Genomic DNA, 56,492 nt, shown 5'->3' with positions numbered 1-56,492 from the left:
GGCGCCAAGCCCAAAAAGATAAGCAATTCCAAAAGCAATAGGGCTGAGAAGGATGATTTTACCCACGCTCATCTTTTTCGAAAAGGTAAAAAGCAAAACAAATGGCAAGCAGCTAAGAATATAAAGAGCAAAAAACTTTAAAAACAGGATAAGACTGAAAGGCAGCAGGCTGATTACGATTAAATAAAGAAGCAGACTGTCAAACGAGTAATTAAGAGAAAAGGTGAGAAGCATCCCTTTGTTTTTCATGAGATGGCTCTCCTTGCAGACCATTTTGAAAGATAAGCCCCTTCTTCTTGTTCTATAATCCGATAGACAGGGCTCCCGTGCTTCTGCCACTTTTGAAAGTACAGCTCTTGCCTGTCATCTTCATCAAGGCTGCCTGCCAGTATAACCACAGGAACCGTGCTTGAAATTTCGCGGTCTGATTTTGCAAGCAGCTCAATGAGGGGAAAGGTTACACTTGAAACACTGATACGGGCAAGTGTTTCGAGTACTTTTAACAGATGAGCACGGTCCTCTCCTTTTTCCACTTTAAGAAAACCAACAGCACCGGGAACACGGATATTCATAAAGATTTCATACGGAATACCGGCTGAAGAAGCATGCTGGCACATAAAGGTTAAATAACTGAGCTGGTTTTCCATTGTCTCACTCTGAAAAGGGGAGGTCCCATAGGAGGTTGACCCAACATTGACGATAAAGGCCCATTTGTATTCTGTTGTTTTCTCTACAACTTTCGTCTTGAGTGATGCTGAAGCTGCTGTTGCTTTCCAATGGATCCTGTTATAAGGATCACTCCTTTCATAGTCTCTTACACCTGCAGGAGAAGCCGGATCTTCAAACAATGACCGTGAAAAAGGATGGAAACCCTGGCCGAACTGCAGCAGCGGCTTGATACCGATCACTGGGAGAGGGGCAGGAAATACTATCACTTCCGTTCGGTAGATGGGATCAAAGGCCAGGAGGAGGAGACCATATCCCATGACATTCCGGATGCTGAGTTCAATACGGTTCAGCTTCACGGCTCCCCGTTTTTTTCCTGTAACCATAAGCTCCTGCTCCAGCCGTGACTTTTTAGGGACAGCAAATTGCCACTCATAATCCTTTTGCTTTAAATTTTTCTTTTCATGCGTCAGTACTGCGTTATCAACATCAATGGCATCGGAAGAGGTAAAGGTCATCGTTCCACGGATCTGCGGCCAGCTGCCTTCATAGGAAAGGGTAAGAGGCAGGCTGTCTGTATCGCCCGGAAAAAGCCGGATGCTCCTTCGCGGGTTTTGAAAAACAAGTTGATCAGCAGCAGACCGGAAATAAAGCCGGCTGAGATAGTATACGGCTCCGAATAAGCAAGCAAGCGCTAATACAGCAGGTGATTTTTTATAAAAACTGATGGCAGCTAAAACTCCGCCGGCACTTAACGAGGCCTGAAGAAGCTTGGGTACGGCAAGCTCTTTCCGCCAGACACTCATGACCCAGCACCTGACTCGACCGGGACTTCAACGGCTTTCAAGATCTCCTGAATGACCTGATGCTTTGTTTTTCTCAGCGTTCCTTCAAGCGAGAGGACCAGACGGTGGGACAGAACATAAGGGGCCATCAGTTTTATGTCATCCGGTGTGACGTACATCCGTCCATGAATCAGAGCATGGCCCTGAGATGCACGCATAAAGGCAAGCGTTCCCCGCGGGCTGACGCCAGCTTCAGCAAATCCTGATTCTCTTGTCGCATGAACAATGGACAGCAAATAGTTCTCAACATCGTCCGATAGTTCCACTTCCTTTACCATGTCTTGCATTCTATGTAAATCCTCCAGAGAGAAGACGGCTTCAAGCAGATCGAGAGGTTCCTGCTTTCGATACAGAGAGATCATCCTCTTTTCTTCTTCAAATGAAGGGTATCCGGTCTGTATTTGAATGAAAAAACGGTCAAGCTGTGCTTCCGGAAGGGGAAAGGTACCTTGAGATTCAATCGGATTCTGGGTAGCGATGACAATAAAAGGAGAGGGAAGCTTGGTTGTTTCCCCTTCAATGGTAACTTGCTTCTCCTCCATTATTTCAAGCAGGCTGGACTGTGCCCTTGGTGTAGCTCTGTTAATCTCATCAGCCAGCAGTATGTTCGTCATGACCGGTCCGACGCGAAGCTCGAAATCCTGTTCTTTCGGGTTGAAAAATTTAATCCCCGTTATATCACTGGGAAGGACATCAGCCGTAAACTGAATCCGTCTGAATCCGCCGCTGATGGACTTGGCCACACTTTTAGCCAGCACCGTCTTCCCGGTGCCTGGCACGTCTTCTAAAAGAATATGTCCTTTATTAATAAGTGCAATCATGATCAAGTCGACAATTTTTTCTTTTCCGACTAATACTGACGCTATATTACGTTTCATGCGTTCTGTTTGCTGAAGGATATCCAATTTTATTTCCACCTTTATTTCCCATTTTTCTAATATATTCTACAAAAACGGTGAAAAACCTCCAAAAAAAAAAGACGGCGAAAAACGCCATCTTTTATCTGAAATTGAAAATTAAAGCCAAATGATCGCAGCTAAAACTGCGGCAAGTATAAAACGATAATAGGCAAATGGAGTAAGTTTTACTTTTGCAATCAAGCGGATAAAGAACAGAATAGCAACGACCGCGACAATAAAGGCCGTGATGAATCCTGCTGCAAAGAATGGAAGATCAGCTCCGCTAAGCACATCCCAGCTTTTATACAGATCAAGACCGCTTGCAGCAATCATAATTGGGACTGCAAGAATAAATGTGAAATCTGCAGCTGTTCTGTGGCTTAAGCCGAGCAGCACACCGCCAGAAATGGTCGCGCCCGAACGGGAGAAGCCGGGCCAAAGTGCAAGACATTGAAACAGCCCAATGATAAATGCTTGTTTATACGTAATTTGATCAAGGGTAGCTGCCGTAATTTTCTTCTTCTTCTTTTCCGCATAGATCATCAGCAGACCGCCGACAATTAAGCTGAATACAACCGTACTTGTAGAGAATAAATATTTTTTTACAGCATCATGAGCGAGAAGCCCGATCACAACAGCCGGCAGCATGCCCGCAAAAATGTGGAGTAAATTCAAATGGCCTTTTTGGCCGTTTTCTGTCTCCACCTTGCCTACACCGAGAAGGCTCCACAGTCTTTTCCAATATAGAACCACAACAGCTAGGATGGAACCGAGCTGTATAACAATTTCAAACGTTTTCGCTTTGTCCCCTGTAAACCCGAGAAAATGCCCGGTAATAATTAAATGTCCGGTGGAGGAAACAGGTAGAAACTCTGTTAATCCTTCTACCATTCCCATAATAATCGCAATCCAAAGAAACATACATTCACCAGCCTGTTCACTAATTAGTCAAATACTGTACCTATTATAAAAGATATTTGCCGAAAAACATATAAAGATATTGTGACAACGCAAAAAAGCTGAAGCAGCAGTTCATAGAATAATCCGCACTAAGAACGTTCGCAGCCCAAACAAAAAAAGAGACGGCACATGTCCGCCTCTTTTCTTAAAATGCAAAGATTATTTATCCAGGATGGTAACTTTAACGTTCTTGCGTCCCCATTCGGTTGCTTTTTGTTTAGAAGAATAGAAGACATCGATTCTGTTTCCTTGAATGGCGCCGCCTTTGTCAGCAGCTACTGCATAGCCATAGCCTTCTACATACACTTGTGAGTTTAACGGAATAACATCCGGGTCAACCGCGATGACTTTTACGTCTGGATTCGCTTTAAGATTTGTACCGTTTGCTGTTACGCCGCTGCATCCATCGCAATCAGCGGTGTAGGCTGTTGCTTCAACAGATACTGTTTTTCCTTGTTTCTGATCAGTAGAAGCAGCCTTTACTGGTGCTGAGGCTTTTTGTGCTGGAGCAGAAGATTCAACTTCTGTTCTCACACGAACGCCATTTTCACCATAAAGAGCTTTAATGGTTTGAGGACCCGTTAATCCGTCAACAGCGATGCCTTTTGCTTTTTGGAAAGCTTTTACTGCATTCACAGTAACCGGACCATAAATGCCATCCACAGTATAGTTATAGAATCCTTGGTCTTTTAATTCACTTTGCAATCCTGAAACTGCATAGCCTTTATTGCCTTGCTTTAGTATATTTGATTTTCCTAAAGAGGACTGAAGAAGTGCCTCAGCAGTTCTTTTTCCTGCTATTCCATCTACTTTTAATCCGTTTCTCTTTTGGAAATCTTTCACGGAAGCCGCTGTAATATCTCCATAAAAACCTGTTGTTTCAGTGTAATGAAAATATCCCTTATCTTTGAGTTTTTGCTGCAATTGATGCACGTCATTATCCCACATGCCCTGTTTTAATGTATGGTCCCCTAACGCGGCTTCCCCTACTAGTGGAGAACTCATCATTACTCCAGCGATCGCTCCTGTTGCAATTACTTTTTTAATCATATGTAGTACCTCCTCAAGTACGAAAAGTTTTAGTTAAAAAGGATATGTTTTCCTTCATAGCCAATTGCAATTGTACAGGGTGTGTATGACAGGCAGGTTAGAGTAAGGTAACAAAACGATTACATAATTATTTCGAAATAGTTCTATATCCCTCCAACCATTGAATTATTTACCTGATGAACTCATGGCATGACTGGGGTGTGAGGTTTTACTTGCTGTAATTCTTTATAATTTTCAGAAAACTGTTAAACTTGTATTGTACCTATTTATTGAAGGAAAGGTGGAATTTTTCATGGAATATCGCCGACTTGGAAAAACTGGATTGAAGGTAAGCGAGATTTCACTCGGCAGCTGGCTGACAACGGCTGGCTATGTGGAGAAAGAAAACGCGGAGGCCAGCATAAATAAAGCGTTTGACCTCGGCATTAACTTTTTCGACACCGCCAACGTCTATATGCGCGGAGAAGCTGAGAAGGTAGTGGGAGGGGTATTGAAAGATTACCAGAGAGATTCCTATGTTCTCGCAACAAAAGCCTTTTGGCCGATGGGAGAAGGTCCGAACGATAGAGGGCTTTCCCGCAAACATGTCATCGAGCAGTGCAATGCCAGTCTGCAGCGGCTCGGTCTGGATTATGTTGATATCTTCTATTGTCACCGTTATGACAAAGAAACGCCGCTCGAAGAAACATTGCGGGCCATCGATGATCTGATCAGGCATGGAAAGGTTTTGTATGCGGGAGTAAGTGAATGGACTGCAGAACAAATTTCTGAAGCGGTCCACCTTGCGGACAAAAAATTATTGGATCGAATTGTTGTCAGTCAGCCTCAATATAATATGTTTGAACGCTATATTGAAAAAGAAGTGATCCCTGTCAGCGAGAAACACGGAATCGGCCAAGTCGTATGGTCACCGTTGGCACAGGGGGTGCTAACAGGTAAGTACAAAATAGGAGAAGAAGCTCCGAAGGGAAGCCGCGCAGCAGATGAGAACAGTAAAAAGGCTATATCCCGCCATCTGACAGACGAGAAGCTTCAGAAAGTAGAACAGTTAAAAGGGGTTGCGGCAGAAACCGGTATCTCTGTTGCACAGCTTGCCCTTGCCTGGATCTTACGGCAGGAGAATGTTTCAAGCGCGATCGTAGGAGCGAGCTCTCCGGATCAGCTGGAGGAAACCGTGAAGGCCGGCGGGAGACTCCCCCGCCGTTTTCTGCGTTATGCAGTTTTACGTTCTGTGTTATTGCGCTGGTTATTGCTCGATATACTGTTTTGGGCGACCCTTCATTCGGGAAAGGAGATTCAGCAAATGATCTAGTTCCTGGCTGCATTTCACGGTGACTTCTGCTGTCAATCCGTAGGTTTTCCCAAGACAAAGCAAAACTTCGCGCTTTTTTTCAATCATTTGTAATAACATCTTTCATTCACGACTTTCATGAGGGATTTTGTCACAAAAACTAGTATGAAGCAAAACTTAAATTTCGAAAAGAGATTTGATAAAAGTAGTCAAAATATTACAAAAAATAGTGTTGAATTATCTGTAATAATGGGCAATATAGTCCATTATTTTTTTGTTGTTGAAGGAATGAAGCACAACATTGAATGGAACCTCCTTAATTTTGATATAATGGATGGTACTATATTACGGAGGCTCACATGTTAAGTAAGCAGATTCCTAAAGACGTTGTTCTGGAACTTGGAAAAGACGTGTTGTTTCATTTTAGTGGAGAAGTGATACAAGAAGGCTATGCGCTTTACCAAAAAGGCGCTGTATACAATATTAATGTGGATAACAAGACTGTAACAGGAAGTGTTTCTGAAGAGAGTGGATATGCGGTAAGTCTTGATCTTGAGCATTTTTCACAGAGCAGCTGTTCATGCTTCAGCTCAGAGCCATGTGCTCATAAGCTGGCTGTGTTTTTTCAGCTGTATGCCTCTTTTGGACCTCCCTATCAGCTTATATTGGAATGGAAAAGCAAGAGAGGAAAACAAAAGAATGAACAGCAGGAAGCCATGATTTCTTCAGCTGATCAGCAAGAGAGCAGCACAAAGAATGCTGAACCAAAAACGAGAAAACGGGTGATTCAAAACATACTTTCTGTTGATGAATGGAAAAAGAACTTTAATCAGCGCTTTGTAGACTTTGAAAAGAATAAGATGCAGAATCTGACCTTTAAAGAGCTGGAAAGGGGAGAAGGCTATACCTTCACCCACATCCATAAGGAGTTTTATCCAGGTCTATTAAATGCTGCCAGTTTTATGGATGATGACATAGGAAAGCTGTATCGGTTTCATGCACAGCTTGAAACCTTCCTAAGGCTTACGGAATATGAAAAGCAATATGGGGTGCCCGATTATTTAGCTTCACATTTTAAACTTAATCTCAGCCAGCTGGTCGATGGGATGTTCAAAACGGCTATGGAGATTCAGGCAGAAAGGCTTAAGTCGGAACATCTGGATTTAATTGAAGAAAGTTTAAAAGAATTCCAGAATATATTTAAGCTTTCCGCCCGTTATTTTGATATTATTTTTCGTGTCTTTCAAGTAGGCTGGGCGACCATTTACCATGTGGACCAATGGGTAGTAGCTTATGAAAAGCAGCTTCTGGAGGAAAAGGAAAAGGGTTCCCGGGCTCAGTTTCTGGATATGGCGCTCGTTCACTTTGCCTTTTTGAGGGATGACCTTACAGAAGCTTATCAGCGGATGGAAAAAACAGAGCAGTTTTCTTCCCGTCATGCCTTAATATGGCTTGAGCTGCTTTTTCATTGGGAAAAGTGGGAGTCTTTACTGAAATGGCTGCTCGCCTTGAAGCCGGAATTTTACCGGAAGACGCAGGATTATTACCGGGATACGTCTGTTCGGGAACAGTTTCACCAATATATTGAATACTTTTGGAAATATGCACAGTACACGGGGGAGGAAAAGGAGTATGAACAGATGCTCGTTGACTGCCTTCCGGTAACTTTTTATGAATACAATGAATTTTTGCACGTCCAGCAGGATTTTAAGCGCTGGGTCGAGCTTCAGATCTTAATGGGGTATTCGCCTTCCTTGATTAATGGTACGGATTTAAAAGAAGTGGAGCAGCTGGATATGGAAGTGCTTCTTCCGCTGTACCACCAGTCCGTTGACCGGCTCATCAGGGAGAAAAACCGCAAATCCTATAAGCTGGCCATCCGTTTCTTGAAAAAGCTTCAGTCAATCTATAAAAAGCTGGACCGAGACGTGCAGTTTGATGATTATATTGAAAAGCTGGCTACCCAGTATGCCAGACTCCGCGCTTTTCAGGAAGAGCTAAGGAAAGGAAAATTCATACATGATTGATGTGACCGCCATTGTACTTCATGCCAGATGGCTGAACGACAACAGAATGGTGTTCTGGGGAGAGCAGAAAGGGCGCAGACTCCATGTGGATGACTGGATGCCCATGCTGTTTGCCTGGCATAAAAAATCTTATTATGGAACGTTTATCGAACGAGATGATGATCAATATGTTTATGTGTCTGCTGTTGATGCGTTTCGTCTGTTCACAGGGCATCCGCGTTTTTTCCTGAAACAGGACAATTGGAGCGCAGAGGCTCAAGACATGATTACTCACGCCAGGGAGCTGGATGTATCACTGCAGGAACACCGAGTAAAACCCAGTTTTGAATCCTGGAAAAAAGGTGAATGGAAATGGGAGATAGAAGCCACCGGGAAAGAACTGTCCCATTGGCTGAACACGGCGATCGATGAACTCGCTCTTGAAGAACCAGAAAGATTGGATGCGGAGCCTGCCTTTTTCGACCGGTTTCCGTTTCAACATCTTCTCGAAAAAAATACACTTTATGAAAATCTGTCAGAGGAATCATGGCTCGTTAAACTGGGTTGGAAAAAAGATGAAAAGCCGTTCGATGTCCTTCTTGAGCTTCAGGAACCTGAAGAAGATGATCGATATTGGAAACTGGATGTGCTGCTGGAGGATAAGGAGAGCAGCATCCACTTTGACTGGACAGGGGCAGCGGAAGATCTTCCGGAAGAATGGCAGCCCTTTACGCACCGAATAGCAGAAGATCTTTCTTTTGCCGGTACACTTGTATCTTTTCTTCAAAAGAAGGATGGTTCTTTTAAAACAAAGCTGACGGAAAATGAAGCATGGGATTTTTTAAATGAGAAGAGTCAATGGCTGGAAGAAGGGGGATTTAAAATCCTTCTTCCTTCTTGGTGGGAAGCGCTGAAAGATCTTCAGCCGGACCTGAAAGCGAAAGTGAAAAGTTCATCTGGCGGATACGCTCCGTCATTTTTAGGGCTGGATTCCATCGTGCAGTTCGACTGGAAAGTTTCCACAGGCGACATCGAATTGAGCGAAGAGGAGTTCCTGAAGCTCGTTGACAGCCGCAGGCGCCTAGTGAAAATTAAAGGGAAATGGTTCAAGCTCGATCCTGCTTTTATCCGTGAGGTCAGACAGGTTATGAAGAGTGTGAACCGCAAAGGCCTTCAGCTGAAGGATATTTTGGAACAGCACCTCATGCAGCCCGTGAAAGACGGCAATGAAGAAGAGCCTTCCTTGCTGCGCTATGTCAATATTGAGCTGAACACAGACCTTGCCAAAATGGTCGAACAGCTGTCTGAGGTGAAAGAGATCCCGATTCAGCCTACTGCCCCAGGCTTTCAGGGAAGTCTTCGGGACTACCAAAAAACAGGGAGCTCCTGGCTTCAATTTTTAAGGAAGTTCGGTCTTGGAGGATGTCTGGCGGATGACATGGGACTGGGGAAAACAATCCAGACCATCGATTACCTGCTTCAAACAAGAAAAGATAATGAAGAGGGGGGATTTCCTGCACTTCTAATCTGTCCGACTTCTGTCATTGGAAACTGGCAGAAAGAACTGCAGCATTTTTCACCTGATTTAAACGTGTTCCTTCATTATGGATCTTCAAGGATAAGAGGAGAGCCATTTATCAAGTCGATTCAGGGGGCGGATGTTGTATTAACCTCGTATACGACCGCACAGCTGGATGAAGAAGATTTTCAGCATGTCTTGTGGGATGCGATCATTTTAGATGAAGCTCAGAATATAAAGAACAGTTTTACAAAACAATCAAGGAGCATCCGCCGTTTATCGGGAAGGCATAAAATTGCGCTGACCGGCACACCAGTAGAGAACCGGCTGCTTGAGCTTTGGGCCATATTTGATTTTCTTAATCCCGGTTACCTGGGAAGTGAAGCCGCCTTTCGAAAACGGTTCGTCCTTCCTGTTGAAAGAGAGCACGATAACAGCCGGCTGAAACAGCTGCAGAGCCTCGTTCAGCCTTTCTTATTGAGAAGGACCAAACAGGACCCACACGTACAGCTGAACCTTCCGGAGAAACAGGAGATTAAAGAGTATGTCCATCTAACGGCAGAGCAGGCATCCTTATACGAACGGATGATTCAGGATACGTTTCAGCAGCTTGAGCAAGAAGGCGGCATGAAGCGAAGAGGGCTGATTTTAGCTTTATTAGGCAAGCTGAAGCAGGTTTGTGACCATCCGGTTCTATATCTGAAGGAAGAAAAGAAGAACAGGCTTGAGGAGCGATCGAATAAATTTTCGAAGCTGGTGGAACTCTTGGAAGCCATAAGAGAAAAGGGCGAAAGGTGTTTGATCTTTACGCAGTTTTTATTTATGGGCAATCTGATTCAGGACTATATCGCGAACCGCTGGAACGAAGATGTGCTCTTTTTGCACGGAGGAGTGCCTAAGGCTAAACGCGATGAAATGATTGAAAAGTTTCAGGATGGAAAACACAGTGTGTTCGTGCTGTCCTTGAAAGCTGGGGGGACAGGGTTAAATCTTACAGAAGCAAACCATGTGATTCATTTTGACCGCTGGTGGAACCCAGCTGTAGAAAACCAGGCGACAGACCGTGCCCACCGAATCGGGCAAAAACGGTTTGTGACCGTTCATAAGATGATCACGCTTGGTACGCTTGAAGAGCGGATTGATGAAATGCTTGAAAGCAAAAAAGAGCTTAGCGAAAAAGTCATCACGAGTGAAAACTGGATTACAGAGCTTTCTACTCAGGAACTCAGAGAGCTTTTTGTCCTGCGGAAGGAATGGGTAGAAAAAGAGTAAAAAAAGAGGAGCAGACTCAGGATTGAGCAGCTCCTCTTTTTTTATTGTTTATAAAGTATGTCATCTCTTAGTGTATTGACGTGATCAACTGCTGTTTCAATATCTTGTTCGGGCACGTTAAACTCCTGAAGCGCTTCTTTTAAGTGAAGAACAATGGCTCGAAATGCTCAGGCTGGAGATTCATGCCTTCATGTACCTTTGCCATCGACTTTCCGGAATACTGAGCGGGTCCGCCCAAAGCGAAACTCAAGAACTTGGTTTGATGTTTCCTCTGATTTTCCATATCGATATTTTCGAAAAAATAATTTACACTCGAATCGGCCAAAACTTTATCATAAAAACGGTCAACCACTTTTCCTATGGAGTCTTTGCCACCCAATTTTTCGTAAAGTGATGTCTGCAATGATATCTCCTCCTTATGTTACCATTTTCCCCACAAGAGGACAGACATAAACGCTAAGGAGATTTATGGTTTGGACCTGAACACTTTTCTTGCGAATATGAGGTAAAAGAGGAGAGGAAACGGACATTGGATCAATCCCCATAGAGACCAGAACCAATAACGGTAGCCGCGTTTCCTTCCGTCCAGAAACAGCCATGTGCTCTGGCAAAGAAGAATGATGACAACGAGAATTAGTGTCCAAAGCGGCTGGCCGTGTATGTTATGTGTCATTCCATTCACCTTCTTTTCTATGATGTTTATAAAGAAACAGAATAGCACCAATCAGTACGGGAGCCTGAAGGATGACGAAAACAGAAGGGAGCCGAATAAGCATAGCTGCCACGCAGAACAGAATTGCAGCAGCTATCACTCCAAACAGGGCAAGCTCTTTAGCGAGCTGTCTTTTATTTCTGCTGGTTTCCTCAGCTACTATTTGTTCAAAAAAGGCAAGGTCTGGCACGCTGACTTCTTCATATTTTTCAATCTGTGAGAGGCTTTCCTTGAGCTTATCTTCAAGGTTATTTGCTGAGTCTGGATTCTCCTTCACTTTCAGCTAACTCCTTTCTTATGAATCTTAACCCGGTATGAACCCGAGATTTAACCGTTCCGGCGGGAATATTCAGCATGTTCCCGATCTCGTCGTACGTATAACCGTAATAATGCTTTAGGATTAAGGGGGTTCTTGTTTCTTCGTTTAAAAGGCTTACGGCATCTAGCACTTCATTCCATTCTTCATTGATGAAAGCGGCTTTCCATTTCAGGTTTCGGGATGCCTGTTCGCGCTCCTGGTACTTCTGCTCGGTTTTCTTGCGTCTGAACTGGTCGATGTATAGATGGGATGCGATGGAAATGAGCCAGGAAGAAAATTTAGACTTTCCCTCGTATAACCCAATCTTTTGAATGCATTTAAGCATGGTCTCCTGTACAAGGTCTTCTGCTGTTGAACGGTTCATCGTTATTTTCAGTACATAATGAAACAAAATAGAATAATTTTGCTGCAGCAAGAGAGAAAGAGAATGCTGGTCGCCCTTTTTTGCTTTTTTGACCAAATCTTTTTCTTCCATCTTTACGGTGTCCTCCTTGCGACCTGATTCATGAATCAATAGTAATACGTTTTGTGAAGGTAAATCGTTCGTTCTGTTAAAAAATATCTTTTATTAATGGATAAAAGAGGGATACTTTGTTACGTTAGAAATATTCTGTTATCTGGCGAGTCTTTTTACATTAAATTAACTGAGAGGAAGATTGATCATGTATTTACCGTCTTTTTCGTTGGAAGGAAAAACAGCATTGATCACTGGAGCAGGGCGGGGAATCGGCAGGGCACTGGCCATTGGTTTTGCTGAAGCTGGAGCGGATGTTGTACTGATCTCCCGAACTCGATCAGATCTTGATGAAGTTGCCGGCTCTATCGAAAAACTTGGGAGAAAGGCATATGCCTTTACAGTAGATGTTACAGTAAAGGAAGAAATTCAATCATTATATGATTCTCTTACATCACGCCAAATTCCTGTACATATTCTAGTCAATAATGCCGGTATGAATATTAGAAGCAAAGCGCTGGAAGTTTCTGAAGAGGAATGGGAGAAAATCATGAACACCAACCTTCGTTCAGCCTTCTATTTTTCCCAGGAAGCCGCTAAACTTATGAAATCTCAAGGGAACGGGCGAATCATCAACATTTCCTCTGTAGCAGGGCATGTTGCGTTAAGAACGGGAGTAGTATATGCTTCGACGAAAGCGGCGATGATCCAAATGACGAAAAACCTTGCACTGGAATGGGGCCCTTACGGAATCAATGTGAACTCAATTGGTCCCTGGTATTTCAGAACACCGTTAACAGCAGAACTTCTTGCAGATGAAAACTATTTGAATGACATTCTATCCCGCACTCCACTGAACAGAGTCGGAGAACTGGCCGAATTAGTCGGTCCTGCCGTTTTCCTGTCTTCTGACGCTGGTTCCTATTGTACAGGACAAACTCTTTTTGTAGACGGCGGAATGACCGTGTATGGATTCTAGAGAGACAATCTAAGTGTTAAGAGAAAGATCCCGGCCTTGTATACCGGGATCTTTTCATGTTTGAAAATATGCAGGGCAGATGTATAAAAAGTGAGAAAGCGTTAATAATGGTAGCAAATGCAATATATTAAATTACTTTTTAGGAGGATTTTTTTCATGAGAAAACAAGACTTAGTTGACGCAGTAAAATCTGCAACAAACATGAATAAAAAAGAGTCAACCCTTGCGGTGGAAGCTGTTCTTGAATCGATTACCAATGCATTAAGGCAGGGTGAGAGCGTCCAGCTGATTGGATTTGGAACCTTTGAAACTCGCAACCGCAACGCCCGTAAAGGGCGCAACCCTCTAACAGGGGAAGAAATCATGATCGCCGCAAGCAGTGTACCTGCATTTAAACCAGGAAAATCACTGAAAGAAGCCGTTAAAGCAGTATAAAATAAAAAGCCCCGGGTCTGAAGTGACCCCGAAAAGTTAGAGTTTTTATTATGCAGTTAATTGGCTGGTGTGTATCCGGTATTGAACGGGACTCATACCGGCCAATTTTTGTTTAATACGCTTGTTATTATAATAATTGATATATTCTTTGATTCGCTTCTTTAAATCTTCAAACGAGCATCGTCGCTGACCATGATACATTTCTTGTTTTAATAGGCCAAAGAAGTTCTCCATAGGTGAGTTATCAATGCAGTTTCCTTTTCGTGACATACTCTGAACCCAGAGCTTCAGCACCACCTTCATTAAAAGCTTTTTTCCATGAAGCGATCATCGGAGAATTTGTTATCCCAAAATGAAGGGCTGTTTCCATTTCTGAAAAACCTGTTCTTTTCATAAAGCTTAGTACATCCAGCTTAAATTGAACAGAATAATTCCTCCTGTGAAGTTTCTTCCTTAAACCTTCCATTCCAAACTTTTCGTAAAGTTTGACCCATCTCTTAATCGGTGTACTGTCTGCCATGCCATGCTTCCTAGCCAGCGTGATATATCCAAAATGTCCTGCCTGATATTCCTTTACTACCATCAACTTAAATTTTTCACTATATTTAGCCATAAACAAACACCCCAAAAGTTAAGTTTTTACTCTAACTTTTGGGGTGCAGTATAGTCACGGGGCTTTTTTTAATGAACAAAGTTTTTCCCATGCCTATTATTGTCTCTATTTGTCGGTAAATTCTTGAAGGAAAACCTTACTCCATTATCTAATATAAAAGGGATTGAGACACAATACGACAGAATGATAGTTGAGGGTGTGGACTGAAAATGATGCTAACCAAAGATGAACTTCTTCCGAGACTTGGTGTTTTCAAAAAATTAATTGATGTTTTGCCTGAATTTATATGCTTGAAAAATAGAGAAGGCCATTGGATAGAGGCTAATGAATTTGCACTCCAGGTATGTGGAGTGGACCGCTGTACGTATAAAGGAAAAGTTCTTGATGAACAGAACTCCTGGTGTAATGCAGGGATGATCGAGCGGTCAAAGGAAACAGACAAGAAGGCTTGGGAAACAGGACATCCGATAAAAATTCAAGAAGAAGTGCAGCAAAAAGACGGATCGTATATTTATCTTGAATTAATCAAACAAGCTACTTTTGACGAAGAAGGGAATCCTTTGTTTTTGTTTGTGACAGGAAGGGACATCACCCAGCATAAAGAAAAGGAAGAAGAGCTGAGTGTCGCGCTCGAACTTTTGGAATCTGTACTCGAGGGCACGACTGACGCCATTTTAATTGTCGATACAAAAGAAAATCTGATCAAGGTCAATCATGCCTTTGAGAATATGTTCGGCTGGGAAGAGCATGACCTTCTATCCGATGAAATCGATTCGCACATTATCATACCGGATGAATTCAAAGCGGAATCTAAAAGTATTATGGGCCTTCTTGCCGAAGGAAGTACGGTTCCTTCCTTTGAAACCCAGAGAGTCCGGCGTGATGGATTAAGGATTGATGTATCCATATCGTTTTCTGCGATCCGCAACATGCAGGGCAGAGTCATCGGTTTCTGTTTGATTTACCGGGATATTTCAGCACAAAAAAAGGCAGAGCGGGCTCTCCGTGAGAGTGAGGCGAAGTACCGTGTCATTGCCGAGCATTCTAAAGATTTAATCGCCGTAGCCAATCCCAATGGGGAACTGATCTATAGTTCACCTTCCCATGAAGCCATCCTCGGATTCTCTAGTAACTTAGATGAAATAAACAGAATTCTTTTTTCAAGGATTCATCCGGATGATTGGGAATTTCTTAGAGCTGCCTTTGCGAAGGCCAAAATGAAAAAAAAACCTTTTACCTTTGAATGTCGCCTGATGCATCAAAATGGAGATTGGCTGGTCATGGAGACTAATGCGGTTCCGGTACTTAACGAATGGAACGAGATAGAAAGCTTCGTAACGATCGCTCGAGATATTACAGCAACGAAGGAAACTGAGGAATTGATAAGAAAGTCGGAGAAGCTTTCTGTTCTGGGGGAGCTGGCGGCAGGAGTCGCCCATGAAATACGGAACCCCCTTACATCCTTGATCGGCTTTGCCCAGCTTTTAAAGGAAACAGATGAAGAGATGAAAACCAAATATGTTGCAATTATGCTGACGGAATTAAAACGAATTAATGACATTGTCGGGGAGCTTATGCTAGTGGCAAAGCCGCAAGCCGTCCACTTCGAATACAGTTCATTAGAAGATATGCTTCAATCTGTGATTCGCCTTCTGGACACACAAGCCATTATTAAAAACATACAGATTCAATTAAAAGTGGATAAAGATATTCCTTCTATTTATTGTGTGGAAAATCAGCTGAAGCAGTTATTTATCAATCTGTTAAAGAATTCCATTGAAGCCATGGATCAAGGAGGAATCATCACGCTTGCTGTCATAAAGAAAAAAGGAAGTGTAGTGATTAAGATTGAAGACCAGGGTTCGGGCATACCGAAAAACAGGCTTGGAAAATTAGGAGAACCTTTTTATACGACGAAGGAAAAGGGAACAGGGCTTGGTCTGATGGTATGCTATAAAATTGTAAAAGAACATTACGGTAACATTTCTTTTGAGAGTGAAAAGAATAAAGGAACAACTGTTCAAGTGAAATTGCCCATCTATCCATTTTCAGTCGTTTAGAAATAGGCACCCGGGACATACTGATTCTAAAAAGGCAGGATGATGAGATGTCCCCCTACCGAATTTTTTTCGTATACAGGATGAATGATCTTCGCTATCTGCATGTACACGGGATGGATATGGTAAATAAAAAGCTGTTTACTGTTCTGTTGTACTCACCGGATGATTCCATTGATCTTACTCTGAATACAGAGCATTTGCCGCAGGAACTTCTGGAGACGCTGTCCAAGGAAAAGGAAAACATAGATGGAGGCAGCTACGATCTTGCACATTGGCAGCCGATGCAGTGGAATCAAGATTTAAATGCATTAAAAACGAACTAGACCAGCTCAAATAGAGCTGGTTTTTTTTATAGATGTGTAATGTCTAGCTCCACGCGCTTCGGCTTTTCCAACTAATCACTGGTGCCGGATTGGATGATATGGATGTTTTTAAATAGAGAAAATCACTTGTTCCCATTTTCTGCTAAACAGTTTGTATTATACCCTAAAAAAAGGGACTGTCCAAGAAGTCTGTAAGCTGTTGATTTCCGTTCCAGGCCGCTCGCTTTCCGCGGGGCGTGCGGTGAGCTTTACCGGCGTGAACGCCTACTTTTTGGTGCAAGCACCGGCGGGAGTCTCACCTGTCACGCTAGTCCCGCAGGACAAGGAAGGCTCCGGCAGCTTTTTATCGCACGAAGAAAATGTGAAGTTCATTTTCGAGGAGTCTCGCATCTTCCACTTCAATTAACTTTTCATTGAAGATTTTTCAAGCCAAAAAGGGGCTGCCTGAAGGTCGATTTTCGACTTTCTGGACAGCCCCTTTACGTACTATCTTCTTCTTTTCATAAACAGAACGATAAGGATGACTACGAGTACAAGGATGATTAGAGTTTTCATGGATTAGTCCTTTCTAAGGTAAGTTTGTACTTTATTATTACCCTGTCCGCATTCTCCTTAATCTGCTGTTTTTAAAATAAAACCTTCCCCGGATTTAAAATATGGCGGGGGTCGAACTGTTCTTTGATCATTTTCATCAATGGCAGGGTGTCGGCATGCTCCTGCTGCAAATATTTCATCTTGCCGATTCCGATTCCATGTTCACCGGTACAGCTTCCTCTTTTAGAAAGGGCATACTCGACAATCATCTCATTAATACGATTGGCTTTTTGTGTTTCTTCTTCGCTGCTCTTATCAAACATGAGAATAGAATGGAAATTCCCATCACCGACATGTCCGAGAACTCCGCCGTGCAGACCTTCCCTTTCTATCAGTTCACGGGCGTAAACCACAGCGCCTGTTAATTCAGATAAGGGCACACACACATCTGTCAGCATCATCTCTCTTCCAGGAAACCCATGCTTAAATGCATAGGCAAGGTGATGTCTTGCTTCCCAAAGCTTTGCCTTCTTTATAGAATCTGTTTCGAATATCAGATCTTCAGAACCGTTAGCTGACAACAGTTCTTCAGCAAAGGCAACATCCTGCTGCATACCGGATGGGTTACCATGAAACTCCAGGAAAAGAGTGGGCTTTTCGGGATAGGAGGTTTCACTGTGCTGATTGACCTGCCTGATGGAATATTCATCAACAAGCTCTACACGGGCTAGTGAGTTTCCTGAGGAAAGAAGAGATATTGCGCCATCTACCGCCGCTTTAACACTAGGGAAAACCGCTCTTCCAGCAACAGTAGCCTCAGGAATGCCATAGACTTTGAGTGTAAGTTCAGTAAATACACCTAACGTGCCTTCCGAACCGACAAAAAGACTTGTCAAATGATACCCGGATGATGATTTTGCGGCGAGCCCGCCTGTATGGATAATCGAGCCGTCTGCAAGGACGACTTCCAGATCTCTGACTTGAGGCCGCATGATTCCATACCGCACGCTAGTCGTACCGCTCGCATTCGTTGCTGCCATCCCGCCTAACGTAGCATCTGCTCCTGGGTCAACAGGGAAAAACAAACCGTACTTTTTTAATGCCTGATTCAATTGTGTACGCGTTACCCCCGGCTGCACCCTGACTAGGAAATCCTCTTCACGCACTTCCAAGATCTTGTTCATGTTCTGGAAATTAATAGAGATGCCGCCCTGCAGCGGAATGCAGTGACCTTCAAGACTTGAACCTGCTCCAAAAGGAACAACAGGAATCTGGTGTTCGCTGGCGTATTGTAATATAGAAGAAACTTCGGAAGCTGAATCAGGAAAAACCACCACTTCCGGAAGTACAGGTGAATGATGGGACTCATCTTTGCTGTGCTGCTGAAGGATCGTCTCGTTGCTTGTTGCACGTTTTTCATCGGTAAGTTTTTTCATTTCTATAAGCAAATCTTCATGTAGTACTGGCATGTAAAAATCCTCCCTTGGGTGTATGTTAATAATCTCTCTTAAGGGTACTTATAGATGTAGACATAAAAATCCTTTTTTTATTCTGGTAAAATAACAAAAATCAGCCAAGACTATGTGTGAGGTGATGACATTGAAAAACTGGCTGCTTATATTGGGGTTTATCATCGTTTTAGCCGGATGCGGCACAACGGAAAAGAATGAGGCTAAGAAGGGAGAACCAGTCATGGGAGATGGAAACAAGCAGGAACAGAAAAAAGACGATCCTGAAAGAAACAATGGCGGAGGAATTGTTGCAGGCGCCATCGAGCCTAAACTTTCGATTCTCGAGCAAAAAGCTGGGAGCGCGCTATTGCGCTATGAACTGAAAAATCAGACAGAGCAAGTCAAAATATTTGAATTCACAAGCGGTAAGAAATTTGACTACATTGTGAAAAATAAAGAGGGCAAAAAAGTTTATCAATACTCAGATGACCATATGTTTACTCAAGCTCTTTCGAAGATCACTTTAAAACAAGGAGAAACCTATACACAGGACATCATAGTCAAAAATTTGCCAGCCGGAACATATACGATTGAAATCTGGCTTACGGCAATAGATGAGGATAACGATTACAGACAAAAGCAAACATTTGAGATTAAATAGTGAAGAGCCCGCTCATTAAGCGGGCTTTTTTATTGGGTTGTGGTCTCCGATTCATAAAAAAAAAACAGATCATTTGATTTTCGGGAACAAGAAGTGTAAGGTACTAGAAACCAAAGATAATGATACACACTTAAAATAAGCAAATATAAATTATTTGAGCAAAAACCTTGAAAGTCAAAGAAGGTCAAAGTATAATAAAGCCATAAGGTCAAAGATAGTCAAAGTCAGACAAAACAAATGACCTATTACAATGAAGGAGGAAATGCTTTATGCGATGTGAACAATGTAAAGTGAATCCTGCGACTATTCATATGAATGTTTCTTTTAATCAACACAAACAACAATTAACGCTTTGTACAGATTGCTACCATAAAGTAACACAATCCATGAACACTGCAGGAGGTATAAATCCTATGAATCAATTCTCATCCTTTGACGAATTCTTTAAACAAATGATGAGCAGCGGAATGAATTCAGGTATTTCCAGCGAGCAGCAGTCTCCTAAGACCCAGCAGGGTGGCGGAGGAGGATTCCTAGATCAATTCGGGCGCAATATCAGCCATGCAGCGAAAGCAGGCTTGGTCGACCCAGTGATCGGCAGGGAAGAAGAAATCAGCCGTGTCATTGAGATCTTGAATCGCCGAAATAAAAACAACCCTGTCCTCATCGGGGAACCAGGGGTAGGTAAAACAGCCATTGCAGAAGGTCTTGCATTAAAAATTGCAGAAGGCTCTGTGCCGGCTAAACTTTTATCTAAAGAAGTCTACTTGCTGGATGTGGCATCTCTTGTTGCTGATACAGGAATCCGCGGCCAGTTTGAAGAACGGATGAAGCAGCTGATCGCTGAACTTCAAAAACGCAAGAACGTCATTCTTTTCATTGATGAAATTCATCAGATTGTCGGTGCCGGGTCTGCGGAAGGATCTATGGATGCGGGTAACATTCTAAAACCTGCTCTAGCACGAGGAGAGCTTCAAGTTGTTGGGGCAACCACACTGAAAGAATACCGCAAAATTGAAAAGGATGCCGCGCTTGAACGCCGTTTTCAACCAGTAATCGTTAATGAACCTACGCCAGAAAAAGCGTATGAAATCTTAAAAGGACTAGCTCCAAAGTATGAACAATATCATGAAGTAAGCTTTTCTGATGATGTTCTAAAAGCATGTGTAAATCTTTCTCACCGCTATATTCAAGACCGATTCCTTCCAGATAAAGCGATCGATCTCATGGATGAGGCAGGTTCAAAAATCAATCTGCTGCACTCAGGAAGTGAAACTTCTTCTATTGAAGAACGATTAGAAGAAATTTCTAAGGAAAAAGAAAAAGCAGCATTGAGCGAAAATTATGAGCTTGCAGCCAAACTTCGCCAGGAAGAACTTCAGCTTCAGGAAAAACTGACAGAAAACGAACCAAAAACGAAAGCAGAGGTTTCATTGGAAGATATTCAAAAAATCGTTGAGCAGAAAACAGGAATCCCTGTAAGGAAGCTTCAAGCGGACGAACAGGCAAAAATGAAAGATCTTGCGAAAAACTTATCCCAAAAAGTCATCGGACAAAAAGAAGCGGTGGATAAAGTATCAAAAGCCATCCGCCGAAGCCGTGCAGGCCTTAAAGCCAAAAGCCGTCCAATTGGGTCCTTCTTGTTTGTCGGTCCGACTGGGGTAGGTAAAACAGAGCTTACGAAGTCGCTTGCAGAAGAACTGTTCGGTGATAAGGAAGCCATGATTCGCCTCGATATGAGTGAGTACATGGAAAAACATGCCGTGTCCAAGCTGATCGGTTCACCTCCAGGCTATGTCGGACATGATGAAGCAGGACAGCTGACAGAACTGGTGCGCCGCAAGCCTTATAGCATCATCCTACTCGATGAAATTGAAAAAGCTCATCCGGACGTCCAGCACATGTTCCTTCAAATTCTTGAAGATGGACGCCTCACTGACAGCCAGGGCCGTACGGTAAGTTTTAAGGATACAGTCATTATCATGACGAGCAATGCTGGTTCTGGAATTAAACAAACGAAGAAATTAGGATTTACAAACGAGGTGGCTGAAGTTCAAAAAGAAACAAGCATTCTCGATGCGATTGGTTCTTACTTTAAGCCAGAATTCCTTAACCGTTTTGACAGTATTGTGCAATTCCAGTCACTTAAAGAAGAAGATCTTGTTCAAATCGTAGACCTTATGCTTACAGAATTGAAAGCAAACCTGGTTGAACAAGGCATCTCTATCAGTTTTACGGATGAGGCGAAAAAGAAAATTGCTGAACTGGGCTATCATCCATCGTTCGGCGCACGTCCTTTGCGCAGAGTGATTCAGGAGAAAGTGGAGGATGCTGTTGCAGATGTCCTTCTGGAGCAAGAAGAAAGTACAGAATTACGTGTTGATGTTCGTGAAAATGAATTAGTTGTAGAAAAAAGAGAAATAAAATAATACTAAAAAAGAGCCATGCGATGCCGCATGGCTTTTTTGTATGAGATATGTGATGTAACCCTAATCGTTGTCCTTGGAGCGAATAATGGTCAGAACTAGCATTGAAAAACCAATCATTAACGACATTGCTTCGAATACTGTCATACCATTCCCTCCCCCTAATTATTTCGGGCTAGAACGTTGTATCAGGATAAGCAGCAACCCCTGTCTTATATATTCCTATTTTATCCCGATTGTCAATTTATAACAAGAATCGTTAAGACTATTTCAAATCTTTTCCAGTAGTGCAATGGTACCAAGTTACCAAGTTTAAAATGGAATAAATATTCTCCAATTTGAAGTTTAAAGGAAAATACATGCCATTTTTACTACTTTTATATCCCGGTTGTATTGATGCTGTTTTTGCAGGGAAATAGTTAAAAACACAGCCGGGTTTTCTGTTTCACCGTTTGCTACAATAAAAGGGGAGGTTTGATTATGCGGAAATATAAGCTTGATGTGGTGGATGTAATTGAATTAAAAGAGCATTATATTGGAGAGACAAAAGAAGTAATGGTGGGTACTGTCATACTGAATGAAGATGGAAGCGAGTTTTTTCGTGGAATTACGGCAGTAAGATTTAACCGGCATGGAATATTCCCGCAGATTGACACTCTAAAGGGCATTTTTGAGGATAAAAACAGTTTTATGGACTTTGCGAGTTATTTAAAACGTTATATTAAACAGCAAGTGCGCTATTTGTAAGAGAGGGGCAGATTGATGAATTATGTATGGTATGCAAGTTACGGCTCAAATATGAACCAAGACAGGTTCAGCTGTTATATAGAGGGAAAGCAGGCCGAAGGCAGCTCTGAACCAGAGAGAGGATGCCGCAATTGTGATCCTCCACTGGCTGACCAGCCAGTAAACATTCAGTACCCGCTTTATTTTTCTAAACAGGAAAGCAAATGGGGAACAGGAGGAGTGGCGTTCATCGGCCACCGTGAAGGTGAAAATGAGAAGACAGCAGGAAGAATGTATTTGATTTCTGAAGAGCAGTTTATGGATGTTGCTTCACAGGAAAACGGCATCGATGGTTTAGAGATTGATTTCGCCCGAATTAAGGAATCCCGTTTTCTTCCCTTAACGGAGGGATGGTACGGAACCATCGTTTATTTGGGAGATTGCGAAGGCAAGCCGATTTTCACGTTTACATCCAACCATGATATGGGGGAAGAAGAGTTTGTGCCTCCTTCCTTTGCTTACCTTAAGACGATCGCCAAAGGGCTGGAGACTCTAGGGATGGATCGGCAGGAGGTTGTGGATTATCTGCTTGGGAAGAACGGGATTAACGGATTCATAAAAGGCGATCAGCTGGTTAAAGGATTATGGGGCTAGCGTAAAGGTCTTAGTTATATCGTCTGACTGAAGGCTGTAATGCCATGAAGAAGCAAAAATAGGCACCAAGTCGCAAGTCTCTTGATGCTTATCAATAAGATTTAAAGGTGAGATAATATAAATCCCCTATACATATGAGGCACCTTTACAAAGGTGCCTCTATTTTTTTGCTAAATACACTTAAGAAAGAAGCTCGACAATGGAGACATACGTATTCCATAGAGCATGGACAAGCATGCCGGGAACGAGAGATTTAGTAAAGTAGAACAGCATAGCAAAAACTATGCCCATGATACCGGCAGCCAGCGGATAACCGATATGCAAAGAGCCAAAGACAGCAGAAGAAACAACCAGCCCCGCAATAAAATGATATCTCTCATGAAAGAAACGGAACAGAAATCCCCGGAAGACCAATTCTTCAGTTACAGGTGCAGCAATGCAGGCGCAAAAAATAACAATAAAGATACCGGCGATACCAATCTCGCTTGTAAAAAGACGGTCATCTCCGTTTGATCCGGGATCTTCGAGATGAAGCACCTCAAAAATAAGATATTGTGATACCTGGCAAATGATGAGAGCCCAAGCCATCAAGAAGTAGGTTTTCTTCTTTTTTAGGGCACCCAGCGTTAGTTTCTGAAACATAAATTGACGGGTGCGCTTAAAGACGAGCATGACTGCAGTGAACGTTAAAGCATCAATCAGCAAGAAGACAGGGCTTTTTTCAAATCCAGCCATGGAAAAACCAAAAATGACAGCTGCGAGAGCGTAAAACATGCCGGTCAGCAATGAAAACAAGATGATGAATCCAAGGTAAGCACCAAAAAAGCCGATGAATCCTCCCCAGGTCACCGGATAGGCACGTTTCTTCTTCACCAATGGCTGAGGTATTTCTTCTGTATACTCCAAATGTTCTTCCATTCTCTCCTCCTCATTGCTTTATAATCATATGTAGACCATCTATTTCAATTACACCAAAAATAGGATACAAAAGGAAGTGAGACGATGACAAAAAAAATTGTAGTTTCATTCAGCGGGGGCAAAGATTCCATGCTGGCTCTTCATAAATTGCTGGAATCAAAGAAATATGAAATCGATTCTTTGTTGACGACAGTCAATGAGGATTTTAAAAGGACGAGCATACACGGCATTCGGGAGGAAATTCTTGATGCGCAGGCAAACGCGCTTGGCTTTCCTGTCCGTAAAGTTAGAATTCCAAAAGTATGCACGAATGAGATCTACGAGGAGCGGATGCGGGAAGAAATGGACAAGGTGAGCCAAGCCGGCATTCAGCACGTGATGTTTGGAGACATTTTTCTTGCTGACATCAGAGAGTACAGGGAGGCCAAATTAAAACTGGCTGGAATGGAAGCTGTTTTCCCTCTGTGGGGCGCAAAGTCAGAGGATCTCATCGACGAATTTCTCGCGTTGGGATATCGGACCGTCGTTACTACTCTTGATCGGACGAAGCTGGATGAAGATTTTCTGGGCCGTGAGATCAACGGCGACTGGAGAACGGATATACCCGAGAACGTAGATCCATGCGGAGAAAACGGAGAATTCCATACTCTTGTAATTGGGGGGCCATTGTTCAGGCAAAAGATTGAAGTGGTTCGGGGAAGTGAGACGGTTAGAGACGGCAATTATGTTTATCGTGACTTTATGCTCGCTGAATAAAGATATGAAAAGGCATTGTCCTCTGCCGGGACAATGCCTTTTATTTTTTCTTATAAGGAGCTTTAAGTGTTTTAATCATCTGCTCCGCAATCAGTTCGTGGCCTTTGTCGTTGGGATGAATAGAATCATAAATCCATTCTTTCCTGTTTTCGGGCTTAAGCACTTCGCTGCTCGGTATCACAACAGATGGTTTATATTTGGCTGTTGTTTCATAGGCAATCAGATTCCAGTCATTCAGCAATTTTTTAGTTGCCGGATAAAAGGATTCTCCCGAGTCCACAGCGTTATACAATTCATTGTATACGAGAATAGCATCAGGATTCTCTTTTCGAATCAATGAAAATATCTTATTTAAATTTTCTTCATAAGCAGATTTCACGTTTTGATAATCCTGAAGTGCCTGGACAGGCCCTTCCTTTAAAGCAAGCTTCACCAGATCGTTGCCCCCGATATTGATCGTAATAATATCCGCAGATTTTATCCGGTCCGACATACCTGGGGATGAGATGTGTTTAAGCAAATCACGGCTGGTTGCTCCTGAAATTCCCTGATTATCTAGCTGCACTTTTTTAGACGTAAGGACAGCCAGATTACTGCTGGCTATTTTAATAAAACCGCCTTGATCAGAACCTCGGCCCTGAATGACCGAATCTCCCAAAGCTAGATGATGAATCTCATTTGCAGGCAAGGTTTTTAAATGCTGAATATAAGAAACATCAGCCGAATGGGATTTCGTCCCGGCGGATTCAGTGACTGCTGCATTCTGTGCCTTCAGGCGATCTATCTTAAACTGGGGATAGTAATACCACCCTCCAGCAGCCAGCGTACATAATGCAAAAAGGATGAGCGTCAGCCATATCCATTTTTTCATACGGCTCCCCCTTTCAAAGTAACCATTTTAAACCATCAATACTTCTTCTATCAAATATATAAACTTTTGTAGGGCATATGAGATTTCTTAAAATTGGATTTTACAGGAGAAGGAAAAAAGACAAGAGTAAAGAAGCCATAAAGAAAGAGGGGGAATACAGGTGGAAACAGCTATTCAAATTGAAAAACAGATACCGAAAAAGAAAAAATGGAAAAGAGTGGCCGTGATTATGCTGGCAGGACTGCTTCTCGTCACTGCCATTTCGGGATCGGCTGCCTATTGGATACTAAGAAAGAGCCTTCCAGTTGTGAGCGGTACAAAAACCGTTCCATCACTTTCCGGAACGGCAGTAGCTGTCCGTGACAAGAACGGTGTACCTCATATCAAGGCTGGCAGTTTAAAAGATTTATATACTGCCCAAGGATACGTTACGGCTCAGGACAGGATGTTTCAAATGGATTTGAGCAGGCGCCAGGCGTCAGGACAATTAAGCGAAGTAATCGGTGAGAAAACGGTGGAAAAGGACCGTTATTTCAGGACGCTTGGTTTACGAAGAGCCGCAGAGGCATCGTATGAACTGTATTCTTCTGAAGCGAAGCAAGTGCTGCAATGGTACGCGGATGGCGTGAACGCCTACTTAAGGGATGCCGAAAAGAACAATTCACTTCCGATCGAATTTTTGATGGTGGGGTACAAGCCAAAGAAATGGACGCCCGTCGATTCATTGACCATTGGAAAATATATGGCCTTTGATCTTGGCGGACATTGGGAAGGACAGGCATTCAGGCATTACTTGCTGCAGAATTTCCCAAAGGGCAACGCACTTGATCTTTTCCCTTCTTATCCAAAGGGCGGAGCAGAGATCATTGATATCGCAAGCAAAGCAAAGGTGGATATTAAGAGCAGCCTCGCTAAAGCGGTCATTCCTAATGAATTCAACGGTTCGAATGATTGGGTGGTGGCCGGAACCAAAACAAAATCGGGTCTGCCGTATCTTGCAGACGATCCTCATCTTGGATTGAGCACGCCATCGATCTGGTACGAAAGCCATTTAAAAGCACCCGGCATGAATGTAAGCGGTGTCATATTTGCGGGGGTTCCGGGAATTATCGTTGGCCGGAACACACAGATTGCCTGGGGAGTCACAAATGTAGGACCCGATGTTCAGGACCTTTACATTGAAAAAAGAAATTCCGATCATCCGGATGAATTTCTGTATGAAGGAAAATGGGAGAAAGCCAAAATCATCACAGAAAATATAAAAGTGAAAGATCAAAAGACCCTTCCTTACAAAGTCACTATTACCCGTCACGGTCCGATTATGTCCGAATTTGCTTATGACAAGCAAAAGAATACGGCGCTTTCCATGAGATGGACGGCACTTGAGCCCTCAACGGAACTTCAGGCTGTACTGATGTTTAATAAAGCAAAGAACTGGAATGAGTTTAAAAAGGCGCTGACTTATTTTCATACACCGGCCCAGAACTTTGTCTTCGCATCTAAAGACGGAACAATTGCCTATCGCGCCAATGGACTGATTCCGATCCGTAAAGAGAAATATGCTTCTGTCCCTGTACCGGGCTGGGAAAAGACATATGAATGGAAGGGTTATATTCCTTGGGATAAGCTCCCGACGGCCGTGAACCCAAAAGAAGGATTTATTGCAACGGCCAATAATAAAGTGATCGGTGACGACTACCCGTACCACATTACTGATTCATGGGCCCAGCCTTACCGGGAGCAGCGAATAAAAGATGTTCTGTCAGCCAAAGAAAAGCTATCCTTAAAAGATATGCAAAAGCTGCAGTTCGACAGGAAAAATCTTCAGGCAGAAGAAATGCTGCCGATCCTTCTCTCCCATTTGAAGACTGCAGACCTTGGAACAAACGGCAGAAAAGCGGTAAAACTATTGAAAGACTGGAATCATGAAGATGACAAAAATCTTGCTGCACCCCTGCTGTTCAACTTATGGATGCCAGAGTTCAGCGATGTTCTCTTTGAAAAAAAGATTGATGAAAAGATGATGCCGTTGTTTGACGGTAAGGCTCAAGTCGTGGATGAACTGATCCGCCATGCGGCCGAGGGTAAGGAAGGTCCCTGGATCAAAGAGGCAGGGGGGCTGGACAAAGCCGCAACAATCTCCTTCAGCAGAACGGTTAAACAGGTGGAGAAGCTGCAGGGTGAAAATCCCGATAAGTGGAAGTGGGGAACGTATCATTCATTGCCGTTTGATCATCCTCTATCAGCGATAAAGCCGCTGAACCTGCTGTTTAATCCAAAAGAAACGCCGATGGGAGGAAGCAGGGTAACAGTAGGTGCTGCAGGCTGGGATTATCTTACAGGGAAAGTGAACCATGGAGCTGCCTGGAGAACGGTTGTTGATCTTGCAGACTTGAAGAAAACCTATAATGTCGTCGGTCCAGGACAGTCAGGACATGTCCTCAGCAAGTGGTATGATAATCAGATTGAAGATTGGACTACAGGCCGCTATCATGTAACGGAAACGAATGAATCCAGCTTCAAAAACGGAGAAAAACTAGTATTAAAGCCTGGTAAATGAAAACAGCCTCGTCCAAAAGGGACGAGGCTGTTTTATCATTAAGGATCGAGTCTTCGGTACTTCGCTTCAAAGAGCAAGTAGGCGCCATAAGCGACCAGTCCGAGAGCGACGATAGTAAGGAGCACTGGACCGAACGGCTGCTTTACAAGTTCAGCCAGAGCACCATCCAGCCCCTTTGTTTCATCTGGATCTGCCTGAATGGCTGTTCTGATTAAAAAGATGCCGATGATGGCGAATACTACACCATGTGCAAAAAGTCCGAACTTCCCGATATAACGTGCGGTCTTCCATTCTTTTTGATTCATCTCATGACGTTTAAGCCCTTTTTTGAATTTTTCCGTATAGGCCTTGTAGAAGTTATAAACCCCGATACCGATAAATACAGCACCAATAACCGCAATGATTGTTTGTCCGAAGGGCTGTGCCAGCGCTTTTGCGGATAAGGTCTGGTATTTTTGACTTGACGAGTTGGTACTCGCTCTGAAGATTATTTTGATTGCACTAACACATAGACTGAAATATATAGCAGCGATGATGAGATAACTGATTCGCGCCATCCATCCTTTTGCGTCATTTCCTTTATGCTCGGGGTCAAAGACCGTCATGATGACTTGCCACAGTGCATAGCCTGCAAGTCCTACAGCCAGCGCAGCGAGCATGACAGAGCCAAAGGGCTGCTTGGCAATGGTGTAGAGGGCACCTGAGGAAGTGGTTAATTTACCTTGCAAACCGAATGCTGTCATTACGGCAAGTATTCCAATGACAATATAAACGGCTCCTTTTGAGAAATGGCCTAGGCGGGCCATCCGGACGATCCATGGTGCAGCTTCATCTTTATATTCTTCTGCTTTTCTTTGGGCATGTTCTTTGTGCTGTGACAAATCTTTTTCCATAAAGGAGCCCCTTTCAAGGTTTCTATCTTCTATATACCCATTTGCTCCAATAGTTGAAACAGGCAGACTGCTGTCCACACCCGTTTTCCACAATTTGCATAAGATGCAGGGTAAGTAGTGTAATCAGGGTAAAGAGGAGGTTTACTTTTGAAGGAACAATATTACGGTCTTTGCTGTCAGCATATTGGGCAAGACGTTGAAATTACCACCCATGACGGGAGTGTCTATAGAGGCTCCATCCAAAGTGTTGATACAGAAAATGTCTATCTCCTTCCCTATCATGACGATGGGACAGGGCGGTTCTTTCCGGTCCTTGGTGCAGCCTTGGTAGGTCTTGGACTCGGTTCCATTGCAGGGTTTGCCCTTGCGCCCCGTCCGTTCGCTTATGGCTACGGTTACGGATACGGCGGGGTTGCACCATATCCTGGCGGCTTTGGCGGTTTTCCGGGAGGGTACGGCGGTTTTCCGGGCGGATACGGCGGTTTCCCAGGCGGCTATGGAGGCTTCCCGGGCGGAGGCTTTGGCGGGTTTTGATAAGTAAAGATAAAAAACTCTTCGCTGATAACGTGAAGAGTTTTTTTGCTGTCTGAGAAATTGGCCTGTAATTGAGTGAGATTGGCATGTGAATCCGAAACATCGGCAGGTAAAACACCCACATCGGACAGTAAACACTCTTCAACCAACTTGAATGAACCGGAAACTTCTGGTTTATAATAGGGGAAAGGGCCAACTGGCTGAAAAAACTTGACAATGCGGCTGAAAAATTGTACTATTTTCCCCATAATCTAAACATGTAAAGCTATGACAGACGAATAGTATCTGAGGTGCTTTTGAAAAGCGATCCGGGGGTGGTGGAAGCCCGGACAAAAGTTCAGAGAAACGGCAGTCTCGAGCGATTAATTGACCAAAGCGGATGCTTTTTTTAGCATCAATTAGGGTGGAACCGCGTGAGTATAAGCTCTCGTCCCTGGACAAGGATATTTGTCTATGGATGAGGGCTTTTTTGGTTGATTTAATTAGCATTTACTAAAAAAGGAGAGATGGTCATGAGTGTGACAATGGAACAGATCGTCAACATGGCAAAACAGCGTGGATTTATTTTTCCGGGTTCAGAAATTTACGGAGGCTTGTCCAATACGTGGGATTATGGCCCGCTCGGCGTTGAACTGAAGAACAACGTGAAAAAAGCTTGGTGGAAAAAGTTTGTTCAGGAATCTCCATACAATGTTGGTTTGGATGCAGCGATTCTCATGAACCCGCAAACATGGGTAGCATCTGGACACATCGGAAACTTCAATGATCCAATGATCGACTGTAAGCAATGTAAGGCAAGACACCGTGCCGATAAATTGATTGAAGATGCACTTGCTGAAAAAGGAATCGAGAAGATTGTTGACGGGCTTTCTTTCGATGAAATGGAAAAGTTGATTGAAGAGCATAACATCGCATGTCCGGATTGTGATGCGCACGATTTTACATCTATCCGCCAGTTTAACCTGATGTTTAAAACGTTCCAGGGTGTAACGGAATCCAGCACGAACGAAATCTATCTTCGTCCCGAAACAGCACAAGGGATCTTTGTAAACTTTAAAAACGTGCAGCGTACGATGAGAAAGAAATTGCCGTTCGGGATCGCTCAGGTCGGCAAAAGCTTCCGTAATGAGATCACACCTGGTAACTTTACGTTCCGTACCCGTGAGTTCGAACAGATGGAGCTCGAGTTCTTCTGCAAGCCTGGCGAAGAACTGAAATGGTTTGATTTCTGGAAGCAGTATGCTCACGATTTCTTATTGAATCTTGGCATGAAACAGGACAAGCTTCGCCTGCGTGACCATGAATCCGAAGAGCTTTCCCACTACAGCAACGCTACGACAGATTTTGAATACCAGTTCCCGTTTGGCTGGGGAGAGCTTTGGGGCATCGCATCCCGTACTGATTTTGACCTTAAGCGCCACAGCGAGCACTCTGGTGAAGACTTTAACTATATCGATCAAGAAACGAATGACCGTTACATCCCTTATTGCATCGAGCCTTCACTTGGCGCAGACCGTGTAACACTTGCGTTCTTGATCGACGCGTTTGAAGAGGAAGAGCTTGAAGGCGGAGATACAAGGGCTGTTCTTCACTTGCATCCAGCTCTAGCGCCGTTTAAAGCAGCAGTGCTTCCTTTATCGAAAAAGCTTTCTGAAGAAGCAAGGGAAGTATTTGCCGGTCTTGCCAGCGACTTCATGGTCGATTATGATGAAACAGGCTCCATCGGAAAACGTTACCGCAGACAGGATGAAATCGGAACTCCTTTCTGTATTACGTATGATTTTGATTCTAAAGAAGATCAGCAGGTAACGGTACGTGACCGCGACACAATGGAACAGGTCCGCATGCCGGTCTCAGAGCTTCGATCCTTCCTGGAATCGAAGATCAAATTTTAATCTCTTTACATTTTTGACCTGAATGGTAAGATGAAATTAATTAAATACCTATTAGCAACACTGGGGGAGCCTTTGCCGGCTGAGACTGAACAACCTGTTCTAAACCCTTTGAACCTGATCTGGATGATGCCAGCGTAGGGAAGTGGAATCTGCACTGTATGACACATACAGCTGCTCTTGATTAGAAAACAGATAATCAGCCACTCTTTGCGAAAAGGGTGGCTTTTTTGCATGGAGAAAAGGAGGATGCAAGATGGGGAAATTCGAGTTTCATGTAATGACGAATGGAAGGAAGCAGCCTGACGAAATCATCTCGGCCGCATCCATCCTGGCTCCATATGTGACATGCATACATATCAGGGAAAAAGACAAAGGTGCCAGTGAGATTTTTAATCTGGCAGAGAGATTGAAGAGAGCAGGATTGGGCCGGGAGCAGATCTATATCAATGACCGTGTGGATGTAGCCGTTGCTTCGGGAGCTGAAGGCGTTCACTTAAAAGGCTCCAGTCTTGATCCTGAAATCGTACACCGCTATTTTAGCGGGCTGAGAATCGGCCAATCCGTTCATTCCATAGATGAAGCGCTCTATGCTGAAGAAAAAGGAGCTCATTATTTGTTTTACGGACACGTTTTTAAAACAGGAAGCAAAAAAGGGAGCGAGCCGCGGGGTCTGGATCAATTGCGGGAGGTTGCTGAAGCGGTCACTGTTCCAGTTATCGCCATCGGAGGAGTTACACCAAGTAATACTAGTGAACTCATAAAAGCGGGAGCAAAAGGAATCGCCGTCATGTCGGGGATCTGGTCGGCGGCAGATCCGGGTTTAGAAGCGAAAGGCTATGCGGAAGCACTTAAGAAGGAGGAGATGTCATAATGCCCAGGCACTATGATGTGATCATTGCTGGAGGGGGGATAATCGGCTGTGCCATTGCTTACTATTTGCGCAAACATACAGAGTATACCGTGCTTGTGATTGAAAAGAACCGAATAGGCAGTGAAGCTTCATCGGCCGCTGCAGGAATGCTTGGAGCGCAGGCAGAACTGAATGAGGCAGGGCCGCTCTACACGATGGCCCGTGAGAGCAGGAGTCTTTTTCCTGAGTTAAACAGGGAACTGAAGGAAATCAGCGGGATTGACATTGAGTTTATAGACAAAGGGCTGTTTAAAGCGGCAAAAAATGAAAAGGAAAGCCTCCGATTGCAGCAACTCATTGATTTTCACAACGATAACGGCCAGCCGGCAGAGTGGATCAGCGGATCGGAGCTTTTGAAAATGGAGCCGAAGCTGTCCAGCGGATTGGAAGGTGCAATGTATTTGCCGAAAGACGGCCAGGTCAATCCATCTCAATTGACGAAAGCCTTTGCCCAATCGGCAGCAATGCTTGGAGCTGATTTTTTAGATTATACCGAAGCAGCCGGATTCGAAATGGGCCGGTCAGGGATTGGAATCCAAACGAGCGCGGGTATGTTTTTCGGAGAGAAGGCAGTGCTCGCATCAGGCGTCTGGACAGGGAAACTGGCGGCCCAGACCGGATTGCACATGCCTCTTTTTCCAGTAAAGGGAGAGTGTCTTTCTTTAACCTTTTTAGAACCGGTCATTACATCAACTGTTATCTCAGATGAATGCTATCTCGTCCCTAAGCAAGGAGGCAGGCTCGTAATCGGAGCAACAATGGAGGCAGGTACATACGACAGAAAGGTCAGAGCAAAGGGAGTTTTGGAACTGCTGACAAAAGCGAGTGAAGTCCTTCCTGCTATCGAAGAGGGCGAATGGGAGAAGGCATGGACAGGGTTTCGGCCGCAAACTCCTGATGGCCTCCCGTACATGGGGAAACATCCTTACCATAAAGACTTGTACATTGCGGCAGGCCATTTTCGCAATGGGATCCTGCTCAGTCCGCTGACAGGGCGATGGATGGCAGAGCTGCTGATCGGAAATCTGCAGGAAGAAAGATTAAAAGAGTTTGCGCCAGACCGGTTTGCCTATGAAAAGATGAAAGGATGAGTCTCATGAAACTGATGGTTAACGGAACAGCCTTAGATATAGCCTCAGCCCGTACAATCCAGGAACTTTTGGGAGAGTTAAAGCTTGCCGGCAAAGGGGCAATCGTTGAATTGAATCAAGAAATTTTGGATATAAACCAGCACGCAGAAACGCGTTTAGCAGATGGTGACAAAATAGAAATCGTACATTTTGTAGGAGGAGGATGAGGTTATGCTGAAGATTGGAAACTATGAATTTCGCTCCAGATTGCTTTTAGGAACAGGTAAATTCCCTGATTTTGATGTCCAAAAAGAGGCAGTAAGGGTGTCGGGCACGGAAATCCTTACATTTGCCGTAAGAAGGATGAACATTTTTGATCCTGACCAGCCAAACTTTTTAGAAAAGCTGGAGGCAGAGAACTTTACGCTTCTGCCGAACACGGCGGGTGCGAAAACGGCAGAAGAGGCGGTTAGAATCGCGAAGCTGGCAAAAGCTTCGGGGCTATGTGATATGATAAAGGTAGAAGTGATAGGAGATTTTAAAACTCTGTTGCCTGATCCGCTGGAAACGCTGCGGGCTTCAGAAATGCTGTTGGAAGAGGGGTTTACGGTCTTGCCCTATGCTTCAGATGATGTCATTCTTGCACAAAAATTAGAGGAACTTGGCGTGCATGCCATAATGCCCGGAGCTTCCCCCATTGGATCTGGCCTCGGGATCATCAACCCGTTAAACATAAGCCTTATTATTGAGCAGGCCAATATACCAGTGATTGTAGATGCGGGCATCGGATCACCGGCTGATGCGGCGGCGGCCATGGAGTTGGGGGCTGATGGAGTACTGCTGAATTCAGCGGTATCAGGGGCCGATAATCCAGTAAAAATGGCCGAGGCCATGAAGCTTGCCATTGAAGCCGGCCGTCTCGGGTATGAAGCGGGAAGAATTCCAAAGAAAAGGTATGCAGCGGCAAGCAGTCCGCTGGAGGGAATGAGTATTTAATGAATGATCGCTACTCCAGGCAGATGTTATTCGAGCCTATAGGAGAAGAGGGACAGGATCTCTTGTCTGATAAACATGTTGTGATTATCGGTGCGGGTGCGCTCGGTACGGGCAATGCAGAAATTCTTGCCCGCGCGGGTGTGGGCAGGATCACGATTGCTGACCGTGACTATGTAGAATGGAGCAACCTCCAGCGTCAGCAGCTTTTCAGCGAGGAAGATGCAAAGTACCGGATGCCTAAAGCGGTTGCTGCAAGAGAACGGCTGGAACAGGTTAATTCCGATATCCACGTAGAGGGCCTTGTTTTGGATGCAGGAGCTGAAGAACTGAGGGAACTGACGGAGTTTGCCGATCTGATCATTGATGCGACAGATAATTTTGATACGCGATTGCTGATCAATGACATCTCCCAGGAGAAGAAGATTCCTTGGATTTACGGCGCATGCGTTGGAAGCTACGGACTCAGTTATGTGATTTTACCCGGGGAGACCCCTTGTCTAAGCTGTCTCCTGGAGAAGGTGCCGATGGGCGGAACAACGTGTGATACGGCGGGAATCATTGCGCCTGTTGTCCAAATGGTTGTCGCTCACCAGACGTCTGAAGCACTGAAGCTGCTGACGGGCAACACCGCTGCACTCCGCAACAAACTGGTTTCCTTTGATGTATGGAACAATCATTATTTGGCGATGGATGTCCAAAAGCTAAAAAAAACGGACTGTCCTTCCTGTGGAGAACATCCTCAGTATCCGCATCTGAATCCTGAAAATCAGACGAAGACAGCTGTGCTCTGCGGAAGGAACACCGTCCAGATCCGTCCTTCGGAAAAGGGAGAAAGGGATTTGGATGAGCTTTCTTTGTCCCTGTCGCGGCTTGGCGGGAAAGTAGAACAGAACCCTTATCTGCTTTCATACAGCAATCAAGAAGAACAGCGGCTTGTCTTTTTCAAGGACGGACGCGTACTGATTCATGGCACGAAAGATATAACAGAAGCGAAAAATCTCTATTACAGTTTAATAGGATAATGAAATAGCAATCTGCTAGGGGGGCCGTGCGGCTGAGACTGAACCTTTGTGTTCTAGACCCTTGGAACCTGATCTGGATTATACCAGCGGAGGGAAGCGCTCTGAAGCAACAAGCTGATTCAGAATAGATGACCTCAGCAAAAACCTCAGCCGCCATCTCTCATGAAGGCGGCTTTTTTGCGTAGATTTCTACGGTGCCAGGCACCGCCGTTACACAAGTATTTAAAGACTGGTGCCTGGCACCAGATAAATGGCACCAGATAAAAGATAAAGGAGGCTGCCATGAGCGGATTACAAGAGAAGATTAATAGATTAGCGGAGGAGAGACAGGAGAGGCTGATTGAGATTTTAAGAGAGCTCGTTGCCTTTCAGACGGTCAGTCCTCCTGCAAGAAACACAGAAGAGGCACAAAGCTGCGTGAAATCCATCCTCTCTGGCCTTGGATTTAAGACGGAGGAGTGGGAGCTGTTTCCTGGCGACAAGATTGTCGCAGGATCAAAACAAGGAGATGCCTCAGAGGAATATCAAAGCCTTCTTCTTAACGGCCACATTGATGTCGTAGCTGTCGGGGATGAAACGCAATGGAAGTATCCGCCGTTTGTGCTGATGGAGGAAGATGGATGGCTCTATGGACGGGGTACAGCAGACATGAAGGGAGGCATGGCCTCTTCTCTGTTTGCTCTTCAGCTTCTTCATGAGCTGGGGATCAAGCTGAAAGGGGACCTCTTTTTTCAATCAGTAACCGGCGAAGAAGCCGGGGAAGCGGGTACCAAATCCTGTATAGATCGGGGAATGAAAGCTGACTTTGCGCTCGTGGCTGATACGTCCAATCTTGAGATTCATGGACAAGGCGGGGTCATCACCGGCTGGATCACGATAAAAAGTAAAGAGACCTTTCATGATGGCCTTCGCTCGCGGATGATTCATGCAGGCGGCGGAATAATAGGAGCGAGCGCCATTGAAAAAATGATGAAGATTATAGAAGGGCTGCAGGAACTTGAACGGCATTGGGCAGTAACCAAAACATATCCAAACTTCCCGTTCGGAAGCACGACCATCAATCCCTCTGTCATTGAAGGAGGCAGGAATGCTGCATTTATCGCTGATGAATGCAAACTTTGGGTTACTGTTCATTTTTACCCGAATGAGACGTATGAAGATGTTGCAAAAGAAATTGAGGAGCACATTATTGCTATAGCAATGGCCGATCCATGGCTAAAAAACAACCTGCCTCTGTTTAAGTGGGGAGGAATATCCATGATTGAGGAGAAGGGTGAAATCTTTCCTGCACTTAATGTTGATCACAATCATGAAGCATTGGCAGTACTGAAAGAACAGCATGATGCCGTTTCAGAACAGAAAGCTGCTGTTTCGATGTCGCCGACCGTTACAGATGCGGGGTGGCTTGGACAGGCGGGAATTCCAGATGTTATTTATGGCCCGGGAGAGCTGAACGAAGCCCATGCTGTCAATGAAAAGGTGAGGCTTAAACAGTTGCTGGAGCATTCAAAGGTTCTCGCCGGATTTATTGCAAAGTGGTGCAATACAGAAAGGAGCAATAAACCATGACAAAGTTAAAGGAAGAACGATTTACAGATAGATTACACAGAAACGTGGAACCAATCTGGAAGCATACTCATCTTCATCCGTTCGTTCAGGGTATTAAAGATGGTTCCTTGCCTAAAGAGCGCTTTGCTTATTACATGAAACAGGATTATGTGTTTTTAAAGGATTATGCAAAGCTCTTTGCGTTAGGGACGATAAAATCCAAGGATACAGAGACGATGAGCTGGTTTTCAAGCCTGCTTCATGAAACATTGAATACAGAAATGGATCTTCACCGCGAGTACTGCCATGAAATCGGCATCGAGCCCGAGGAACTGGAGGCTGAGCAAGCTTCTCCAATTAACCTTGCGTACACTCGCTATATGATGAACGCCTCCCAGCAGGGAACACTTGCTGAGTTAATCACATGCCTGCTGCCGTGCATGTGGAGCTACCACGAGATCGGAACGCTATTAAAGAGGGAAGCGGGAAGCCTCGCAGAGCATCCGTATACCCGATGGATTGAGATGTATGCATCAGAAGAGTTCGGTGCACTTGCACAGTGGCTGATTGTTGAACTGAACAAGTTGGCGAAAGATATGACAGAACAGGAATTGGCGGTGCTAGAGGAGCATTTCCTGACCACATCGCGCTTTGAATTCATGTTTTGGGATATGGTGTATTACGGTCATGGATGGCCGGTGTAATCACCTTTTGAAGGAGAGTTTTTATGTCAATAATCTTTAAGAATGTATCTTATTCTTTTACGGAGCAAAAACAAGCCCTCCCGCTTCTCAAGAACATCAATTTTGCAGCAGCGCCCGGAGAATTTGTATCGATCATCGGCAAGAGTGGAACCGGAAAAAGTACCCTGCTCAAGCTTGCCTGTGGACTGGAGAAACCTGATCAGGGAGAGATTATCGTACATGAGAAGCCAGTCTATCCTGGAGCGGCGGGATACATGCCTCAAAAGGATTTGCTTCTGCCTTGGCGTACGGTCATGGAAAATCTTCTTCTTGCTCCTGAGATTCAGAACCAGAAGGGACAGAAAGTAGAAGAGGGGGATTCATGGCTGAAAAAAGTAGGACTGTGGAATTACCGGAATGCTTATCCGCATGAACTTTCAGGGGGGATGCGGCAAAGAATAGCCTTTCTCCGCACCCTGCTGACTGGAAAAGAAGTACTTCTTCTTGATGAACCGTTCGGTGCTTTAGATGCGATGACTAAAAAGGAAATGCACGAATGGATTTCTTCCCTATGGAAGGATTTAAACAAAACCATTCTTTTGGTTACACATGATCTTCATGAAGCGGTTTTTTTAAGTGACCGAATCATCTTGCTGCATCCATCTGGCGAAACAGAAGAGGTGATGATTCGGCTTCCGAGGCCGAGAAATAGAGTATTAACGAATGAGATGGTGGGATTAATCAATAAATTGGAGAGCAGAATTACAAATGAACAGCATGAAACGATTTTTTAAAGACTATTATTTATTTTTGGCTGCTGCCGCCGTCTTGCTCGTACTATGGGAATGGCTTGTGAGGACAGACAGGGTGCCTTCGTTTATTTTGCCGGCCCCTACAGGTATCCTCGTTTCGCTCTTTGAAAACAAAGAGGTTCTTCTAGGACATACATGGGCGACATTCAAGGAAGCCATCCTCGGTTTTTTGATCGCAGCCGTTGCAGGTGTTTCGCTTGCTGTTGCCATGTTTTTTTTCAAATCTGTACAGAAAATGGTCTATCCTGCGGTCTTGATCTCCCAGACGATACCGATCATTGCACTGTCTCCGATCTTTGTCCTTTGGTTCGGCTACAGCATCTGGAGCAAAGTGGCGGTTACCGTACTGATTGCCTTCTTTCCCATCGTCGTCAGCACGTATGATGGTTTGAACCATCATGACCGAGATTATGTGGATCTTCTGCGTTCCATGGGAGCACGGAGATGGCAGGTCTTCAAAAAGGTGCAGCTGCCAATGGCGCTTCCGGCTTTCTTTTCAGGGATAAAACTCGCCGCTGTATTTTCAGTAGTAGGAGCGACGATCGGCGAATGGCTTGGTGCCAGCGAGGGGCTTGGCTATTATTCCAGAAGAATGTCGGGAAGCCTAAATGCAGAAGGAGTATTTTCTGCCATTTTTCTATTGTCATTGCTCGGGATGTGTTTGTTCGGAGCAGCTGCACTCGCAGAAAAACAAATGTTTAAATGGAAAGCTAACAGAGAGGATGTACAACATGAACAAATGGATAAAACGAAGTAGCTGGCTCTTCTTTGGGAGCCTGCTTCTCCTTTTAAGTGCTTGTTCCTCAGGGGACACAGCCAATCAAGGAGGAAAAGGGGATCTTAAAAAAGTCAGCATCATGCTCGATTGGTATCCGAATGCAGTACATGCCGGCATTTATGACGCCATCAAAAAAGGATATTTTAAAAAAGAAGGCATCCAGGTTGATGTTAAGATGCCAGCAGAAACGAACGATCCGTTAAAACTGGTGGCTGCCGGCAGGACCGATCTTGCATTAACGTACCAGCCTCAGGTCGTTCTTTCCAGGTCAGAAGATATTCCTGTTGTTTCCTTGGGAGCGCTGGTCAGGCATCCATTAAACCATTTGATGGTTCCTAAAAACAGTTCGATTCGTTCACCCAAAGATCTGGAAGGGGAGAATGTAGGCTATCCTTCTATTCCCATCAATGAAGCGATGGTCAAAACAATGGTGAAACATGATGGAGGCAATCCTGAAAAAGTGAAGATGACAGATGTCGGCTGGGATATCATCCCCGCGATGGCGGCTCACAAAGTCGATGGAATATCTGGAGGGTATATCAACCATGAACAGATTCTCTTGAATAAAGAGGGCCATCCTGTACGGTCCATTGATCCTGTAAAGTACGGTGTTCCTGATTATTATGAGCTCGTTCTTGTTTCCAGTGAAGATGGACTGAAAAAGAACCGAAAGCTTTACCAGAAGTTTTGGAATGCGCTGGAAAAAGGCCAAAAGGATGTACACGATTATCCGGACCAGGCACTGAATGTCTTATTTAAGCATGAAAACAAAGAATTCCCGCTGGATCAAAACGTAGAAAAGAAAAGCCTGGAGATCCTGCTGCCTTTAATGGACAGCGGAAAGAAGCCTTTTGGCTATCAGGACAGGCGTTCATGGAAAAAGGTTTCGGATTGGCTCTATGAAACCGATATGATTAAAAAGAAGGAAGATCCACGGAACGCTTATATAAATTTTGAGCAATAGAAGAATAGACTCCTCGAAAATGGTTACGGTAATAACCAAAGAGGAGGTGCCGTTATGGCTAACAGTGAAAAAATCCGCAAGCAAAACGCTGAACAGCGAAAAGGAAAAGCTGATATTCCAAAAGGAACGTTTGCTGATCCGATTGCCAATCAGGGAGACATAACTGAAGCAAAAAATATCAAAGAGAATAAATAGCAAGGAGGGCGTACTCTAATCAAGGGGTGCGCTTTTTCTTATCTAGAAAGAACGATAGTATACAGGTTATGATGGATTCAGATAAAAGGGGAAAGACGTTGTGCTGACATGGGAGAAGAGCAGTCCTGACAAAACTATGGACGAACTGGAGATCATGAACACCAATCCGTTTTACAATAAGCTGTTTTACGGTCGTGGCGAAGTGACATTTGAAGAGGTGACGGAAGAGTTAAAGGGATTGGAAGGATCCCCGAGACAACGCTATTTGATTAAAGCGGATGGCAACAACGCTGCGATCGTTGAGTACATTCTGAACAATCCGAAGGACCATAAACCGTGGCTTGGATTTTTAATGGTACACAGCACTTTCCACAGACAGGGGATTGCAAAGGAAATCTATCTAGCATGCGAAGAAGAGATAAAGAAAAATAACAAACAATACTTGCGTCTCGGTGTACTTAGCGGGAATATCCCTGCGCTTTCTTTTTGGTTCAGAATGGGTTTTGCAGAAATAGAAGTAAAGGAAAGCGAGGGAAAGCTTCTTCATATTCTTGAAAAATATCTTTAAACCGCTAATCAAGTCCTTTTTCCTAAATTCATTCTTTCTTACTCACATAAAGGCGAGTGTGCACGCATATCCTCATTGGTGTGCATAAAAGCTAAACCAGCTTAACATGTGCTTAATGATAGTGCATTAAAATGGCAGGGAAAAAGAATAGGAGTGGAAGGTAATGAAGACATATTGCTTTTTACAGGAAAAAATGAATTCTGCGACAATTAACAAGCTCGTTCTTAAGGCGAACGAATATGAAGAGTGCCAGATCTATTTTGAACTTGATAACTGCCAGATGAACGCTAAAAGCATGCTTAGTATGAGCAAGCTTCGCGGTATTGCCGGGCTATGCTGCATATCTGCCCAGGGCATGGATAAACAGCACGCATTGGAAGGTCTGAGACAGATCTGCGCTGGGAAAATATAACCATAAGAAATAATCGGGCGAACTATGATTATTGAACATATTTCGGATTTGTTATAAATAAGCCGAATTTGAACATAAATCCTTATTTCAGCGATTTGACACATTCATTTCAGCTTTCTGTCCCGACGCACAATAAAAAAGCTTGCACCGCATTATTTGGGCCAAGCTTATCTATTGCTTTTTCCTCTCCTAGCTTTTCCCCATCTCAGAGGAGGAATGGGGAAAGTCATCTTTTTGCTTCTTCTTTAATGATGGAAAACAGATGGTCTAACGCATTACTAAGCTGGCTTTCTTCCATTCTGCTGATATAGGCTTCCTGATTTGAATAAAGCTGCTCAATGCCTTGCATAAGGGACTCAGCAGTCAGGTCTTCTTCAAACAGAACTTCGCAATAGCCTTGTTTTTCAAATGATCGGGCATTTTCAATTTGATCTCCGCGGCTTGCTTCTTTTGAGAGTGGAATGAGAAGCATTGGCTTTCTCAGTGACAAAAACTCAAAGATAGAATTAGAGCCTGCTCTTGAAATGACAAAATCCGTTGCTGCAAGGATATCTGCGAGCTCATCCGATACATATTCGAACTGGATGTAGCCTTTTTTCAGAATGGAAGAATCCTTCTGGCCTTTTCCGCAAAGATGAATGATTTGAAAGCGGGGAAGCAGAGCGTCAAGGCTTAATCTTACGGCCTCATTTATTTTTTTTGATCCGAGACTTCCTCCCATGATCAAGATGATCGGTTTACCAGGAGTCAAACCACAGAAAGCTCTCCCCTTGACTGCGATCCCTTCATGCAGCTCCTTACGGATAACAGCACCCGCGTATACCGCTTTTTCCCTTGGAAGATGATCAGTGGTTTCGGGGAACGTTGTACACACTTTGTTAGCGAAGGGGAGTGAAAGACGGTTTGCAAGCCCTGGACTAAGATCGGATTCATGGGTCACAATTGGCACCTTGTTCATCCGGCTGCCGAGGATTACGGGAACGGATACGAAACCACCCTTTGAAAAGACCACGTCTGGTTTTATGGTCTTGATGAGCCGAAATGCTTCAAATGCTCCTTGCATGACACGGAACGGATCTTTAAAATTGTTCCAGTCAAAATAGCGCCTTAGTTTACCAGTAGAGATGCTGTAATAGCGGACGCCTTCGATGGTTTCTGTCAGTTGCCGTTCAATTCCTCCTTTTGAACCGATATAGCTGACTTCCCAGCCTTCTTTTAAGAACAAAGGAATCAGAGCCAGGTTAACAGAAACGTGCCCGGCGGAACCTCCCCCGGTGAATACGATTTTCTTGCCCAAACCTTCCACCCCTTTTATTTATGTGTTTCTATCATACCAAAAATAATCTGCAATGATTCCAGAAATATCTGAATAATGGTTGACGCTCTCCTGTCTGCCGTGATAGAGTAAGACTAATTTAATGAAGCTTATCAAGAGCGGCGGAGGGAAAGGCCCAATGAAGCCCGGCAACCTTCAAGTATTCTACTTGAAAAGGTGCTAAATCCTTCAAAGGTAAAACTTTGGGAGATAAGAGACGGATCGGAACCATACAGCTCTCTTATCTTCGTGATAAGGGGGTTTTTTGTACTAAAAAAATAAAGTGCTACATAACATGTTTCAATCTCATGATAATACTCTTATCCAGAGTGGCGGAGGGAAAGGCCCGATGAAGCCCGGCAACCTTCAAGTATTCTACTTGAAAAGGTGCTACTACCTGCAGGAAAGAACCCTGGATGATAAGAGGAGGCCGGACTGCAGACCTCTTCTTTAGGAAGAGGTTTTTTCTTTTGCCATCATACAGATACCATTCATCCACTAATAAAAAATTTACTTTTGCAGAAGGAGTGATTGTGTTGAAAGAATTAAAAATAGCACTGCTGGGGCTGGGGACTGTAGGATCCGGCGTATATACATCCATCATGGATAGAAAAGGTGCTTTAGAAGAATTGCTGGGTCATCGTCTGAAGCTGTCCAGTATTTTGATTAAGGATTCTTCCAAAGCAAGGCCTTTCGTAAAGGGGGTACCGTTGACGTCCGATTTCGAGAAGGCGATCGGGGAAGAAGTGCCTGATGTGGTCATTGAGGCGATTGGCGGAATCGAGCCTGCACGGTCTTACATCATACAATCACTTGAAGCGGGATGCCATGTGATTTCTGCGAATAAAGATTTGATTGCCCGGCATGGAGAAGAATTAACAGAGCGTGCTGCCGCAAAGGGTGTCCGTTTTGTCTATGAAGCGAGCGTAGGCGGAGGAATACCGATTTTGAGAACATTGAGGGAGCTTTTAAGAATCAATCGGATTCAGCATGTAGAAGCCATTTTAAATGGAACGTCCAACTTCATTCTTTCGTACATGAGAACGACAGGTTCCTCGTTTGAAGAAGCGCTGGAACTGGCCCAGAAAAAAGGATATGCAGAGCCGGATCCGACAAATGACATCGAAGGTTTGGACGCATTTTACAAAGCGATGGTGCTGAGCAAATGGATTTATGGCGTGCAGCCATCCTGGGAAGAAGTGCAGGTGGAGGGGATTGGAAATGTGCTTCTTGAGGAGATTCAACTGGCTGAGCAGCTGGGGCTTCGGCTGAAGCATCTCGTTCTTTTAAACGATAGACTTGATCTCCAGGTACAGCCTGTATTTGTGGATAGCGATCATCCGCTGTATGGTGTGGAAGGCGTGGACAATGCCGTCCGTATTCAGACAGACCTTCTCGGCTGTTTGACCTTGCAAGGGCCGGGAGCTGGTGCAGAAGCAACAGCAAGTGCCATTGTGGAAGACTTATTATCGATCTATGAAACTAGGGAAGTATATAGAAACAAACCGGCTGTATCGGAACTCTGCCCTAAGAAACAAGAACAAGAGGTGAATACCTACCTTCTCGTCGGTGAAAAAATTGATTTTACAAAGGAAAGGGTTTCAGCCATTGAAAGGCATGGAATCATTTTAGACCGGACTTCTCTTCGTTTTCAGCATACTTCCCTTGCTGCCCTGCTTTATGAAGGACCGCTCCCTCTAGAACAGGAGGATGAGTTTATTCCAGTGAACAGCATCTATCCGGTCCGTCTGTCAAAAAGCGGCAAGGGGGCAGAAAAAGAAAAGGTGCCGGTGGCAGAATAGGAGACAGGAATATCCGTGGAGAGTCGGCTCTCTGCGGATTTTTTTACCCATCATGTTGACAAAGGAAAGGGTTTTACATATGATGGAAGTAACAAAAGGAAGGGAGTTGTGTGGATGAGCGTTCACGTTCTTAACTAAGCGAATTGGATAGTTGGAGCAAAAAGGCCGTGCTTGAAGCGGTTGTATTCTAGATGTCTTTTTGCGGCCACCAATAGTTAAGAACAGCGGTCAGCATACAACATTATCATTTTCGTGTACGTATTTTGTGCAACGAACGATGCCGCGCTCTTTGGGCGTATTTTTTTATGCTTTTTACAGCTTCCATAAGTCAGGGGACAGCTGTATGGAGAGGCGTATCCTTCCACACGAAAATTGATAACAGGCAGAAATGGCGGCGGTCCATTTCTGCCTTTTTTTATTGCATGATCTGGCCCTGTTCCCGGGAAAGGGGGAACTGTTTTATAGATTAGCAATTCGAAAAAATATGAGGAGGCAACTACCTTTGAACACCCATACAATTAACATGCTCGAATTTAATAAAATTACAGAAACATTATCTGCGTATGGATTAAACGAGAGTACAAAAAGAAAAATTTTAGAGCTAATGCCCTCTGGACAGATCACAATCATTAAGAATTGGCTAAGAGAGACGACGGAAGCGGCAGCAATTCTTAGAAAGTCTTCAAGCGTTCCTATTGCGAACTTGAACGGGATCGACCATGTGATGACGATTCCGGATAAAGGCCTTCTCTTAAGCCCTGAACAGCTGCAGCTTATTTGCGGGCTTGCAGAAAACGTAGAGCGTTTGCAGCGGTATATGAAGGACAAAGAATTTCTTGCACCAACTGTGTCTGCTTATGCATACTCCCTGTTTGAACTGAAAGACCTCAAATCTGAAATTCAGCGCTGTATCCGTAACGGAAGAGTGGATGACGTAGCCAGCAAGCCGCTTGAAAAAGTAAGAAAGAGGATGCTGGCCTGTGAGGAAAAAATCAAAGCGAAGCTGGATCATATTCTAAAATCACCGGCCTATCGGGATATGCTTCAGGAACCAATAATTTCGGTGAGAGACGGAAGGTATGCCATCCCTGTAAAAAGTAAATTTAAACGGAGCATGGATGGGCAGATCATTGATTCCTCTTCCAGCGGATCCACCGTTTTTATAGAACCGAAAGATGTCCGCAAGCTGCAGGATGAGCTTCAGCTTCTGCAGGCAGAGGAAGACATCGAAACAGCAAGGGTGCTGGGCAGATTAACAGGTCTGGTTGCAGGCTGCAAACATGAGATCTCAGTTAATATTGAAGGGATGCTTCATTATGATTTTATTTTTGCCAAAGCCAAATACAGCATCGCCCTTGATGGCAGGGAGGTTTCACTTAATCGTGAAAAACGGACCATTATCCATGAAGGAAGGCATCCGCTGCTCGGAAGCCATGCTGTTCCTTTGAATTTCCGACTCGGTGAAAACTATGGAGCACTCGTTATTACGGGTCCGAATACCGGCGGAAAGACGGTAGCCATAAAAACGGCAGGACTGCTGACGCTGATGGTTCAGTCGGGGCTTCATATTCCTGCTGGAGAGGGGAGCGAGTTTGGAATCTATTCAGAGGTGCTGACAGATATCGGTGACCATCAGAACATTGAACAGTCGCTGAGCACATTTTCGGCGCATATGGCGAACATTATCTCCATCCTTCAGAAGGCCGGTCCTGATACGCTTGTCATCCTCGATGAACTTGGTGCAGGAACCGATCCTGCTGAGGGAATGGGGCTGGCTGTAGCCATTCTTGAAGAATTGTTTGAGAGAGGCGCTTCCATTCTAGCCACGACCCATTACAGTGAGATTAAAGATTTTGCTTTTCTTACTCCAGGATTTGAGAACGCATCGATGGCTTTTGACCTCGAATCTCTAAAGCCGCTTTATGAGCTGAAGATTGGGGAAGCTGGTGAAAGCCAGGCCTTTTCCATCGCGTGGAAGCTGGGTCTCGAACAAAAGCTGATCACAAGGGCAAAACAAATAACGAGCAAAGAGGTTTCAGAAAAGAAAGAGAGCACTATGTTCGATTTACTGCATGTAGAAGCACAAACGCAAATGATAAGGAAAAGAAGAGAAGCAGAAGAAGGGAGAAACCGCAGGATACGAGAAGCAGAAAAGAAAACGGAAGAAAAACCGGAAGCCCGGACATTCGAAGTGGGGGATCGGGTGTATGTATCCAGTTTAAAAACGGCGGGCATCATCTGTTCGGAAGAAGATAAAAGAGGAGAATACGAAGTGATTGTCCAAGGAGAAAAGGTGAAGATCCATAAGCTTCGCCTCACCCTCCATATTTCAAGAACCGAGCTGTATCCTGAGGGATATGATATGGATATTGTTTTTGAAACCAAGGAAAACCGAAAAAAAGACCGGCTCTTGAGCAAACGTCATGTTGATGGAATGGTGATCAACAGAGACGAAGAATGAAGAATAGAAGCTGCTAAAATGGTTGGTGTCAGGCACCACAATTACACAAGTGTGTAATTACGGTGCCAGGCACCAAAACCAAAACCAAACAAAAAGATCCAGGCGCCTCCGCCTGGATCTTTTTGTTCTGCAGTAAAATTAGCAGCTGCTGCTGGATTCACATCCACCGAGATGGCCGATCCCGCACGAACAGCCGATGATGATCAAGAGGATAAACAATACGATAATAATCGCAAATCCTCTTCCGCCGCCGTAACCGTAGCCGCCGTAGCCGCCGTAACCGCCATATCCGTGACATCCGCCGCCATAACCGTACCCGTAAGAAGCTGCAACAGGAACGTTTAGCGGAGCATTCATCGGTACATTAATCGGTGCGTTTGCATACATATTAAATTCCTCCTTCAAAATACTATTCCAACATCCTCGATACAGTATATGAAGGATCAGCCACTCGGTCTGGACGAATGCCTTGATGGCAAGCCTAAATCCTGGAGCAAAGAAAAAACGACGCTCTGGACCGTATTCCAGGGCGTGCGTTTTATGGAAAATCTTTTTATTGCTGTGCAAGCTGCGATTCAATTTCTTTTTTCATATCATTGGGTGATGTCTGAGGAGAATGGCGGGATACAACGTTTCCATTTCGATCAACAAGAAACTTTGTGAAATTCCATTTGACCACCTTTGAGCCTAAAATGCCGGGCGCTTCTTTTGTCAGGAAAGCAAAGAGAGGATGAATGTTGTCTCCTTTTACATCAACCTTTGCGAACATGGGGAATTTCACTCCATAATTCAATTCGCAAAACTCCTGAATTTCTTCTTCACTCCCAGGTTCCTGGCCTGCAAACTGGTTACAAGGGAAGCCAAGGATCTCAAGACCTTGTTCCTTGTACTGGTCGTAAAGTGCCTGAAGTTCCTTATATTGAGGAGTAAAACCGCATTTACTCGCTGTGTTGGCAATGATTAACACCTTGCCCTCGTAGTCCCTGAGAGATTTTTCTTCCCCCGTGATCGTCTTTGCTCGATACTCATAAACAGACATTGTGACCCTCCTATTATATAAACGAAAGTATATAGCTTCAGTGTAGTAGGTTTTATTCAGAAAGGAAAATAAAACGCTTACCATTACATGTACGGTGCCAGGCACCGCCTTTTGACACTTGTGTAATTGCGGTGCCTGGCACGCCAAAAAATCAAAAAAAGCGACAGGGAGAATTCTCCTTGTCGCTTTTTCTATTCTTTTATGCTTCTTATGCCGCGGATATTGAGGCTTTTGCCCGCACACTATAAAACTGATAAAGGACGAGGGCGATGATGGACAATATGATTCCTGAGATATACGGAAGTCCCGCTGCAACAGAAAACAGCCAGCCGCCAAGCGGAGGCCCGATGATCCGTCCAAGCGAATCAAAGGAAGAGAGCAGTCCGGTTACACTGCCATGCCCTGATGTTGAGGTTTTTGTTAAAAGTGCAGAGACACTAGGGCGGATTACACCATTGCCAATCCCGAAAATAGAAAGATAGATGGCCGCCGTCGTAAAGTTATGAACTAGGAGGATCAAACCAAACCCGGCAGCAGAAATAACAATGCCGGCCTGGATGACTTTTCCTTCGCCGAATTTTTTGGTCAGTCTGCCGACAAGTCCTCCTTGAACAAGAGCACCTGCAAACCCCATGATCATAAATATGTAGCCAAGGTGATTGGTATCAAGTCCAGCTTTTTTTGCAGCAAAATAAGCGAAAGTCGCTTCAAGTCCTGATAACGAAAGGGAAATGAACAGCTGAAGCACGAACAGAATGGATACGGCTCCCGTAAAAGCTTTCCATCTCGATCCAGGTTCAGACGGTCCATTCATCCGCAGCTCTTTAGGCAGTGATTCCTTCAATACGAAAAGAACGAGAAAAAACGTGATAATTGATGAAATTCCAGCAAGATAAAACGGTGTGTTCAAGCTCGTCTTGGAAAAAACACCGCCGATAGCCGGGCCGAAAATAAATCCAAGACCGACAGCTGCACCGATGATACCCATACCTTTACCCCGGTTTTCCGGGGTCGTAATATCGGCTACATAAGCCATCGTTGTTGGCATGTTGGCGGATGAAAGCAGGCCGCCGATAATCCGTGCCGCAAAAAGCATCCAGAGCTGGCTGGAGACAGCCATCAAAAAGAAGGAAATAGAAAGTCCGGCGATTCCGATCAGCATGACCGGTTTCCGGCCGATCCTGTCAGAAACTCTTCCCCAGATAGGGGCGAAAAGAAGCTGCATCAATGAATAAACAGCCATCAGCAAACCGAGCTGTGCCGGATTTGCTCCGACCTTTTCCGCAAAAAAAGGAAGGACAGGAATAATGATTCCGAATCCAACCATCACTAAAAACATGACTAAGAATAAGATTGGCAACGCTTTTTTATTTTCCAATCTTGAGTCCCCTCCTGATCAAATCATATATCTATGTATTTTTATTTTGAAACGATAACCTGCATTAACTCTATAAACGTACCTCTTTTAACGGTTTTTATCAACTTCTGCATCTATACACCATGAGAAACAGCAGGATCATTTACAGGATGTGAGGGCCTGTTTGTTCTCAAAAATAGATACAGCCCTGTGCAGACAAGAAAACCTCCGGCTGCCTGGAATGCAGATATATGCTCATTCAGCATGAAATAGGCCAGTATGCTCGCGCCAACAGGCTCACCAAGGATATTGACAGAGATGGTTGTTGCACTTACGTATTTCATCAGCCAGTTAAAGAGGACATGGCCGAAGACGGTGGGAACAATGGCAAGTAAAAAGAAAACGGTCCAATCATGTTTGGAATAACCGGCCATAGCGATGCCAGCCCCCAAATTATAAAGAGCAAAAACAGCAATAGCGGATACAAAAACAGAAAGACTATAAAAATAAGAAGGAATACGCCGCAAAAGATGCTGTCCGATCAGCATATGAACCGCTACTGCAAGCGTCCCAAGAAGGGAAAGTACGTCTCCAAGCAAATTTTCGGGCGATATGCCAACGTCACCCCAGCCAATCAGCACAGCGCCGCAGATGGCGACCCCCATCCCAGCAAGCGAAGCGGCGGTTGTTCTTTCTTTAAATAGAAAGAAGGCCCCAATCAGAACAAAGACAGGCTGCAAAGCGAGTATGATCGTAGAGCTTGCGACAGTCGTCAGCTTCAGGGAACCCATCCAGAGCAAAAAATGAAGAGCAAGAAACATTCCCGACAAAAAAAGTAGCAGCCACTGACGGGGCATAACTTGTTTCGAATGCTTGAACTGCTTACCTGCAAAAGGAAGCATGAACAGAACAGTAAAAAGCAGCCTGTACATCCCTTGAACGGAAACGGGAGCATCAGAAAGCTTAACAAAAATGGAAGAAAAAGAAACTGCGACAATACCGACGATTAACGGAATAAATACCGGAAAAGGGCACTTTTGTTTATCCATAGAGGCCTCCTGTATTCTCATTATGCCTATATGAAGTATACAGGATTTTTTATAAAAATCAGCCATTTTCTTACGGAGATTCCCAATAGAAATTCAAAAAAAAACGGCTGGCTGCTTATGCAGACCAACCTATTTTTTTAGCTGTTTATTGAAGGCGGTGTTTGAAATGCTTGTTTCTTGGAAATAGACGGTAGATGACATGAAGCGCAAGAACGCCAGCCACTAATAGTGCGGCTAGTTTAATGTCTTGTAAATCTGTCTGTTTGACAGCAATTCCGATAAACGCCCAGACGAATACGAGGGAAAAAAAATGTCTCTGTTTCGCGCTTAAAATAAAAGGCGAAAGCGGCACCGACAATCAGCATTATGATTGTCCAGGTGATATGACTTAATCCCCATGATAGAAGAATTGGTTCAAAAGGAGAAGATGAACAATGGATAAGAAACGGGAAACCATTAATGAATTCGCCAAAAATAAGCGGAAACACAATGAAAAGAAGAAAACTGAGTACATAAAAAACTTGAAGCAAGAACACCAAAACCAGGATAAAAACTAATGAAGCGGCGGCTCCTTGAGCGTAATGAGAGCCGCTCTTTTTTAATTTGCCAACTTAATATACGGTAATATTATGGACTCGGACGCTGCAGATCAGCTTCTCAGGTGATTTTTAGCAGCAACAAAACAAGCGGCACGAAAACGGAAAGCCAGCGGCGAAAGGTATTTAAGAATACCTTTCGCCGCTGGCTTTTGTTAAGTTCAGTTTGCTTTATGCACGCTGCTGCTCACAAGCTCCCAGCGTGTGTACTGAAATTTCCAGACAGAGTCTGCGAAGGCAACTGAGTCTGCGTTGGCGATCCCGGATATCCTCTGAACACCCCGCAATTCGAATATGCCATCACCATTTATGTCTACAGGTGTGAGCATGCTGAATTTATTAGCGGATACCTTGATCGGTTTTACAAGGGTACCATTTTTATAGACCTCAGAAGTATCATATTTTTGTTTTCGTTCTTTTAAATTAATAGAAGTGATTTTTCCAGTGTTTTTAACTAAAATCGTAGCGTTGTAGCCATCTGTAAATCTTCCGCTGATTCCTAAAGAAGAAGGAACCGGAATTTCGAACACATGGTTATTTTTTGCAGATACTAGATGAAAGACAGAAGTTCCTCCGCGCCCGCCTGTTTCAGCCGAAATGTATGTCTCAGGAATATGGTCACCATTGAAATCAAAGAACTGAATGTGAGGATGATATCCCCCATCATTTAAATTTAAGGTTGTGAACCGATGGGTTGCTGAGTCTTGAAGAATCAAAAATAGATTTTCAGAGTAAATATTCTCCTGTTTTTCCTTTTGGCCCATTAACGTTACTACGTCAGGGCGCCGGTCACCTGTTACATCCATTTTTCGCTGTGACAGGACATAGATGGATGAACCGCTTTTATTTTCATTATTTTCTTGGCTGAGCGGGTTGGCAAGTGTCGGCGTTCCGGCGGTAATCAGTAAAATGAGGAAAAGAAGCATGTTGAAAAATATGGTCTTCACGAATTCTGCCTCCTTAATATCCTAATTATGGTTAATATGCCGATATATCCATCGGTTCATACACATGGCTAACGAATTATTTTTTTGTAAATAAAATGAAATGTTTTTACAGGTTATCACTTCTTCAAACAGGGTATAAACCACTAAGGAGGGTTCGAATATGAAACAAACAATGAGTATGAAACCATGGATATTAGTGGGTATAGGTACTTCGGCTGCAGCCGTATGGTTATCATCAAAGCCTAACAGAATTCGAACAAAACTTGCATTGAAAAACATTAAGAGGAAAATTAAGCCTGACTATTCAGATAGAACGAAGGTTCTCCCTGTGGAAAAAGGCGGCCATCCTGATCCGAGCGATTATGAAGATTCAAAAATGGTTTCAGAAGGTTCAGCCTATGGGGTCCATTATTTCAATGAAAAAAAGCAGTAAATAGGATAAACCTACTGTTTTATGAATATCAGTTAAGTTAGCCTCGCGCGTATGTTATTATGTTGAAATAACATATACGCGAGGTGATTTCGTTTTGAAGGCAAAAACTATCCTTTTAACAGCATTCCTTTTATTGGTAACAGGCACTGTTTATGCAGCCAGCTCAGTCCAAGTAAGGTCAAATGGAGGAGATAAGTCCTCGCCTGCTGTTTCGTTTGACGACACCTATGCGACCATTTCGATAAAGAAGACGACAGGAAGCGGAAAGCTGAAACTTGAGCTTTGGCAAAAGCATTTATTTTTCCCGGATGAAAAAGTAGGCCAGACACCTTGGATAACAGAAAAGGGAGTAGGCTATCAAAAAGTGATCAATCTCGCTGGATCAGGGGATTATTATCTTAAAGTGGTAGACTCAGGCAAAGCTGGAGGAAATGGAATTGGCGTAAATTATAAGGCAACATCGTTTCTGCAATGATTGATAGCTAAAAAGGCAGGGAGTTCTTCCTTGTCTTTTTATCATTTTCGCAAAAAAAAGAGAATACATTACTGTATCCTCTAGCATTTCAATAATTTTCATGTCTCTCGCCTGGATAAAACTTTTCATCCAATTCCCATGATTCTACCATTTGGTAAGCGGCTTGCTGAGGGTAGCCTTTTCCGTACAGATAAGCCATGGCAGCAACCTCCCGCAAAGCATGTTCATAGGAGGTTTTCGGCGCTTCAGTCAATCCCCGTTTAACAAACCACTCGACGGCTGTCAAGGTCGATAACTTCAGGGGATTATTGTATGGAGTGTAGTAACCTCCGGCACCTGGAGCTGGACCCGGATAGCCCGGGTCTGGATAACCCGGGCCTGGACCGGCCCATCCTTGAGGCCCAGGAGGTCCTGAAAAGGGTGATGGCCCGGGATAGGGTAAAGGAGGACCTGGATAAGGTAGCACGTTCGTTTCACCTCTCGTTTTAAGTAGCCTTTATGACAATCTAGTGTATGCAGGCGCCTAACACTCTGTGCAGAAGACATTGTTCCCTGCCTTTAAAGCTCAGAAACAGAATATTTAACCTATTTCAAAATTTAAGTATAATATATACAGGTAAGAACATTTTGGAAATTTAAAAGGCAGGTAATGAACATGAAAATTTTAGTTATGAACGGCAGTCCAACTGCGGAATCAAGAACCAGAGGCATTGCCGAATATGCAGCAAACGTTCTGAAAGAAAAAGGTATAGATGTGTCCTTTTTCGACGCGGGAAAAGACCGTCTTCCATTATTCACTGGAGATACGGCGGAGCGGGAAGATGAAGCTGTTCGCGGTTTGAGTAAAGCGGCTGATGAAGCGGATGGATTTTTTATTTGCACGCCGGAATATCACAATGGAATGAGCGGGGCTTTAAAAAATGCACTTGATTTTTTAAGCGGCGGCCATTTTAAGAACAAGCCAGTTGCCATCGCAGCGGCTGCTGGCGGCGGAAAAGGCGGAATTAACGCATTAAACAACCTGCGTACGGTGATGAGAGGTTTATACAGCCTTGTACTGCCGGATCAATTTGTCGCTGATCCCCTTCATTTCAATGAAGAACGGGAGCTGTCAGAAGAACTGGCTACGTTAAGAGTGTCTGCACTGACCGATCAGCTTATTGACTTAACAAAGGTCGTATCCGCCAACAAACAAAACCTGACTGAAGAATAATAAAGGAAAGGGGCTGTCCAAGAAGTCTGTAAGCTGTTGATTTCCGTTCCAGGCTGCTCGCTTTCCGCGGGGCGTGCGGTGAGCCTTACCGGCGTGAACGCCTACTTTTTGGTGCAAGCACCGGCGGGAGTCTCACCTGTCACGCTAGTCCCGCAGGAGTCTCGCATCTTCCACTTCAATTAACTTTTCATTGAAGATTTTTCAAGCCAAAAAGGGGCTGCCTGAAGGTCAATTTTCGACTTTCTGGACAGCCCCTTTTTTTTTTCGAGGAAGTGAAGTCTAGCTTCAGCTTTTCATTTGAACCAGCTTATGATTTCGAAATACCACATGCCGGCAAGGAAAATAAACCCCAGTGACAAGACGATAAATTTGACGTATCTCAAAAGGATTCTCCTGTCTTTTTTCAATAGTATGACCAAAAGCCCATATGATAACGCGGCTTTTCAAAGGGAAGTTTGTATTGTTTTGTAACTTTATCACTTCTTTTGTTGAATCTCTTCTCAAACGTCAACTTTTTATAGATAATATCACTTGTGTATCTGATTATGTTGGAATTGATAGAAAAGGAGAGCATTGTGTGTGAGTAATGTAGAGTATCACCAAAAATGGCTTTTAGAATCGATTGGAGCAAAAAAAGAAGAGCTGATCAGGCTGGCATTTCTCAGAGGGTTTACTAGTCATGAAACGGTCCAGTGCAGCCAGGAGCTTGACGGGCTGCTGAACGAGTACCAAAGAAACGTTTGTTAATTCATCGTTACGAGTTGCTTCGTTAACAGATCGACCCGTGTCAGGATCGCACGTTTAATCAGCAGCGGATAATCATTTTGAAACTCACTGAGAAGTGCCCGAATCTCGGTGATCAAGTCCAGTTCGTTTTCAAGAATAACATCTCTGCTCACTTGCTTAGGGAAGTCAATGACATTATTTTTCATCAAAACACCTCCGCGTAACTTACTTCTACATGAATGTAGTATTCCATAAAAAAGGAAACACTCCTGCATATAATTGTAAATGTTTTGAAAAGACGGCCTCAATTTTACAACAAAAAGCATCAGAATCTAAATGAAAAAACGTTTTTTCTTTCCTTGAATATGGGTATATTCGTAAAGGCAAACGCCTGCACACTTGTCAGGCATATCTTTTCTTGTTTTTGAAGATTTATGCGAAAATGTCGATATATTCATAATCTAAGGAGGGAATAAGATGGCTAAACATCTTCAAGACACAACAACATTGCACAATGGCGTTAAAATGCCTTGGTTCGGCCTTGGGGTTTATAAAGTGGAAGAAGGGGACGAAGTCTACCAATCTGTTAAATCGGCTTTGAGCAAAGGATATAAAAGCATTGATACAGCAGCAGTATACGGAAATGAAGAAGGCGTAGGCCGTGCGATCAAAGATTCCGGCATCCCGCGTGAAGAATTATTCATCACGACGAAAGTATGGAATGCAGATCAAGGTTATGAAACAACATTAGCAGCATATGAGGAATCTCTCAAAAAGCTTCAGCTTGATTATGTGGATCTTTATCTCATTCACTGGCCAGTGGAAGGGAAATATAAAGAAACATGGCGTGCTTTGGAGAAATTATACATAGACGGCCGTGTCCGGGCGATCGGTGTGAGTAACTTCCACGTTCACCATTTAAAAGACGTAATAGCAGACAGTGAGATTGTACCGATGGTTAACCAGGTAGAGTATCATCCGCTGTTAGCTCAAAAAGAATTGCTTGCTTTCTGTAAAGAAAACAAAATTCAGATGGAAGCGTGGAGCCCTCTGATGCAGGGTGAGCTTCTAAACAATCCAGTACTTTCTGAGATTGCGGAAAAACACAACAAATCCGTGGCACAGGTCATCCTGCGCTGGGATCTTCAAAATGGTGTTGTGACCATTCCGAAATCCGTAAAAGACCATAGAATTCAAGAAAACTCTGAAGTCTTTGACTTTGAACTAAGCGCGGAAGACATGGAGAAAATCAATACGCTAAACGAAGATCAAAGAGTCGGGCCCGATCCGGATAACTTTGACTTCTAAGACTAAAATGATAAAAAGAGGACGACTCAATTGGATGAACCGTCCTCTTTTTTGTTTGCGCATAGAATGGTAAATAGTTCCCTTCAGCCCGGGGTGTGCGTTATCATGATTTATAAAAGTTGTTCATTTCCTGTAAAACAGCCTTCAAATAATCCCAAGTCCGAATGGTGGAAGGTACACTGAGGTGTTCTTCAGGAGTATGCACATCAAACATATCAGGACCAAGGGAAATGGCATCGATATGTGGAAGTTTTTCTGTGAAAATCCCGCATTCCAGACCGGCATGAATGGCTACGATCTCTGGAGGATTGCCGTATAAATCTTTGTAGACCGTTTCGAACAAGCGGCGGACTTTTGAATCTGGGCGGTAAGGCCATTCTGGATAATCAGCTTCTGTAGAGAACCGAGATTCTGTAAGCTGTGCAATCAGGTTATTCTGCTCAACAGTCTGCTGCTTCAGACTTTTCACAGAGCTTCGTATCTCACTGACAAAACGAACTTCCTGGCTGTTGCTCGTTACCACTCCAAGGT

General features: G+C 44.0%; 62 protein-coding genes, 2 pseudogenes, 4 riboswitches and 1 other annotated feature (2 of these 69 running past the window's edge). Of the genes and pseudogenes, 38 read left to right on the top strand and 26 right to left on the bottom strand.

The genetic code is table 11. From position 1 onward, the window contains the following. The 5 genes from AR335_RS13090 to AR335_RS13070 all read right to left on the bottom strand — a co-directional run. Window positions 1-249, bottom strand: partial view of a DUF4129 domain-containing protein gene (locus AR335_RS13090; RefSeq protein WP_062236401.1) — the start only. It extends 942 nt beyond the left edge of the window; only the first 249 of its 1,191 coding nucleotides appear in the window; the start codon lies at window positions 247-249; its stop codon lies off the left edge, out of view. Then, window positions 246-1,472, bottom strand: coding sequence for a DUF58 domain-containing protein (locus tag AR335_RS13085; RefSeq protein WP_062236398.1), 1,227 nt, complete (start codon window positions 1,470-1,472; stop codon window positions 246-248). Before AR335_RS13085 ends, AR335_RS13090 begins: the two co-directional genes overlap by 4 nt. After that, on the bottom strand, window positions 1,469-2,389 hold the full coding sequence (locus AR335_RS13080; RefSeq protein ID WP_062237096.1) for an AAA family ATPase: 921 nt from the start codon (window positions 2,387-2,389) through the stop codon (window positions 1,469-1,471). The genes AR335_RS13085 and AR335_RS13080 overlap by 4 nt, the downstream gene beginning before the upstream one ends. A gap of 138 nt (window positions 2,390-2,527) precedes the next feature. After that, on the bottom strand, window positions 2,528-3,331 hold the full coding sequence (gene bacA / locus AR335_RS13075; RefSeq protein WP_053355447.1) for an undecaprenyl-diphosphate phosphatase: 804 nt from the start codon (window positions 3,329-3,331) through the stop codon (window positions 2,528-2,530). 198 nt (window positions 3,332-3,529) lie between these two features. Further along, window positions 3,530-4,420, bottom strand: a complete 891-nt coding sequence (locus AR335_RS13070) for a peptidoglycan-binding protein (RefSeq protein WP_062236395.1) — start codon at window positions 4,418-4,420, stop codon at window positions 3,530-3,532. A 292-nt stretch (window positions 4,421-4,712) separates the two neighbouring features. Here AR335_RS13070 and AR335_RS13065 point away from each other — a divergent pair, with 292 nt between their 5' ends. After that, the gene (locus AR335_RS13065) at window positions 4,713-5,732 is read left to right on the top strand and encodes an aldo/keto reductase family protein (protein WP_082683486.1); all 1,020 of its coding nucleotides are present in this window, start codon (window positions 4,713-4,715) and stop codon (window positions 5,730-5,732) included. Here AR335_RS13065 and AR335_RS23195 read toward each other — a convergent pair. After that, window positions 5,667-5,819 (bottom strand): aspartyl-phosphate phosphatase Spo0E family protein, encoded by a 153-nt coding sequence (locus tag AR335_RS23195; RefSeq protein ID WP_231689152.1) that lies wholly within the window; start codon window positions 5,817-5,819, stop codon window positions 5,667-5,669. The genes AR335_RS13065 and AR335_RS23195 overlap by 66 nt on opposite strands. A 251-nt stretch (window positions 5,820-6,070) precedes the next feature. Here AR335_RS23195 and AR335_RS13055 point away from each other — a divergent pair, with 251 nt between their 5' ends. After that, window positions 6,071-7,738: an SWIM zinc finger family protein gene (locus AR335_RS13055; RefSeq protein ID WP_062236390.1), complete on the top strand. Its 1,668-nt coding sequence runs from the start codon at window positions 6,071-6,073 to the stop codon at window positions 7,736-7,738. Continuing rightward, window positions 7,731-10,508 (top strand): DEAD/DEAH box helicase, encoded by a 2,778-nt coding sequence (locus tag AR335_RS13050; protein WP_062236388.1) that lies wholly within the window; start codon window positions 7,731-7,733, stop codon window positions 10,506-10,508. The genes AR335_RS13055 and AR335_RS13050 overlap by 8 nt, the downstream gene beginning before the upstream one ends. Window positions 10,509-10,549: 41 nt before the next feature. Here AR335_RS13050 and AR335_RS13045 read toward each other — a convergent pair. The 4 genes and pseudogenes from AR335_RS13045 to sigY all read right to left on the bottom strand — a co-directional run bounded on the left by AR335_RS13045 (window position 10,550) and on the right by sigY (window position 12,014). After that, window positions 10,550-10,911: pseudogene (locus AR335_RS13045) on the bottom strand (group I truncated hemoglobin). 63 nt (window positions 10,912-10,974) lie between these two features. After that, window positions 10,975-11,181 (bottom strand): sigmaY antisigma factor component, encoded by a 207-nt coding sequence (locus AR335_RS23190; protein ID WP_082316010.1) that lies wholly within the window; start codon window positions 11,179-11,181, stop codon window positions 10,975-10,977. Beyond that, window positions 11,171-11,497: a YxlC family protein gene (locus AR335_RS13040; protein ID WP_062236385.1), complete on the bottom strand. Its 327-nt coding sequence runs from the start codon at window positions 11,495-11,497 to the stop codon at window positions 11,171-11,173. The genes AR335_RS23190 and AR335_RS13040 overlap by 11 nt, the downstream gene beginning before the upstream one ends. After that, window positions 11,469-12,014 carry an RNA polymerase sigma factor SigY gene (sigY, locus tag AR335_RS13035; protein ID WP_062236382.1) on the bottom strand — a complete coding sequence of 182 codons (546 nt, stop codon included), beginning with the start codon at window positions 12,012-12,014 and terminating at the stop codon, window positions 11,469-11,471. Before sigY ends, AR335_RS13040 begins: the two co-directional genes overlap by 29 nt. Before the next feature lie 187 nt (window positions 12,015-12,201). On the opposite strand from sigY, the gene AR335_RS13030 reads away from it, so the two are divergent. After that, window positions 12,202-12,972 carry an SDR family NAD(P)-dependent oxidoreductase gene (locus tag AR335_RS13030; protein WP_062236379.1) on the top strand — a complete coding sequence of 257 codons (771 nt, stop codon included), beginning with the start codon at window positions 12,202-12,204 and terminating at the stop codon, window positions 12,970-12,972. A gap of 156 nt (window positions 12,973-13,128) precedes the next feature. Next, the gene (locus AR335_RS13025; protein ID WP_053355437.1) at window positions 13,129-13,407 is read left to right on the top strand and encodes an HU family DNA-binding protein; all 279 of its coding nucleotides are present in this window, start codon (window positions 13,129-13,131) and stop codon (window positions 13,405-13,407) included. Window positions 13,408-13,455: 48 nt separating this feature from the next. On the opposite strand, the pseudogene AR335_RS23185 reads toward AR335_RS13025, so the two are convergent. Then, window positions 13,456-13,683 (bottom strand): annotated as a pseudogene (locus AR335_RS23185) (IS3 family transposase); the annotation flags it as partial. Beyond that, the gene (locus AR335_RS13020) at window positions 13,652-14,020 is read right to left on the bottom strand and encodes a helix-turn-helix domain-containing protein (protein ID WP_156418963.1); all 369 of its coding nucleotides are present in this window, start codon (window positions 14,018-14,020) and stop codon (window positions 13,652-13,654) included. The gene AR335_RS13020 and the pseudogene AR335_RS23185, both read right to left, overlap by 32 nt. 209 nt (window positions 14,021-14,229) lie before the next feature. Here AR335_RS13020 and AR335_RS13015 point away from each other — a divergent pair, with 209 nt between their 5' ends. From AR335_RS13015 to AR335_RS24080, 3 genes are all read left to right on the top strand, one after another. Then, on the top strand, window positions 14,230-16,080 hold the full coding sequence (locus AR335_RS13015) for a PAS domain-containing sensor histidine kinase (protein ID WP_062236376.1): 1,851 nt from the start codon (window positions 14,230-14,232) through the stop codon (window positions 16,078-16,080). A 47-nt stretch (window positions 16,081-16,127) separates the two neighbouring features. Further along, the gene (locus AR335_RS13010) at window positions 16,128-16,403 is read left to right on the top strand and encodes a hypothetical protein (protein ID WP_053355435.1); all 276 of its coding nucleotides are present in this window, start codon (window positions 16,128-16,130) and stop codon (window positions 16,401-16,403) included. 199 nt (window positions 16,404-16,602) lie between these two features. Then, window positions 16,603-16,809, top strand: a complete 207-nt coding sequence (locus AR335_RS24080) for a hypothetical protein (protein ID WP_156418962.1) — start codon at window positions 16,603-16,605, stop codon at window positions 16,807-16,809. 220 nt (window positions 16,810-17,029) lie between these two features. Here the strand turns inward: AR335_RS24080 and AR335_RS13005 are convergent, their stop codons facing one another. Then, window positions 17,030-18,406 (bottom strand): FAD-binding oxidoreductase, encoded by a 1,377-nt coding sequence (locus tag AR335_RS13005; RefSeq protein ID WP_062236372.1) that lies wholly within the window; start codon window positions 18,404-18,406, stop codon window positions 17,030-17,032. A 130-nt stretch (window positions 18,407-18,536) separates the two neighbouring features. Between AR335_RS13005 and AR335_RS13000 the strand changes: the two genes are divergently transcribed. Both AR335_RS13000 and AR335_RS12995 read left to right on the top strand, forming a co-directional pair. Further along, window positions 18,537-19,049: a BsuPI-related putative proteinase inhibitor gene (locus tag AR335_RS13000; RefSeq protein WP_053355433.1), complete on the top strand. Its 513-nt coding sequence runs from the start codon at window positions 18,537-18,539 to the stop codon at window positions 19,047-19,049. Between the two features lie 269 nt (window positions 19,050-19,318). Then, a complete protein-coding gene (locus tag AR335_RS12995; RefSeq protein WP_062236367.1) occupies window positions 19,319-21,478 on the top strand; it encodes an ATP-dependent Clp protease ATP-binding subunit in 2,160 nt (719 codons plus the stop codon). Between the two features lie 60 nt (window positions 21,479-21,538). Here the strand turns inward: AR335_RS12995 and AR335_RS25535 are convergent, their stop codons facing one another. Beyond that, complete coding sequence (locus AR335_RS25535) at window positions 21,539-21,622, bottom strand: putative holin-like toxin (RefSeq protein ID WP_353051312.1); 84 nt, start codon at window positions 21,620-21,622, stop codon at window positions 21,539-21,541. 333 nt (window positions 21,623-21,955) lie between these two features. On the opposite strand from AR335_RS25535, the gene AR335_RS12990 reads away from it, so the two are divergent. Together AR335_RS12990 and AR335_RS12985 are read left to right on the top strand one after the other, a co-directional pair. After that, on the top strand, window positions 21,956-22,222 hold the full coding sequence (locus AR335_RS12990) for a hypothetical protein (protein WP_062236364.1): 267 nt from the start codon (window positions 21,956-21,958) through the stop codon (window positions 22,220-22,222). A 15-nt stretch (window positions 22,223-22,237) separates the two neighbouring features. Next, the gene (locus tag AR335_RS12985; protein ID WP_062236361.1) at window positions 22,238-22,855 is read left to right on the top strand and encodes a hypothetical protein; all 618 of its coding nucleotides are present in this window, start codon (window positions 22,238-22,240) and stop codon (window positions 22,853-22,855) included. Between the two features lie 180 nt (window positions 22,856-23,035). Here the strand turns inward: AR335_RS12985 and AR335_RS12980 are convergent, their stop codons facing one another. After that, window positions 23,036-23,773, bottom strand: a complete 738-nt coding sequence (locus AR335_RS12980; protein WP_062236359.1) for a CPBP family intramembrane glutamic endopeptidase — start codon at window positions 23,771-23,773, stop codon at window positions 23,036-23,038. Between the two features lie 84 nt (window positions 23,774-23,857). On the opposite strand from AR335_RS12980, the gene AR335_RS12975 reads away from it, so the two are divergent. Continuing rightward, on the top strand, window positions 23,858-24,529 hold the full coding sequence (locus AR335_RS12975) for a diphthine--ammonia ligase (protein WP_062236356.1): 672 nt from the start codon (window positions 23,858-23,860) through the stop codon (window positions 24,527-24,529). Window positions 24,530-24,569: 40 nt separating this feature from the next. On the opposite strand, the gene AR335_RS12970 is transcribed toward AR335_RS12975, so the two are convergent. Then, the gene (locus AR335_RS12970) at window positions 24,570-25,400 is read right to left on the bottom strand and encodes a GDSL-type esterase/lipase family protein (protein ID WP_062236354.1); all 831 of its coding nucleotides are present in this window, start codon (window positions 25,398-25,400) and stop codon (window positions 24,570-24,572) included. A gap of 154 nt (window positions 25,401-25,554) precedes the next feature. Between AR335_RS12970 and AR335_RS12965 the strand changes: the two genes are divergently transcribed. Further along, window positions 25,555-27,960 carry a penicillin acylase family protein gene (locus AR335_RS12965; RefSeq protein WP_062236351.1) on the top strand — a complete coding sequence of 802 codons (2,406 nt, stop codon included), beginning with the start codon at window positions 25,555-25,557 and terminating at the stop codon, window positions 27,958-27,960. A 38-nt stretch (window positions 27,961-27,998) separates the two neighbouring features. Here the strand turns inward: AR335_RS12965 and AR335_RS12960 are convergent, their stop codons facing one another. Next, complete coding sequence (locus tag AR335_RS12960) at window positions 27,999-28,853, bottom strand: DUF1206 domain-containing protein (protein ID WP_062236348.1); 855 nt, start codon at window positions 28,851-28,853, stop codon at window positions 27,999-28,001. Between the two features lie 147 nt (window positions 28,854-29,000). Here AR335_RS12960 and AR335_RS24720 point away from each other — a divergent pair, with 147 nt between their 5' ends. The 15 genes from AR335_RS24720 to AR335_RS12890 all read left to right on the top strand — a co-directional run bounded on the left by AR335_RS24720 (window position 29,001) and on the right by AR335_RS12890 (window position 41,240). Then, a complete protein-coding gene (locus AR335_RS24720; protein ID WP_062236346.1) occupies window positions 29,001-29,387 on the top strand; it encodes a hypothetical protein in 387 nt (128 codons plus the stop codon). 258 nt (window positions 29,388-29,645) lie between these two features. Further along, window positions 29,646-29,825: a binding site (T-box leader), on the top strand. A gap of 74 nt (window positions 29,826-29,899) precedes the next feature. Then, entirely contained in the window at window positions 29,900-31,282 is a 1,383-nt protein-coding gene (locus AR335_RS12950; RefSeq protein WP_062236343.1) for a glycine--tRNA ligase, read from the top strand. Between the two features lie 52 nt (window positions 31,283-31,334). Then, window positions 31,335-31,440, top strand: a riboswitch (TPP riboswitch). Between the two features lie 95 nt (window positions 31,441-31,535). Next, window positions 31,536-32,153, top strand: coding sequence for a thiamine phosphate synthase (locus tag AR335_RS12945; protein ID WP_062236340.1), 618 nt, complete (start codon window positions 31,536-31,538; stop codon window positions 32,151-32,153). After that, window positions 32,153-33,283, top strand: coding sequence for a glycine oxidase ThiO (gene thiO / locus AR335_RS12940; protein WP_062236337.1), 1,131 nt, complete (start codon window positions 32,153-32,155; stop codon window positions 33,281-33,283). Before AR335_RS12945 ends, thiO begins: the two co-directional genes overlap by 1 nt. A gap of 5 nt (window positions 33,284-33,288) precedes the next feature. Continuing rightward, a complete protein-coding gene (thiS, locus tag AR335_RS12935) occupies window positions 33,289-33,489 on the top strand; it encodes a sulfur carrier protein ThiS (protein ID WP_062236334.1) in 201 nt (66 codons plus the stop codon). Window positions 33,490-33,493: 4 nt separating this feature from the next. Next, window positions 33,494-34,258 (top strand): thiazole synthase, encoded by a 765-nt coding sequence (locus AR335_RS12930; RefSeq protein ID WP_053355418.1) that lies wholly within the window; start codon window positions 33,494-33,496, stop codon window positions 34,256-34,258. Further along, window positions 34,258-35,280 carry a thiazole biosynthesis adenylyltransferase ThiF gene (locus AR335_RS12925; protein WP_062236332.1) on the top strand — a complete coding sequence of 341 codons (1,023 nt, stop codon included), beginning with the start codon at window positions 34,258-34,260 and terminating at the stop codon, window positions 35,278-35,280. The genes AR335_RS12930 and AR335_RS12925 overlap by 1 nt, the downstream gene beginning before the upstream one ends. Window positions 35,281-35,287: 7 nt before the next feature. Continuing rightward, window positions 35,288-35,392, top strand: a riboswitch (TPP riboswitch). Window positions 35,393-35,562: 170 nt separating this feature from the next. Beyond that, entirely contained in the window at window positions 35,563-36,849 is a 1,287-nt protein-coding gene (locus tag AR335_RS12920; RefSeq protein ID WP_062236328.1) for an acetylornithine deacetylase, read from the top strand. Then, window positions 36,846-37,532, top strand: coding sequence for a thiaminase II (tenA, locus tag AR335_RS12915; RefSeq protein WP_062236325.1), 687 nt, complete (start codon window positions 36,846-36,848; stop codon window positions 37,530-37,532). The genes AR335_RS12920 and tenA overlap by 4 nt, the downstream gene beginning before the upstream one ends. A gap of 23 nt (window positions 37,533-37,555) precedes the next feature. Continuing rightward, the gene (locus tag AR335_RS12910; protein WP_053355414.1) at window positions 37,556-38,305 is read left to right on the top strand and encodes an ABC transporter ATP-binding protein; all 750 of its coding nucleotides are present in this window, start codon (window positions 37,556-37,558) and stop codon (window positions 38,303-38,305) included. Further along, entirely contained in the window at window positions 38,280-39,080 is an 801-nt protein-coding gene (locus AR335_RS12905; protein ID WP_062236322.1) for an ABC transporter permease, read from the top strand. Before AR335_RS12910 ends, AR335_RS12905 begins: the two co-directional genes overlap by 26 nt. Then, a complete protein-coding gene (locus tag AR335_RS12900; RefSeq protein ID WP_062236319.1) occupies window positions 39,055-40,065 on the top strand; it encodes an ABC transporter substrate-binding protein in 1,011 nt (336 codons plus the stop codon). The genes AR335_RS12905 and AR335_RS12900 overlap by 26 nt, the downstream gene beginning before the upstream one ends. A 54-nt stretch (window positions 40,066-40,119) precedes the next feature. After that, on the top strand, window positions 40,120-40,260 hold the full coding sequence (locus tag AR335_RS24075) for a hypothetical protein (protein WP_156418961.1): 141 nt from the start codon (window positions 40,120-40,122) through the stop codon (window positions 40,258-40,260). Between the two features lie 100 nt (window positions 40,261-40,360). Then, window positions 40,361-40,828, top strand: coding sequence for a GNAT family N-acetyltransferase (locus AR335_RS12895; protein WP_062236316.1), 468 nt, complete (start codon window positions 40,361-40,363; stop codon window positions 40,826-40,828). A 163-nt stretch (window positions 40,829-40,991) separates the two neighbouring features. Beyond that, window positions 40,992-41,240: an HPr family phosphocarrier protein gene (locus tag AR335_RS12890; protein WP_053355410.1), complete on the top strand. Its 249-nt coding sequence runs from the start codon at window positions 40,992-40,994 to the stop codon at window positions 41,238-41,240. A gap of 226 nt (window positions 41,241-41,466) precedes the next feature. On the opposite strand, the gene AR335_RS12885 is transcribed toward AR335_RS12890, so the two are convergent. Next, window positions 41,467-42,537 carry an undecaprenyldiphospho-muramoylpentapeptide beta-N-acetylglucosaminyltransferase gene (locus AR335_RS12885; protein WP_062236312.1) on the bottom strand — a complete coding sequence of 357 codons (1,071 nt, stop codon included), beginning with the start codon at window positions 42,535-42,537 and terminating at the stop codon, window positions 41,467-41,469. A gap of 125 nt (window positions 42,538-42,662) precedes the next feature. Continuing rightward, window positions 42,663-42,772, top strand: a riboswitch (SAM riboswitch). Between the two features lie 100 nt (window positions 42,773-42,872). After that, a riboswitch (SAM riboswitch) is annotated at window positions 42,873-42,981 on the top strand. 110 nt (window positions 42,982-43,091) lie between these two features. Between AR335_RS12885 and AR335_RS23175 the strand changes: the two genes are divergently transcribed. Together AR335_RS23175 and AR335_RS12880 are read left to right on the top strand one after the other, a co-directional pair. Beyond that, window positions 43,092-44,357, top strand: coding sequence for a homoserine dehydrogenase (locus AR335_RS23175; protein WP_082683532.1), 1,266 nt, complete (start codon window positions 43,092-43,094; stop codon window positions 44,355-44,357). A gap of 502 nt (window positions 44,358-44,859) precedes the next feature. Continuing rightward, window positions 44,860-46,818, top strand: a complete 1,959-nt coding sequence (locus AR335_RS12880; RefSeq protein ID WP_062236310.1) for an endonuclease MutS2 — start codon at window positions 44,860-44,862, stop codon at window positions 46,816-46,818. Between the two features lie 138 nt (window positions 46,819-46,956). On the opposite strand, the gene yjcZ is transcribed toward AR335_RS12880, so the two are convergent. The 4 genes from yjcZ to AR335_RS12860 all read right to left on the bottom strand — a co-directional run bounded on the left by yjcZ (window position 46,957) and on the right by AR335_RS12860 (window position 50,263). Next, a complete protein-coding gene (yjcZ, locus tag AR335_RS12875) occupies window positions 46,957-47,175 on the bottom strand; it encodes a sporulation protein YjcZ (protein WP_062237094.1) in 219 nt (72 codons plus the stop codon). Window positions 47,176-47,371: 196 nt separating this feature from the next. Continuing rightward, complete coding sequence (locus tag AR335_RS12870; protein WP_062236308.1) at window positions 47,372-47,857, bottom strand: glutathione peroxidase; 486 nt, start codon at window positions 47,855-47,857, stop codon at window positions 47,372-47,374. 208 nt (window positions 47,858-48,065) lie between these two features. Continuing rightward, window positions 48,066-49,235 (bottom strand): MFS transporter, encoded by a 1,170-nt coding sequence (locus tag AR335_RS12865; protein ID WP_082683483.1) that lies wholly within the window; start codon window positions 49,233-49,235, stop codon window positions 48,066-48,068. Between the two features lie 113 nt (window positions 49,236-49,348). Then, entirely contained in the window at window positions 49,349-50,263 is a 915-nt protein-coding gene (locus AR335_RS12860; RefSeq protein WP_062236305.1) for a DMT family transporter, read from the bottom strand. 434 nt (window positions 50,264-50,697) lie between these two features. Between AR335_RS12860 and AR335_RS25210 the strand changes: the two genes are divergently transcribed. Beyond that, window positions 50,698-50,820: a hypothetical protein gene (locus AR335_RS25210; RefSeq protein WP_255357576.1), complete on the top strand. Its 123-nt coding sequence runs from the start codon at window positions 50,698-50,700 to the stop codon at window positions 50,818-50,820. A gap of 200 nt (window positions 50,821-51,020) precedes the next feature. Here AR335_RS25210 and AR335_RS12855 read toward each other — a convergent pair whose 3' ends face one another. After that, window positions 51,021-51,806 carry a hypothetical protein gene (locus tag AR335_RS12855; protein WP_053355403.1) on the bottom strand — a complete coding sequence of 262 codons (786 nt, stop codon included), beginning with the start codon at window positions 51,804-51,806 and terminating at the stop codon, window positions 51,021-51,023. A 160-nt stretch (window positions 51,807-51,966) separates the two neighbouring features. On the opposite strand from AR335_RS12855, the gene AR335_RS12850 reads away from it, so the two are divergent. Further along, entirely contained in the window at window positions 51,967-52,239 is a 273-nt protein-coding gene (locus tag AR335_RS12850; RefSeq protein WP_053355402.1) for a LapA family protein, read from the top strand. A gap of 94 nt (window positions 52,240-52,333) precedes the next feature. Next, on the top strand, window positions 52,334-52,714 hold the full coding sequence (locus AR335_RS12845; protein WP_062236302.1) for a hypothetical protein: 381 nt from the start codon (window positions 52,334-52,336) through the stop codon (window positions 52,712-52,714). Window positions 52,715-52,802: 88 nt separating this feature from the next. Here AR335_RS12845 and AR335_RS25530 read toward each other — a convergent pair whose 3' ends face one another. After that, on the bottom strand, window positions 52,803-53,180 hold the full coding sequence (locus AR335_RS25530; protein WP_369795819.1) for a hypothetical protein: 378 nt from the start codon (window positions 53,178-53,180) through the stop codon (window positions 52,803-52,805). A 189-nt stretch (window positions 53,181-53,369) separates the two neighbouring features. On the opposite strand from AR335_RS25530, the gene AR335_RS12835 reads away from it, so the two are divergent. From AR335_RS12835 to AR335_RS12830, 3 genes are all read left to right on the top strand, one after another. Beyond that, window positions 53,370-53,927 (top strand): NADPH-dependent FMN reductase, encoded by a 558-nt coding sequence (locus AR335_RS12835; protein ID WP_062236298.1) that lies wholly within the window; start codon window positions 53,370-53,372, stop codon window positions 53,925-53,927. A 36-nt stretch (window positions 53,928-53,963) separates the two neighbouring features. Next, window positions 53,964-54,110, top strand: a complete 147-nt coding sequence (locus AR335_RS24070; protein WP_156418804.1) for a hypothetical protein — start codon at window positions 53,964-53,966, stop codon at window positions 54,108-54,110. 396 nt (window positions 54,111-54,506) lie between these two features. Continuing rightward, window positions 54,507-54,674 carry an aspartyl-phosphate phosphatase Spo0E family protein gene (locus AR335_RS12830; RefSeq protein WP_234293264.1) on the top strand — a complete coding sequence of 56 codons (168 nt, stop codon included), beginning with the start codon at window positions 54,507-54,509 and terminating at the stop codon, window positions 54,672-54,674. Here AR335_RS12830 and AR335_RS12825 read toward each other — a convergent pair. Then, window positions 54,671-54,859 carry a hypothetical protein gene (locus tag AR335_RS12825; RefSeq protein WP_053355398.1) on the bottom strand — a complete coding sequence of 63 codons (189 nt, stop codon included), beginning with the start codon at window positions 54,857-54,859 and terminating at the stop codon, window positions 54,671-54,673. The genes AR335_RS12830 and AR335_RS12825 overlap by 4 nt on opposite strands. Before the next feature lie 271 nt (window positions 54,860-55,130). Here AR335_RS12825 and AR335_RS12820 point away from each other — a divergent pair, with 271 nt between their 5' ends. Beyond that, the gene (locus AR335_RS12820) at window positions 55,131-55,961 is read left to right on the top strand and encodes an aldo/keto reductase (protein WP_062236293.1); all 831 of its coding nucleotides are present in this window, start codon (window positions 55,131-55,133) and stop codon (window positions 55,959-55,961) included. A 103-nt stretch (window positions 55,962-56,064) separates the two neighbouring features. Here AR335_RS12820 and AR335_RS12815 read toward each other — a convergent pair whose 3' ends face one another. Next, window positions 56,065-56,492, bottom strand: the 3' end of a protein-coding gene (locus AR335_RS12815; RefSeq protein WP_062236290.1) for an aminoacyl-histidine dipeptidase. The gene runs 1,045 nt beyond the window's last position; 428 of the gene's 1,473 nt are visible here — the last part of the coding sequence; the start codon falls outside the window, past its right edge; its stop codon occupies window positions 56,065-56,067.

Source organism: Fictibacillus sp. FJAT-27399 (assembly GCF_001510655.1).
GTDB lineage: Bacteria > Bacillota > Bacilli > Bacillales > Fictibacillaceae > Fictibacillus_C > Fictibacillus_C marinisediminis.
This window is presented reverse-complemented; position numbering and strand designations above follow the sequence as displayed.

Coding starts and splice junctions, on each gene's coding strand:
- AR335_RS12960 (WP_062236348.1), bottom strand. CDS start 28,853: ATGGAAAAAGATTTGTCACAGCACAAAGAACATGCCCAAAGAAAAGCA.
- AR335_RS13070 (WP_062236395.1), bottom strand. CDS start 4,420: ATGATTAAAAAAGTAATTGCAACAGGAGCGATCGCTGGAGTAATGATG.
- AR335_RS12930 (WP_053355418.1), top strand. CDS start 33,494: ATGCTGAAGATTGGAAACTATGAATTTCGCTCCAGATTGCTTTTAGGA.
- AR335_RS13020 (WP_156418963.1), bottom strand. CDS start 14,020: ATGGCTAAATATAGTGAAAAATTTAAGTTGATGGTAGTAAAGGAATAT.
- AR335_RS13025 (WP_053355437.1), top strand. CDS start 13,129: ATGAGAAAACAAGACTTAGTTGACGCAGTAAAATCTGCAACAAACATG.
- AR335_RS12820 (WP_062236293.1), top strand. CDS start 55,131: ATGGCTAAACATCTTCAAGACACAACAACATTGCACAATGGCGTTAAA.
- AR335_RS13030 (WP_062236379.1), top strand. CDS start 12,202: ATGTATTTACCGTCTTTTTCGTTGGAAGGAAAAACAGCATTGATCACT.
- AR335_RS12910 (WP_053355414.1), top strand. CDS start 37,556: ATGTCAATAATCTTTAAGAATGTATCTTATTCTTTTACGGAGCAAAAA.
- AR335_RS23195 (WP_231689152.1), bottom strand. CDS start 5,819: ATGATTGAAAAAAAGCGCGAAGTTTTGCTTTGTCTTGGGAAAACCTAC.
- AR335_RS12925 (WP_062236332.1), top strand. CDS start 34,258: ATGAATGATCGCTACTCCAGGCAGATGTTATTCGAGCCTATAGGAGAA.
- AR335_RS13080 (WP_062237096.1), bottom strand. CDS start 2,389: ATGAAACGTAATATAGCGTCAGTATTAGTCGGAAAAGAAAAAATTGTC.
- AR335_RS13005 (WP_062236372.1), bottom strand. CDS start 18,406: ATGCCAGTACTACATGAAGATTTGCTTATAGAAATGAAAAAACTTACC.
- AR335_RS12975 (WP_062236356.1), top strand. CDS start 23,858: ATGACAAAAAAAATTGTAGTTTCATTCAGCGGGGGCAAAGATTCCATG.
- sigY (WP_062236382.1), bottom strand. CDS start 12,014: ATGGAAGAAAAAGATTTGGTCAAAAAAGCAAAAAAGGGCGACCAGCAT.
- AR335_RS12870 (WP_062236308.1), bottom strand. CDS start 47,857: ATGTCTGTTTATGAGTATCGAGCAAAGACGATCACGGGGGAAGAAAAA.
- AR335_RS13050 (WP_062236388.1), top strand. CDS start 7,731: ATGATTGATGTGACCGCCATTGTACTTCATGCCAGATGGCTGAACGAC.
- AR335_RS12945 (WP_062236340.1), top strand. CDS start 31,536: ATGGGGAAATTCGAGTTTCATGTAATGACGAATGGAAGGAAGCAGCCT.
- AR335_RS13010 (WP_053355435.1), top strand. CDS start 16,128: ATGTCCCCCTACCGAATTTTTTTCGTATACAGGATGAATGATCTTCGC.
- AR335_RS12970 (WP_062236354.1), bottom strand. CDS start 25,400: ATGAAAAAATGGATATGGCTGACGCTCATCCTTTTTGCATTATGTACG.
- AR335_RS12835 (WP_062236298.1), top strand. CDS start 53,370: ATGAAAATTTTAGTTATGAACGGCAGTCCAACTGCGGAATCAAGAACC.
- AR335_RS25210 (WP_255357576.1), top strand. CDS start 50,698: ATGGATAAGAAACGGGAAACCATTAATGAATTCGCCAAAAATAAGCGG.
- AR335_RS25535 (WP_353051312.1), bottom strand. CDS start 21,622: ATGACAGTATTCGAAGCAATGTCGTTAATGATTGGTTTTTCAATGCTA.
- AR335_RS12920 (WP_062236328.1), top strand. CDS start 35,563: ATGAGCGGATTACAAGAGAAGATTAATAGATTAGCGGAGGAGAGACAG.
- AR335_RS12985 (WP_062236361.1), top strand. CDS start 22,238: ATGAATTATGTATGGTATGCAAGTTACGGCTCAAATATGAACCAAGAC.
- AR335_RS12860 (WP_062236305.1), bottom strand. CDS start 50,263: ATGGATAAACAAAAGTGCCCTTTTCCGGTATTTATTCCGTTAATCGTC.
- bacA (WP_053355447.1), bottom strand. CDS start 3,331: ATGTTTCTTTGGATTGCGATTATTATGGGAATGGTAGAAGGATTAACA.
- AR335_RS12900 (WP_062236319.1), top strand. CDS start 39,055: ATGAACAAATGGATAAAACGAAGTAGCTGGCTCTTCTTTGGGAGCCTG.
- AR335_RS24075 (WP_156418961.1), top strand. CDS start 40,120: ATGGCTAACAGTGAAAAAATCCGCAAGCAAAACGCTGAACAGCGAAAA.
- AR335_RS12990 (WP_062236364.1), top strand. CDS start 21,956: ATGCGGAAATATAAGCTTGATGTGGTGGATGTAATTGAATTAAAAGAG.
- AR335_RS13085 (WP_062236398.1), bottom strand. CDS start 1,472: ATGAGTGTCTGGCGGAAAGAGCTTGCCGTACCCAAGCTTCTTCAGGCC.
- yjcZ (WP_062237094.1), bottom strand. CDS start 47,175: ATGAATGCTCCGCTAAACGTTCCTGTTGCAGCTTCTTACGGGTACGGT.
- AR335_RS12995 (WP_062236367.1), top strand. CDS start 19,319: ATGCGATGTGAACAATGTAAAGTGAATCCTGCGACTATTCATATGAAT.
- thiS (WP_062236334.1), top strand. CDS start 33,289: ATGAAACTGATGGTTAACGGAACAGCCTTAGATATAGCCTCAGCCCGT.
- AR335_RS12950 (WP_062236343.1), top strand. CDS start 29,900: ATGAGTGTGACAATGGAACAGATCGTCAACATGGCAAAACAGCGTGGA.
- tenA (WP_062236325.1), top strand. CDS start 36,846: ATGACAAAGTTAAAGGAAGAACGATTTACAGATAGATTACACAGAAAC.
- AR335_RS12980 (WP_062236359.1), bottom strand. CDS start 23,773: ATGGAAGAACATTTGGAGTATACAGAAGAAATACCTCAGCCATTGGTG.
- AR335_RS13015 (WP_062236376.1), top strand. CDS start 14,230: ATGATGCTAACCAAAGATGAACTTCTTCCGAGACTTGGTGTTTTCAAA.
- AR335_RS12825 (WP_053355398.1), bottom strand. CDS start 54,859: ATGAAAAATAATGTCATTGACTTCCCTAAGCAAGTGAGCAGAGATGTT.
- AR335_RS13065 (WP_082683486.1), top strand. CDS start 4,713: ATGGAATATCGCCGACTTGGAAAAACTGGATTGAAGGTAAGCGAGATT.
- AR335_RS13055 (WP_062236390.1), top strand. CDS start 6,071: ATGTTAAGTAAGCAGATTCCTAAAGACGTTGTTCTGGAACTTGGAAAA.
- AR335_RS12890 (WP_053355410.1), top strand. CDS start 40,992: ATGAAGACATATTGCTTTTTACAGGAAAAAATGAATTCTGCGACAATT.
- thiO (WP_062236337.1), top strand. CDS start 32,153: ATGCCCAGGCACTATGATGTGATCATTGCTGGAGGGGGGATAATCGGC.
- AR335_RS12905 (WP_062236322.1), top strand. CDS start 38,280: ATGAACAGCATGAAACGATTTTTTAAAGACTATTATTTATTTTTGGCT.
- AR335_RS12850 (WP_053355402.1), top strand. CDS start 51,967: ATGAAACAAACAATGAGTATGAAACCATGGATATTAGTGGGTATAGGT.
- AR335_RS23190 (WP_082316010.1), bottom strand. CDS start 11,181: ATGACACATAACATACACGGCCAGCCGCTTTGGACACTAATTCTCGTT.